This window comes from Pectobacterium carotovorum (assembly GCA_016415585.1).
In the GTDB taxonomy this organism is placed as follows: domain Bacteria; phylum Pseudomonadota; class Gammaproteobacteria; order Enterobacterales; family Enterobacteriaceae; genus Pectobacterium; species Pectobacterium carotovorum_K.
This window is the reverse complement of the sequence record CP066552.1, coordinates 1,441,784-1,499,454: the sequence shown is the minus strand read 5'-3', so window position 1 is coordinate 1,499,454 and position 57,671 is coordinate 1,441,784. Positions and strand designations below refer to the sequence as shown.

44 protein-coding genes (2 of these 44 running past the window's edge) are annotated in these 57,671 nt (G+C 51.4%); 18 read left to right on the top strand and 26 right to left on the bottom strand.

The features are described from left to right. From menB to menF, 4 genes are all read right to left on the bottom strand, one after another. Window positions 1-691 carry the 5' portion of a 1,4-dihydroxy-2-naphthoyl-CoA synthase gene (menB, locus tag JFY74_06615; GenBank protein ID QQG29707.1) on the bottom strand. The gene continues 167 nt to the left of window position 1, outside the view, so the window shows 691 of its 858 coding nt (coding positions 1-691); its start codon is at window positions 689-691; the stop codon falls past the left edge of the window. A 5-nt stretch (window positions 692-696) separates the two neighbouring features. Further along, a complete protein-coding gene (gene menH, locus JFY74_06610; protein ID QQG30468.1) occupies window positions 697-1,458 on the bottom strand; it encodes a 2-succinyl-6-hydroxy-2,4-cyclohexadiene-1-carboxylate synthase in 762 nt (253 codons plus the stop codon). A 41-nt stretch (window positions 1,459-1,499) separates the two neighbouring features. After that, window positions 1,500-3,182, bottom strand: coding sequence for a 2-succinyl-5-enolpyruvyl-6-hydroxy-3-cyclohexene-1-carboxylic-acid synthase (menD, locus tag JFY74_06605; GenBank protein ID QQG29706.1), 1,683 nt, complete (start codon window positions 3,180-3,182; stop codon window positions 1,500-1,502). Window positions 3,183-3,427: 245 nt separating this feature from the next. After that, window positions 3,428-4,750: an isochorismate synthase MenF gene (menF, locus tag JFY74_06600; GenBank protein QQG29705.1), complete on the bottom strand. Its 1,323-nt coding sequence runs from the start codon at window positions 4,748-4,750 to the stop codon at window positions 3,428-3,430. 378 nt (window positions 4,751-5,128) lie between these two features. On the opposite strand from menF, the gene JFY74_06595 reads away from it, so the two are divergent. From JFY74_06595 to rcsB, 3 genes are read left to right on the top strand one after another with little or no spacing between them, the layout of a single operon-like run. Further along, window positions 5,129-6,265 carry an MFS transporter gene (locus tag JFY74_06595; GenBank protein ID QQG30467.1) on the top strand — a complete coding sequence of 379 codons (1,137 nt, stop codon included), beginning with the start codon at window positions 5,129-5,131 and terminating at the stop codon, window positions 6,263-6,265. A gap of 16 nt (window positions 6,266-6,281) precedes the next feature. Further along, complete coding sequence (rcsD, locus tag JFY74_06590) at window positions 6,282-8,969, top strand: phosphotransferase RcsD (protein QQG29704.1); 2,688 nt, start codon at window positions 6,282-6,284, stop codon at window positions 8,967-8,969. Between the two features lie 8 nt (window positions 8,970-8,977). After that, window positions 8,978-9,628, top strand: a complete 651-nt coding sequence (rcsB, locus tag JFY74_06585) for a transcriptional regulator RcsB (GenBank protein QQG29703.1) — start codon at window positions 8,978-8,980, stop codon at window positions 9,626-9,628. Window positions 9,629-9,665: 37 nt separating this feature from the next. On the opposite strand, the gene rcsC is transcribed toward rcsB, so the two are convergent. Both rcsC and gyrA read right to left on the bottom strand, forming a co-directional pair. After that, window positions 9,666-12,521, bottom strand: a complete 2,856-nt coding sequence (gene rcsC / locus JFY74_06580; protein QQG29702.1) for a two-component system sensor histidine kinase RcsC — start codon at window positions 12,519-12,521, stop codon at window positions 9,666-9,668. 115 nt (window positions 12,522-12,636) lie between these two features. Beyond that, window positions 12,637-15,276: a DNA topoisomerase (ATP-hydrolyzing) subunit A gene (gene gyrA, locus JFY74_06575; GenBank protein ID QQG29701.1), complete on the bottom strand. Its 2,640-nt coding sequence runs from the start codon at window positions 15,274-15,276 to the stop codon at window positions 12,637-12,639. Between the two features lie 261 nt (window positions 15,277-15,537). On the opposite strand from gyrA, the gene ubiG reads away from it, so the two are divergent. From ubiG to JFY74_06545, 6 genes are all read left to right on the top strand, one after another. Beyond that, the gene (gene ubiG, locus JFY74_06570; GenBank protein QQG29700.1) at window positions 15,538-16,257 is read left to right on the top strand and encodes a bifunctional 2-polyprenyl-6-hydroxyphenol methylase/3-demethylubiquinol 3-O-methyltransferase UbiG; all 720 of its coding nucleotides are present in this window, start codon (window positions 15,538-15,540) and stop codon (window positions 16,255-16,257) included. Window positions 16,258-16,606: 349 nt separating this feature from the next. Next, window positions 16,607-18,892 (top strand): ribonucleoside-diphosphate reductase subunit alpha, encoded by a 2,286-nt coding sequence (gene nrdA, locus JFY74_06565; GenBank protein ID QQG29699.1) that lies wholly within the window; start codon window positions 16,607-16,609, stop codon window positions 18,890-18,892. Window positions 18,893-19,012: 120 nt separating this feature from the next. Continuing rightward, a complete protein-coding gene (nrdB, locus tag JFY74_06560; protein QQG29698.1) occupies window positions 19,013-20,143 on the top strand; it encodes a ribonucleotide-diphosphate reductase subunit beta in 1,131 nt (376 codons plus the stop codon). Window positions 20,144-20,146: 3 nt separating this feature from the next. Beyond that, window positions 20,147-20,407, top strand: a complete 261-nt coding sequence (locus JFY74_06555) for a 2Fe-2S ferredoxin-like protein (GenBank protein ID QQG29697.1) — start codon at window positions 20,147-20,149, stop codon at window positions 20,405-20,407. Window positions 20,408-20,681: 274 nt separating this feature from the next. Then, window positions 20,682-21,596: an SPFH/Band 7/PHB domain protein gene (locus JFY74_06550; GenBank protein QQG29696.1), complete on the top strand. Its 915-nt coding sequence runs from the start codon at window positions 20,682-20,684 to the stop codon at window positions 21,594-21,596. Continuing rightward, on the top strand, window positions 21,596-22,051 hold the full coding sequence (locus JFY74_06545) for an NfeD family protein (protein ID QQG29695.1): 456 nt from the start codon (window positions 21,596-21,598) through the stop codon (window positions 22,049-22,051). The genes JFY74_06550 and JFY74_06545 overlap by 1 nt, the downstream gene beginning before the upstream one ends. 42 nt (window positions 22,052-22,093) lie before the next feature. On the opposite strand, the gene cueR is transcribed toward JFY74_06545, so the two are convergent. After that, window positions 22,094-22,495 carry a Cu(I)-responsive transcriptional regulator gene (gene cueR, locus JFY74_06540; GenBank protein ID QQG29694.1) on the bottom strand — a complete coding sequence of 134 codons (402 nt, stop codon included), beginning with the start codon at window positions 22,493-22,495 and terminating at the stop codon, window positions 22,094-22,096. Between the two features lie 116 nt (window positions 22,496-22,611). On the opposite strand from cueR, the gene copA reads away from it, so the two are divergent. Then, entirely contained in the window at window positions 22,612-25,335 is a 2,724-nt protein-coding gene (gene copA / locus JFY74_06535; protein QQG29693.1) for a copper-exporting P-type ATPase CopA, read from the top strand. A 94-nt stretch (window positions 25,336-25,429) separates the two neighbouring features. Here the strand turns inward: copA and JFY74_06530 are convergent, their stop codons facing one another. Both JFY74_06530 and JFY74_06525 read right to left on the bottom strand, forming a co-directional pair. Next, window positions 25,430-25,861, bottom strand: coding sequence for a type II toxin-antitoxin system HicB family antitoxin (locus JFY74_06530; GenBank protein ID QQG30466.1), 432 nt, complete (start codon window positions 25,859-25,861; stop codon window positions 25,430-25,432). Window positions 25,862-25,883: 22 nt separating this feature from the next. Then, a complete protein-coding gene (locus JFY74_06525) occupies window positions 25,884-26,066 on the bottom strand; it encodes a type II toxin-antitoxin system HicA family toxin (protein ID QQG29692.1) in 183 nt (60 codons plus the stop codon). A gap of 175 nt (window positions 26,067-26,241) precedes the next feature. Between JFY74_06525 and JFY74_06520 the strand changes: the two genes are divergently transcribed. Beyond that, complete coding sequence (locus JFY74_06520) at window positions 26,242-27,060, top strand: TraB/GumN family protein (protein QQG29691.1); 819 nt, start codon at window positions 26,242-26,244, stop codon at window positions 27,058-27,060. A 70-nt stretch (window positions 27,061-27,130) separates the two neighbouring features. Continuing rightward, window positions 27,131-27,610 carry a Cys-tRNA(Pro)/Cys-tRNA(Cys) deacylase YbaK gene (ybaK, locus tag JFY74_06515; protein ID QQG29690.1) on the top strand — a complete coding sequence of 160 codons (480 nt, stop codon included), beginning with the start codon at window positions 27,131-27,133 and terminating at the stop codon, window positions 27,608-27,610. Between the two features lie 255 nt (window positions 27,611-27,865). Here ybaK and JFY74_06510 read toward each other — a convergent pair whose 3' ends face one another. The 8 genes from JFY74_06510 to JFY74_06475 form a co-directional block, all read right to left on the bottom strand. Further along, window positions 27,866-29,248: a right-handed parallel beta-helix repeat-containing protein gene (locus tag JFY74_06510; GenBank protein ID QQG29689.1), complete on the bottom strand. Its 1,383-nt coding sequence runs from the start codon at window positions 29,246-29,248 to the stop codon at window positions 27,866-27,868. Window positions 29,249-29,466: 218 nt separating this feature from the next. Beyond that, window positions 29,467-29,874, bottom strand: coding sequence for a hypothetical protein (locus tag JFY74_06505; GenBank protein QQG29688.1), 408 nt, complete (start codon window positions 29,872-29,874; stop codon window positions 29,467-29,469). Window positions 29,875-30,410: 536 nt separating this feature from the next. Continuing rightward, window positions 30,411-31,397, bottom strand: coding sequence for a GTPase (yjiA, locus tag JFY74_06500; protein QQG29687.1), 987 nt, complete (start codon window positions 31,395-31,397; stop codon window positions 30,411-30,413). Between the two features lie 16 nt (window positions 31,398-31,413). Beyond that, on the bottom strand, window positions 31,414-31,617 hold the full coding sequence (locus tag JFY74_06495; protein ID QQG30465.1) for a YbdD/YjiX family protein: 204 nt from the start codon (window positions 31,615-31,617) through the stop codon (window positions 31,414-31,416). 145 nt (window positions 31,618-31,762) lie between these two features. Then, window positions 31,763-33,916, bottom strand: coding sequence for a carbon starvation protein A (locus tag JFY74_06490; GenBank protein QQG29686.1), 2,154 nt, complete (start codon window positions 33,914-33,916; stop codon window positions 31,763-31,765). Window positions 33,917-34,207: 291 nt separating this feature from the next. Continuing rightward, a complete protein-coding gene (locus JFY74_06485) occupies window positions 34,208-36,220 on the bottom strand; it encodes a discoidin domain-containing protein (GenBank protein ID QQG29685.1) in 2,013 nt (670 codons plus the stop codon). 163 nt (window positions 36,221-36,383) lie between these two features. Then, complete coding sequence (locus tag JFY74_06480; protein ID QQG29684.1) at window positions 36,384-38,402, bottom strand: discoidin domain-containing protein; 2,019 nt, start codon at window positions 38,400-38,402, stop codon at window positions 36,384-36,386. 237 nt (window positions 38,403-38,639) lie between these two features. Continuing rightward, on the bottom strand, window positions 38,640-40,289 hold the full coding sequence (locus JFY74_06475) for a bifunctional UDP-sugar hydrolase/5'-nucleotidase (GenBank protein QQG29683.1): 1,650 nt from the start codon (window positions 40,287-40,289) through the stop codon (window positions 38,640-38,642). 668 nt (window positions 40,290-40,957) lie between these two features. Here JFY74_06475 and JFY74_06470 point away from each other — a divergent pair. Further along, on the top strand, window positions 40,958-42,643 hold the full coding sequence (locus JFY74_06470; protein ID QQG29682.1) for a Kef family K(+) transporter: 1,686 nt from the start codon (window positions 40,958-40,960) through the stop codon (window positions 42,641-42,643). A 104-nt stretch (window positions 42,644-42,747) separates the two neighbouring features. On the opposite strand, the gene hemH is transcribed toward JFY74_06470, so the two are convergent. The 8 genes from hemH to JFY74_06430 form a co-directional block, all read right to left on the bottom strand. Then, a complete protein-coding gene (hemH, locus tag JFY74_06465; GenBank protein ID QQG29681.1) occupies window positions 42,748-43,710 on the bottom strand; it encodes a ferrochelatase in 963 nt (320 codons plus the stop codon). Between the two features lie 222 nt (window positions 43,711-43,932). Then, window positions 43,933-44,577, bottom strand: a complete 645-nt coding sequence (adk, locus tag JFY74_06460) for an adenylate kinase (GenBank protein ID QQG29680.1) — start codon at window positions 44,575-44,577, stop codon at window positions 43,933-43,935. A 264-nt stretch (window positions 44,578-44,841) separates the two neighbouring features. Beyond that, entirely contained in the window at window positions 44,842-46,725 is a 1,884-nt protein-coding gene (gene htpG, locus JFY74_06455) for a molecular chaperone HtpG (protein ID QQG30464.1), read from the bottom strand. 180 nt (window positions 46,726-46,905) lie between these two features. Then, window positions 46,906-47,511, bottom strand: coding sequence for a recombination protein RecR (gene recR / locus JFY74_06450; protein ID QQG29679.1), 606 nt, complete (start codon window positions 47,509-47,511; stop codon window positions 46,906-46,908). After that, complete coding sequence (locus tag JFY74_06445; GenBank protein ID QQG29678.1) at window positions 47,511-47,840, bottom strand: YbaB/EbfC family nucleoid-associated protein; 330 nt, start codon at window positions 47,838-47,840, stop codon at window positions 47,511-47,513. The genes recR and JFY74_06445 overlap by 1 nt, the downstream gene beginning before the upstream one ends. Window positions 47,841-47,880: 40 nt before the next feature. Continuing rightward, window positions 47,881-49,944 (bottom strand): DNA polymerase III subunit gamma/tau, encoded by a 2,064-nt coding sequence (dnaX, locus tag JFY74_06440; GenBank protein QQG29677.1) that lies wholly within the window; start codon window positions 49,942-49,944, stop codon window positions 47,881-47,883. Window positions 49,945-50,018: 74 nt separating this feature from the next. After that, the gene (apt, locus tag JFY74_06435) at window positions 50,019-50,573 is read right to left on the bottom strand and encodes an adenine phosphoribosyltransferase (GenBank protein ID QQG29676.1); all 555 of its coding nucleotides are present in this window, start codon (window positions 50,571-50,573) and stop codon (window positions 50,019-50,021) included. 215 nt (window positions 50,574-50,788) lie between these two features. Next, a complete protein-coding gene (locus tag JFY74_06430) occupies window positions 50,789-51,184 on the bottom strand; it encodes a DUF454 family protein (GenBank protein ID QQG30463.1) in 396 nt (131 codons plus the stop codon). A gap of 210 nt (window positions 51,185-51,394) precedes the next feature. On the opposite strand from JFY74_06430, the gene JFY74_06425 reads away from it, so the two are divergent. Further along, window positions 51,395-51,931, top strand: a complete 537-nt coding sequence (locus tag JFY74_06425; protein QQG29675.1) for a primosomal replication protein — start codon at window positions 51,395-51,397, stop codon at window positions 51,929-51,931. 35 nt (window positions 51,932-51,966) lie between these two features. After that, window positions 51,967-52,137 carry a pleiotropic regulatory protein RsmS gene (gene rsmS, locus JFY74_06420; protein QQG29674.1) on the top strand — a complete coding sequence of 57 codons (171 nt, stop codon included), beginning with the start codon at window positions 51,967-51,969 and terminating at the stop codon, window positions 52,135-52,137. Window positions 52,138-52,193: 56 nt separating this feature from the next. Here rsmS and acrR read toward each other — a convergent pair whose 3' ends face one another. Further along, a complete protein-coding gene (gene acrR / locus JFY74_06415) occupies window positions 52,194-52,835 on the bottom strand; it encodes a multidrug efflux transporter transcriptional repressor AcrR (GenBank protein QQG29673.1) in 642 nt (213 codons plus the stop codon). Window positions 52,836-53,000: 165 nt separating this feature from the next. Between acrR and JFY74_06410 the strand changes: the two genes are divergently transcribed. The 3 genes from JFY74_06410 to JFY74_06400 form a co-directional block, all read left to right on the top strand. Continuing rightward, window positions 53,001-54,194, top strand: a complete 1,194-nt coding sequence (locus JFY74_06410) for an efflux RND transporter periplasmic adaptor subunit (protein QQG29672.1) — start codon at window positions 53,001-53,003, stop codon at window positions 54,192-54,194. A gap of 28 nt (window positions 54,195-54,222) precedes the next feature. Further along, entirely contained in the window at window positions 54,223-57,351 is a 3,129-nt protein-coding gene (locus tag JFY74_06405; protein ID QQG29671.1) for an efflux RND transporter permease subunit, read from the top strand. A 242-nt stretch (window positions 57,352-57,593) separates the two neighbouring features. Further along, a protein-coding gene (locus JFY74_06400) for a type B 50S ribosomal protein L31 (GenBank protein ID QQG29670.1) crosses the window boundary here: on the top strand, window positions 57,594-57,671 show its 5' portion. It continues 171 nt past the right edge of the window; 78 of the gene's 249 nt are visible here — the first part of the coding sequence; the start codon lies at window positions 57,594-57,596; its stop codon lies off the right edge, out of view.

The window sequence follows — 57,671 nt, the reverse complement described above, 5'->3', positions numbered from 1 at the left end:
AGCGCAGCGCCATTGGGCTGTTTTGCAGCATTTCACGGCACCAGCGCACGGTTTCTTTTTCCAGATCCGCCAACGGCACTACCGTGTTCACCAGCCCCATATCCAACGCTTGCGCAGCGTCGTACTGGCGGCACAGGAACCAGATTTCACGCGCTTTCTTCTGACCCACGATGCGTGCCATGTAAGAAGCGCCCCAGCCGCCGTCAAAGGAGCCGACGCGCGGACCCGTTTGACCGAAGATGGCGTTTTCTGCCGCAATGGTCAGGTCACACATCATGTGTAGAACATGTCCACCACCGATGGAATAGCCTGCGACCATCGCGACAACCGGCTTCGGACAGGTACGGATCTGACGCTGGAAATCCAGCACGTTCAGATGATGCACGCCGCTGTCATCCTGATAACCGCCGTAGTCGCCACGAACTTTCTGATCGCCGCCGGAGCAGAATGCCTTATCGCCAGCACCGGTCAGGATAATCGTCCCGATACCGTCGTCATGACGCGCATTATCAAGCGCCTGAATCATCTCTTTTACCGTTTGCGGACGGAACGCATTGCGTACCTGAGGACGGTTAATGGTGATTTTGGCAATGCCATCGATGGATTTATGGTAGAGGATATCGGCGAAGTCGCCGCTGCAATCGTGCCATTCAATCGGTGCGTAAAGCAGGTCTTCACTCGGATAAAGCATAGTTATCAATCCTTAACGTGATGCAAAAGAAAAGAGCGAACCCGCTCGGCATAGGCCGTTGGATTCGCCTGATGAGCATTGTGACCCGCCTGATCCACGCTCAGTAACGGCAGGCCGTATTGCGCCGCCAGCGTTTGAAACTTCACGTCGCTGGCACCGCATAAGTAAACAAAAGGTATCGACAGGTGCCGGAGGCGTTCCGCCCAAAAAGGCTGCCGCCCCAGCGAGGTCGCTTCCAGCATCGCCGCAACGGACGCACCGTGATTGGCGCTGCGGCGAGCAACCAGCTGTTCACGCTGAGTAGAGTCAACATCGGCAAAGACCGCCTGCTGATACCAGTCCTGCAAGACCGCTGGCAGCGGTTCCTGACGAAAGCGCTGCGCCCAACGTGCATCATGGTGGATGCGTTCCGTACGCAGATCCGGCGTTGCCAAGCCGGGATGTCCGCCTTCGACCAGCAACCCGAGCATGCCGTCATGCTGCCCGTTGCAGGCGTGATACATCGCGATACGCCCACCGAGCGAATAGCCTAGCAGCCAGTAATTCTCAATGCCTTGATCCAACAGCGTCTTGCTTAACTGGCTACTAACATCGGCAAAATCTGTTGTGGATATCGTTCGCGACGCGCCGTGTCCGGGTAAATCCACCAGCAGCACGGGCCAGTCACGACAGAACGGCAGAATGGGCTGCCAGTCCTCACCGCTGCCTAATAAACCATGCAGGCACACCAGCCACGGCTGCCTCGGAGCCACCGCGCCATGCGTCACTTTCCGGCAGCCTAGCCCTTGAAAATCTATCCCTTGAAACTTTAGTGCGCCCACGTCGCCACCTGAGCGACCAGTTCATTGAGCGTTTCCGCGCCGTCCTTCGGCTCAACCACCACTTCCAGCAGCGTGACGCCGCCCTGAGCCCAGCAATCCGCTACCGTACCCGCCAGCTGTTCCCAGCTCTCGGCACGTACGTAATTCAGGCCAAACATCGCGGCAGCGTGCCCGAATTCCACATTTTGCGGCATGCAGTAAAACGCTTCACGCTGTGCAACCGGCGTCGGCAGCAGGGAAAATATCTGGCCGCCGTTATTGTTCACCACGATCAACACCAGCGGCGCGGGAGACTGACGCAGCAGCGCCAGCGCATTCAAATCGTATAACGCGGAAAGATCGCCGACGATGCCCAGCGTGGCTTTTGACGTGGCACGCTGTACACCAGCCAGCGTGGAGATCAGGCCATCAATGCCGCTGGCACCGCGATTACCGTACACCGGATATCCCTGCGGGAGCTGCGCCAACGCGTCGATTAGACGCACCACGAGACTATTGCCGACAAACAGTTGCCCATCCGGTGGCAACAGCGCTGGTATGCGCTGCGCCAGCTGTGCCTCACCAAAGCGGGAAGCCAGATGTGCGTCGACCTGCCGCCGCGTTTTGTCGGCAATATCCACCAGCAAATCCGCCCACGATGCTTGTTTATGTGCGGGATGCGCAGACAGCCATTCACCCACGTCCGCCACCAGACGGCGTCCGCGATGGTGAGCCGGATCCAACCGTCCCGGCAAGTCATCGATTAACCAGAACTCTTGCGGCTGGCACTGTTCCTGCCATTGCAGCAGGCGCTTACCCGTCAGGCTACCGCCGAACTGCAAGACAATTTCCGCCTGCTGTAAGCGAGCCGCTGCATCAGGATGCGCGAGCCAAATATCCGCACAAGGTAACGGCTGCCCACTTTGCGACAGGACATCACCAATCAGCGGCCAGCCCAGTTCGTTCGCCCACGCGGCGAGTTGCGCCCCTTGTTCAGGGCTCACGCGACCGGCGAGGACAACGCCCCGCTTCTGTCGCCACTGCAACCAGTCCGGTTGTACCGCCAACGTACTCTGGCGCATTTCACGCAGCCAGGGTTCACGGCTATTCCACCAGTCGCCCAGCGTCATCAACCAGTCCTGATACACCGTGCCGTCATCGGCACCGTAAAGCGGTTCGGCAAAGGGACAGTTAATATGCAACGCACCGTGCATCAGCCGCGCCATTGCACTATCCACAGAGGAAACCAGCCAGCTAGCCGGAATATCGGGCGTAGGGCGTGGCAAATCCAGCGTCAGCGTGGGGTGTGAAGCATACAGTGCATGTTGACGAATCGCCTGATTTGCACCGCAGTCAATCAGCTCCGGCGGGCGGTCGGCCGTCAGAACCACCAGACGTTCACCGGTCAACCCCGCTTCAATGATGGCGGGATAAAGATTCGCGGCAGCGGTGCCTGACGTCACGATAATCGCAACCGGCTCACGCGAGGCTTTTGCCAGCCCCAGCGCCAGATGCCCGAGCCCCCGCTCGTCAAAATGCGTGTGGCAAATGAGTGCGCGATTATCCGCCGCAGACAGCGTCAACGGGGTAGAGCGAGAGCCAGGCGCTATGCAGACATGCCGGACACCGTGGCGGGTCAGCGATTCCAGCAGTAATGTAGCCCAGCGGCGATTAAATACACTTGTTGACATGTTGTACTCAACAACTCAGGTTGCAGGTTATATCCGTTATACTTCAAGCCGCATAGCGCTGTTCAAAACGCTAACGTTTTGCCACGCAACTCGAATGATTTAGGGTATTAAGCAAATACTAATGATCAAACTGTTGGCGGTCTGGTTGCCCTTCAGCAAACATCGAGATCAGCCTTATTATATTTTTTTTTATCACGCTGACTTTGATATAAACCAGTACCTCGCACAACAACCATAAAACAAAACTATGACATATCACCGTCTAACAGGGATCTTAGCCCTGCTGCTTTGTTTTCTAACTCCTGCCATTCTTGTTCTGGATCAGAACCCGCCACAATTCCGGCACCGGCATAAAGCGTTAAAACATGATCCCGCACTTCGGCCGAACGTAGCGCCACGCTGAATTCAGACTGCTGACGCGAAAGGTAACCTGCGGAACCCGCGTACCAGCAGCGTTCAAACGGTTCATGTTCGGCAATAAAACGGCGAGCCTCTTGCCTCGGCAGACCCGCGACGGCCGCCGTGGGCTGTAACGCATTCAGGCACGCGCTATCGGATGCAGTGCGCAGCATAGCGTGAATGGTACGGCGCAGATGCTGTACTTTACGCAGGCGCACAATTTCCGGCGGCATGACATCCAGCGACAGCGCGGATTGCTGTAGCCGCTGGCAAATATCATCCACCACCAGCATGTTCTCGCACTGATTTTTGGTGTCATTCATCAGCCAGTCGGCCAGCTCAGCAGCTTTGTGCGCATCGCGATCGCTTGCCACCGTCCCCGCCAGCGCTTCCGTTTCCAATTCGGTTCCCCGCCGGCGATAAAGCCGCTCTGGGCTGGAACCAAGAAACGCATGACGCGCATCGTGCGCCAACATGAAATGGAAACAGTGGTGATTCGCCGCCCGGCTGGCAGCCATAAAGGTGGTGGCCTGTAGCGGCTGCGTCAGCGTTAACGTGGTCGCCCGCGCCAGAACGACCTTTTCCATCAGCTCGGTATTGATGTCATGCAGCGCCCGCTGGAGCAAATCAATCCACCCCTGGCGCTCCGGCTGATGCCCGACGGACTGCACTTCCGCATGCAAAAGAGGCTGCGACGCGGGTGGTAAAAGAAGATTAATAAACGCCGAGGCTTCAACGGCATCCTGTTGCAATGATGTGTCGCTGAACAGATTAATACTCAGGCTGAGCGTGTCATCCTGACGTCGTAGTTCTGCCCGGGGCAAAAACAGGTAGCCGGATGACGCAACGCCGTCCTCTTTCATTTGATTAAACGCGTTCAGCCCCCAGATGCGCACATCGGAACCGCACTGCTGCTGAGCAAGAAACGCCTCGGCGTCCTGAATGTGGCGAAACCCGCACACGTTGCCACAAACAGCGGCTTCTTCACGTTCCTGACGATGCTGCCAATAGAACTGGGGGTACACTGGCTGGGTCGCCAGCCACGGCAATAGCTCAGACGCGTCGCTGAGGGCCAACGAACGCGTTATTTGTCTGAAACCTGCGCGCTCAGGCTGTGGCTCGCGCAAATCCTGCTGCAGATGCCGCAGCAAGTCGGAAAGTTGTTTCACCGTTACCCCGGAGACCTAACACAAAGTAGGGGATTATACGGGAAAAAAACACGTCGTGGGTGAGAGGTTACGCAAGACCATAACGGTGAGCACGGACTGAAATCGCACCAAACGGCAAAACGGGTCGCGCGCATCGCACTAAAATCCCACTCCATCATCATTATTGCTTCAATTGATCTATTCCTTTGCCGATTATCTAATCGGCATTTTTTTGCGCGTTCCACCGTCTCAAAAAGACGCCCTCTTCTCTCGTGCCAAAACCACACACCAGGATTCTTTCCATTCATACCGTTAATTATGGTAAAAATAGGCTCTTATTACGTTGACCGGATAGCCTCGTTCAGGATGAGTACAACGCTGAATTCCAACCCGTTATGCATGAACCAGAATCTGCCAGGCAAGAAAGCACAGGTAGCGACACGCATCGTTTTCTTTGTTGCGGGCTTTGCTATGGCCTCTTGGGCACCGTTGGTGCCCTTTGTCAAAACTCGACTGGCAATCAGTGATGCCTCTCTGGGGATGTTACTGCTTTCTCTCGGTATTGGCTCACTGTTGGCCATGCCGCTTACCGGTTTTCTCACCAGTAAACTGGGATGCCGCAGCGTTATTTTACTGGCAAGCGCGCTGCTTTGTCTGGTGTTGCCCGCGCTGACGCAGGCAGAAACGCTGCCTCTAATGGCGATAACGCTGCTCTTTTTCGGCGCGTCTATGGGGATGATTGATGTCGCGATGAATATTCAGGCCGTCATCGTAGAACGGGCGAGCGGCCGGGCGATGATGTCCGGTTTTCATGGCTTCTTTAGCATCGGGGGGATTGTCGGCGCAGGCGGCGTCAGCGCCCTGCTGTGGCTTGGCCTGTCCCCGCTGATGGCGATTCTGGCGATTGTCGCACTCATGCTGATATTTATGGCAACAGCGCATAAACACCTTCTGCGCACCACAAATCAAGATGACGACAGCCCGCTGTTTGTCATCCCGCGCGGCTGGGTGATGTTCATTGGCTCACTGTGCTTCATCATGTTCTTAGCCGAAGGTTCCATACTGGACTGGAGCGCCCTCTTCTTAACGGTTGAACGCAACCTGAGCGGCGCGCAGGCGGGCATGGGCTATGCGGCGTTTTCCGTCGCGATGACGCTGGGCAGGCTGAACGGCGATCGCATCGTTAACGCGCTCGGCCGCTACGCGATTCTGACCGGCGGCAGCCTCTGTGCCGCACTCGGTCTGCTGTTAACGATCAGCATTGATAATGCGATCACCGCCATTCTTGGCTTTGTGATGGTGGGTATCGGCGCATCGAATGTGGTACCGATCCTTTTCAGCGCAGCAGGGAATCAAAAGATCATGCCGCCGAATCTGGCTATCGCCTCCATTACTACCGTAGGCTATGCAGGTATTCTGATCGGCCCGACCATTCTTGGCTTTATTGCACAGTTCAGCAATTTGGCTACCGCATTCGGGTTTGTCGCCCTGCTGTTGCTGGCCGTCAGCGCCAGTGCGCGTGCCGTTATCCGTTAATCAGGAGCGTTAATTGATGCCAGCTATGATCCTGCGTTATTTTTCTCTCCTTACAGTATTATCGATCCTTATTACCGGAGCGTTCGGCTATAGCTACATCAACGATTTGCTGGCAGACAAAAAACATTCGCTGATAACCATTGCTCAGGGCATACAAAAACGCGTCGATACCTACCGCTTTTTCACTTACCAAATATATGGCAACCTGAACAGCGAGCCGTCGGCTAGCGACGCCAACATTACCGCCATTAATTTAATGCCCAATGTTTTCTACGTAGAAAAAAACGGTCAGAAAACGGATGCGCTGATTTTCGGGCAACACGATAAAAGAACGCTCACCTCGGTGCGTCGGATATCCCGTTATCTCGATATCCTCTGGGGAGCCGAGAATAACATCTATTCTATGTACTACCTGAATGGTATCGATAACAGCCTGACGATGATTTCCACACAGACGCTGAAAGACATCTCCTCACAGTTCCGCGGTAATTATATTACAGTCATCGCCGAAGCTCGTCGGACAGAAATGCTGCAACAGGCGAATGTGTTAGACGAGCGCGAAAGTTTTTCCCCACTGCGTAAATTACGCTTCTATAACGACTACTATTTTACGCTGCGCACCACATTCAATCAGCCGGGCCACCTGGCGACAATTCTTGCCTTCGATCTGCCGATTAACGATTTAATCCCAGACACCATCCCGCGTGAGTATCTTATGCTGAAGCCGGATACGCCTGCAGTCAGCAATATGGATAACAGTGGTAATAGCGAAGGCACTGCCGATATGCAGCTTCACGGATCTAATATTGAAATCTCCGCTACGCTCGTGAACGCCCCAATAAAAATCGTTTTTCAGGTGCCTGTAAAAACCCTGATGATTGGTTCATTGCGTAATAACGTCTGGCTTCTGCTGCTGAATCTGGTTCTGCTGAGTGTATCCATCGCGGGCTTTTATCTTTTCCGTCGGAAGTATGCGCCTCCTGGAGAAGATTTATCTCACCAGTTGGAAAAAAAACTAAATATTTACCGTGAAATGGCGAGCAAAATCCCGATGGGCGTGCTGGTTTATGATTTCGGCAGCAACAAAGTGGTCATACAAAATGAGCGCACAGAGCATCTGCTTCCGCACCTGAGCCTACAAAAAATCACCCATATGGCGCACGAGCATCAGGGTATCATTCAGGTCACTATTAACAACGAGATGTATGAAATCCGCCAAATCCGTAGCCAATATTCTCCAGACTATTGCCTCTTCCTGCTGCGTGAACAGGATAAAGAGATTCTGGTACAGAGAAAATTGCTGCTCGCCCAGCGTGAATACGAAAAGAATATTCATGCCAGAAAACGCTTATTTCAAAATTTGCTCAGCGAATTCAAACAACCGCTGATTTCACTACAACAGCATATTCATGCGCTATACCATAACGATACGGCAATCATACAATCACCAACGTTGGATCAGCTAACGACAGATACTCGCTGTGCACTTGAACTGCTGGAAAATATCGCTTTGCATGAAAAGCTGGAAGCGCAGGAATGGACCGTGGTCAACGACAGTTTTTCACCGCTGACGCTTATCGATAATGTTCTCCTTGAACTGCTACCGCGGTTGAATCAAAAAGGGCTAGCCCTGTTCCATCATTACAATCTGGATATTAATCAGACTTACGTGGGTGATGCCGAGCTGTTGAAAAAGACGCTGGCGCTGCTGCTGAATTATTCGGTGACCAATACGGATTACGGCAAGATTACGGTATCGATTGATAGAAAAAATAATGAGTCGGACACGCTGGTTATTCAGGTCAGCGATACGGGAACGAATGTCTCAGGCAAAGAACAGGAAAACATTCGACATCCTTTCCTTCATTCTGCTGCTTCCGATCGTTTCGGACAAAATTCAGGATTGACCTTATTTTTGTGTAATCAACTCTGTAATAAACTAGGCGGCGCATTAACTATCAACAGTAAGCTCGGGTTAGGCACACACTATATTCTGACGCTCAAAATGGAACCGGAAACGCTTCCTGTTGAGGAAGAAAAGCTGCTGGATGGTATTACCATTCTGCTGGATGTGACGTCTGATGAAGTACAGCATATTGTCGGCAATATGCTGACGGGCTGGGGAGCGAATTATCTGGTCAGCGATGAGCGCCAGATTAATCAGGAAACGGATATTTGTATTACTGACGACCCGGATAAAAAAGTGGGCTATACGCTGCTGTTAAATCATAGCGATGACACGGTAATATCTTTAGGCTCGCGCCGTTTGCAGGCTAATTATAATATCAACCACCTCCTGCTGGAGGCATTGCTTAAATTGATTGAACTGCAACTGGAAACACCACCCGATGCACTACAGGAAGGGGAACAAAATGATGTCGAACTTTACGCCATACAATTGGCGTCAAGCGACTATTATTCTCTGTTCGTGGAGACAGTACCGGATGATTTAAAGAGGCTGTATACTGAAGCGGAAGCAGGCGATTTTCCGTCACTTTCGCAGACGGCACATCGGCTGAAAGGCGTGTTTGCCATGCTTAATCTGCATCCTGGCAAACAGTTGTGTGAACAGCTTGAACAGCATATTACCGCGCATGATAGTGAACAGATCGAGGCTAACCTTCATGAAATTGAGAGGTTTGTCAGTGCATTACTATCCCCAGTAGAACCTAAAGGGCAGCAAGGTAGCCAACAAGATGAGTAACCAAAACGATGAGTAACTTAAACGTAATTATTGCCGACGACCACCCTATTGTTCTTTTTGGAATTAAAAAATCGCTTGAGCAGATTGAATGGGTCAATGTGGTTGGCGAATTTGAAGACTCAACAGCGCTGATCAATAACCTACCTAAGCTGGACGCTAATGTTTTAATCACCGATTTATCCATGCCAGGCGATAAATACGGCGACGGTATTACCCTCATTAAATACATTAAGCGCCATTTTCCTCACCTTTCTATTATTGTTCTTACCATGAACAATAATCCGGCGATTCTGAGCGCGGTGCTAGATTTGGATATCGAAGGCATCGTGCTGAAACAAGGTGCACCGACCGATTTACCCAAAGCGCTGGCTGCCCTGCAAAAAGGGAAGAAATTCACACCGGATAGCGTATCCAAAGTGCTGGAGAAAATCAGCGCCAGCGGCTACGGCGACAAACGCCTGTCCCCGAAAGAAAGTGAAGTGCTACGTTTGTTTGCAGAAGGCTTTTTGGTTACCGAAATCGCCAAAAAACTGAATCGCAGTATCAAAACGATCAGTAGCCAGAAGAAATCAGCTATGACTAAGCTGGGCGTCGAGAACGATATCGCGCTGCTGAATTACCTGTCTTCCGTTAACGGCGGCGCAACGCAGGTCGATTAAGTTTTTCCTCTCCTGCACCGGCAGCCGCTGGTGCAAGTTATTCCATAGATGTTCTCGCCTGACGCACCACGTTGCTGTAATGCGCCAATGACTGCTGCAACGTATCCAGCGTAACCGGTTTTGACAAACAGTGATCCATGCCAGCCCCAAGGCAACGCTCTCTTTCTTCCGCCAACGCATTTGCCGTCACGCCGATAACCGGGAAACGTAACCCTTGCTCGCGCATACGTCGAGTGAACAAATAACCATCCATATTCGGCATGTTGACATCCGTCAGCACGATATCAATATGGTTTTTACTCAATACGCCCAGCGCGTCGTTCCCATCATTCGCCGTCATAGCTTGATAGCCCAGAGAGCCTAGCTGATCCGCCAGCAATCGGCGGTTGATGGGGTGATCGTCAACCACCAAAATCATAATGTCGCCATTCTCATCCCGTACATAGCTAGTCAGCGGCGGGGAAATCTCGGCACGCGTTCTGTCCTCGTTTTCTGAGCGATAGATTTGCTCCAGCAAATCGGGCAGATGTTGAGGCGTGGATGTCCCTTGCACCCAGTGCCCGTCTCTCACTTCCTGTGCTGATCCGATATGCGTGCCACTCATCACAATATGCGCCCGAACAGCAGCGTTCTCTGTCGATACGTAATCACCGATCATCACATCATCTAGCGACACGGTTTGATTCTGATAACGCGCAGCCTGTACCCCCTGATCCTGCAATAAGGTCAGCAGGTAAGCCTCCAGCCGGGCATTACGTATCCTTAACCAGCATATTTTCCCTTGCAGACTGGCGTTGATCGCTGCAGGGGCATGGCGCGCTTTATACAACGGAATTCTGACGCCAAACAGGCTGCCAAGCCCAGGTTCCGACTCGATGGTAATGTCTCCATCCATCAGATTGACCAACTTTTCACAAATCGCCAGCCCTAACCCCGTCCCCTGGAAATGACGCTGAACACCGCTTCCCGCTTGGAAGAACGGATCAAATAACTTCACCGCCTCACGGGGTTGAATACCGACTCCGGTATCACGCACGACAAATTCCAGATAGCCATCTCGGCAGCCAACTTCAAAAATGATGCAGCCCGTGTCCGTAAATTTGATGGCGTTACTCAACAGGTTCGATAACACCTGCTGCAAACGTACGGGATCGCCGAACAGGCTGACTGGCACATTGGGATCGATAAAGCAGTACAGCGTCAGGCGTTTTTTGACCACCAGCGGGAGATAGTTGCTGGTGATGTGGCTGATGACTTCATGCGGAGCAAACTCACACGCTTCGATCTTCAACTGTTCCGATTCAATCTTGGAAAAATCGAGGATATCGCTGATGATTTTTAGCAGCAATGAGGAAGAGTTGTTCATCGCCGCAACCAGACGGTTGGCATCCTGCGGTAACGATTTAGTTTGCAGTAAATCGAGGTTACCGATAATCCCATAAAGCGGCGTACGTAATTCATGGCTGACGGTAGCAAGGAACATCGACTTAGACTGGCTGGCCTGCTCGGCAGCATTCGCCATTTCCTGTAGCGACTCTTCCATTTTTACACGCGCACTGACGTCCAACAGCACACAAATCGCCACGTTTTCATTACGATAACGCGAATGGACAAAGCTGATTTGCAGGTGATGATTACGGCTGGTCATGATATCCACAAACTTGGACTGTTGCTCGCAAATGATGCGGGTAATTCGCAACCTATCTTCGTGGGTAAGCAGGTTGAGATAATTGTGCGCCAGCTCATTACTAAGGATATTGGTGCCGTCATTAATACGCAGGATACAAATCCCTATGGGTGCAGACGCCACAATCTTGCGGTTGAATTGCTCATTTTCTTCCAGTTGGAACGCGTTCACCTCCGCAGGCAACAGCATTTTCCGCTCAAACACCAGTGCCAGCACAAACAGCAAAATAGCCGATAGCATATTCAGCACGAGCATATTGATCATCAATGCGCTGATGTGGGAAAGCAGCACCTTCAACGGCAGCGAGTACACAATACTGAATGAAGTCGGCTGCAGCGATTTCTTCAGAATAAGCTCATTATAACCATTCACATAGCCAAAATAGTTATGTTCGGAGGGGTAGCTGTCTACCGAAGAAGCGTAGCGCCCCTTATCGTCGGAAAACTGTAAAACCACCTGATTGTATTGATCCAGCAGCTGGGCATTGATGGGAAATTTGCCCATGGTGACAAAGTCATCCAGACGAATCGTCTGTTCAACCCCCATGATGACTTCCAGCTTGTTATCCACATAAATCGGCGTCAGCGCATATAAATAGCCGACATCAGGGACAGAGGCGAGGGTAATCCAATAGAGCGTTTCATCGCGCCCTGTTTGGGTGCGATTCTTCTTCTGATCCTGAAACCGCTCCTGTACGCTTTTAAGCAAGTTATCACGGTCAAGCGACTGATTACGGATGCCAAAATCAACCATACAGCGCCGATCGCCGCCGACAAAAAAGACCCGGTTAAGATCGTAAACGGCAGAAAAATTATCCTGCCAGCCGTTGAAAAAATGACTCAATGAGAGCAGCGCCGCGTTACCACCATATTGTGTGGAACAGGCTGCACTGGGAGCAAGCGCATAAACGGAGACACCGGGCCCCCCTTCCACTGGCGGCTCTGCTTTTTCTCTCGCCAGAACCAGGCGACTTGTCGCCAGATATTGGAGCTCGCGCACAATATCCGATGCATGTCGAATGTACCCCTGCGATTGATCAAAGCTGAGATTATATTCCTGTCGCAGCTCTGATTCTTTTTCATTCAATACGTTAGTGACATAGAAAACGGATATCAGCGCCCCCAATACCCACAACATGATCGCCAGAACCCGAAATAAATAACGAGAAACTTTTAAGGTAGTATGAAATGAGGCGAGATATTTCAAGTGGATACCGTTGAATAATGGGAGAACCCGTTGGCTGATACACTACCGAGTGTCGATAAAAAAAGCCAGCGCATCGCGCTGGCTTACTCGACTCATTCCGGTTTAAGGAAAAGGCTTATTCGTCATCTCCAGCGATATCATCATCGCCATCAATGTCATCGATGGCATCATCGTCTTCGGCGATTTCACCTTCAACTTTTACCACGCCATCCAGCTCTTCATCTTCTACCGGCTCGGCCACGCGTTGCAGGCCGACAACATGTTCGTCTTCCGCCGTACGAATCAGCGTAACACCTTGGGTGTTACGACCAACAATACTGACTTCAGACACGCGAGTACGAACCAGCGTTCCCGCATCGGTGATCATCATGATCTGGTCTGCGGCATCAACCTGAACCGCGCCAACCACTTTACCGTTACGTTCGCTGACCTTGATAGAGATAACCCCTTTCGTCGCACGCGACTTGGTCGGGTACTCGCTCACGGCAGTACGCTTACCAAAGCCATTCTGCGTGACGGTCAGGATATCGCCTTCGCCGCGCGGAATGATCAGAGAAACGACGCGATCTTCGCCTTGCAGGTTGATACCACGAACGCCCGTTGCCGTACGACCCATGGAACGCACCGCCTGCTCGGAGAAGCGAACCACTTTGCCTTCCGCAGAGAACAGCATCGCTTCATCGCTACCATCGGTCAGGTCAACGCCAATCAGCTCGTCACCCTCGTTCAGGTTAACCGCGATGATCCCCGCGCTGCGCGGACGGCTGAATTCCGTCAGCGCCGTTTTCTTCACGGTACCGCTGGCGGTTGCCATGAAGATATGGCGACCTTCTTCGTATTCACGCACCGGCAGAATCGCGGTGATACGCTCATCCGCTTCAAGCGGCAGCAGGTTGACAATCGGGCGACCGCGCGCACCGCGGCTGGCTTCCGGCAGTTGGTACACCTTCATCCAGTACAAGCGCCCACGGCTGGAGAAGCACAGAATTGTGTCGTGGGTGTTGGCCACCAGCAGACGATCGATAAAGTCTTCTTCTTTTATACGTGCAGCAGACTTGCCACGACCACCGCGACGCTGGGCTTCATAGTCGCTCAGCGGCTGATACTTCACGTAACCCTGATGAGACAGCGTAACGACAACATCTTCCTGGTTGATCAGATCTTCGATGTTGATGTCAGCGGTGTTCGCCGTGATTTCCGTACGACGTTCGTCGCTGTATTGCGTTTTGATCGCTTCCAGTTCTTCGCGGATGACTTCCATCAGGCGCTCAGGGCTATTGAGGATATAAAGCAGCTCGGCGATCTCCGCCAGCAGCGCTTTATATTCATCAAGCAGCTTTTCGTGCTCCATGCCGGTCAGTTTCTGCAAACGCAGATCCAGAATCGCCTGCGCCTGCGGTTCCGTCAGGTAGTAGTGACCGTCACGGATACCGAACTCTGGCTCCAGCCACTCTGGACGCGCAGCATCATCGCCCGCACGTTCCAACATGGTAGCAACGCTACCCAGCTCCCACGCTTGTGCGATCAGCGACGCTTTCGCTTCAGCAGGTGACGCAGCACGGCGAATCAATTCGATAATCGGATCGATGTTCGCCAGCGCAATAGCCAGACCTTCCAAGATATGAGCACGGTCACGAGCTTTACGCAGTTCAAAAATGGTACGACGCGTCACCACTTCACGGCGGTGGCGCACAAACGCAACCAGAATATCCTTCAGCGGCATGATCTTCGGCTGGCCCTGATGCAGAGCGACCATGTTGATGCCGAATGACGTCTGAAGCTGGGTCTGGGAGTACAGATTATTCAGTACCACTTCGCCCACCGCGTCACGTTTAATCTCGATGACGATACGCATACCGTCTTTATCGGATTCGTCACGCAGCGCGCTAATGCCTTCGATACGTTTATCTTTGACCAGCTCGGCAATTTTCTCGATCAGGCGAGCTTTGTTCACCTGATACGGAATTTCATGCACGATGATGGTCTCACGTCCGGTTTTCGCGTCCGCTTCCACTTCAGCACGCGCACGGATGTAAATTTTACCGCGCCCGGTACGATAGGCTTCTTCAATGCCGCGTCGGCCATTAATGATCGCCGCCGTCGGGAAATCCGGGCCTTTGATGTGTTCCATCAACCCTTCAAGGCTGATGTTTTCATCATCGATATACGCCAAACAGCCGTTCACGACTTCCGTCAGGTTATGCGGTGGAATGTTCGTTGCCATCCCGACTGCGATACCGGAAGAACCGTTAACCAGCAGGTTAGGAATACGCGTAGGCATGACGTCAGGAATCTGCTCGGTGCCGTCATAGTTCGGCACAAAATCGACCGTCTCTTTTTCAAGATCGGCCAGCAGTTCATGAGCAATTTTCGACATGCGAATTTCGGTATAACGCATCGCCGCAGCGGAGTCGCCATCAATCGAACCGAAGTTGCCCTGACCATCAACCAGCATGTAACGCAGTGAGAAAGGCTGCGCCATACGTACGATGGTTTCATAAACGGCAGAGTCGCCGTGCGGGTGGTATTTACCGATGACATCCCCGACGACACGGGCGGATTTTTTATACGGTTTGTTCCAGTCGTTACCCAGTACGTTCATCGCGTACAGTACGCGACGGTGTACCGGTTTCAGTCCATCTCGAACATCTGGTAATGCACGCCCGACAATAACGGACATCGCATAATCCAGATACGAGCTTTTCAGCTCTTCTTCAATGTTGACCGGTGTGATTTCTCTGGCAAGGTCGCTCATGGAGCCGCTATCCCTCTATTTAGGCATCTACCCGTGTTCAGAAAAGTGAACCGTTCAGATTAGGTGAACTGTTCAAAAGGTGAAAAATTATATCACAAACCGCCGTTTCGGGGGAAACTCCCTTCCGCTCTGAACAGACTGTTTTCCCAATGGACTTTATTCCTCAGATATCCCTTAGAGAAAACGGACACCGCTGCACGTTGCAGCGCGAAGGGAGTATACTCGCAGCAGGATAAAGATGACGAAAGGCAGTGATGACACATGAAGGTAGAAAATCAAACTCCGAACGTTGACCATCAGGAGATTGCCAAATTTGAGGCTATCGCTTCACGCTGGTGGGATTTAGAAGGTGAATTCAAGCCCTTGCACCGTATTAACCCGCTACGTCTGGGCTATATCTCGCAGCATGCGGAAGGCCTGTTCGGCAAGAAAGTGTTGGATGTCGGCTGCGGCGGCGGCATTTTAGCCGAAAGCATGGCGCGTGAAGGCGCGGAGGTCACCGGGCTGGATATGGGGGCAGAGCCGTTGCAGGTCGCGCGCTTGCATGCGCTGGAAAGCGGTGTCATCGTTGATTACGTGCAGGAAACGGTAGAAGCGCATGCGCAGGCTCATCCGGCGCTCTATGATGTCGTCACCTGCATGGAAATGCTGGAGCATGTTCCCGACCCACAGTCCGTGGTGCAGGCTTGTGCCAAGTTGGTCAAACCCAGCGGACACGTCTTTTTCTCGACCATCAACCGCAATGCGAAAGCGTGGATGATGGCCGTTATCGGTGCCGAGTACGTGCTCAAAATGGTACCGCGCGGCACGCACGACATTAAGAAGTTCATTCGACCAGCAGAACTGATGCACTGGGTCGACAGTACACCGCTGCGTGAAAAGCATATCACCGGGCTGCACTACAACCCGTTGACGGACCATTTTAAACTGGGTCCAAACGTGGACGTGAACTACATGCTGCACACTCGGCACGATAAATAGAACCGATTAAGAACACTCTTAAAAATTGCGTGGTTTTTCACCGCGCAATTTTCTAGGTTTTACCTGAAAAACCAACAAAACGACCACGACTTATTTTTTTTACAGAATATTGACATCCTCTTAGCCCTTACAAAATCAGGATTTCGAGAAACCAACGGTTCGGCAACCTGAAATTAACACCAAAATCAAGCCTTGTACTCAAACGAATCCAGACTAAAATACTCACCATGTAGTAGCCATTTATTAAAAAATATCTATATCTAGTATTTATCCACAGAGTTAGTCACAGAGGCACGTCTGTGAATAAACAGGGGATATTTTTTATTTTCACCAATAGGTAAATCCCAACATGAACCAGAGCTTGCTCGTTACCAAGCGCGATGGCAGTAAAGAAAAAATCAATTTGGATAAAATCCACCGCGTCATTACCTGGGCCGCAGAAGGTTTACACAATGTCTCCGTTTCTCAGGTCGAACTGCGTTCACACATTCAGTTTTATGACAGCATCAAAACCTCTGATATCCATGAAACCATCATTAAGGCCGCAGCCGATCTGATCTCCCGCGAAAGCCCAGATTATCAATATCTGGCTGCGCGTCTGGCTATCTTCCATCTGCGTAAGAAAGCCTACGGCCAGTTTGAGCCGCCTGCTCTGCTGACCCACGTCACCAAAATGGTCGATCTGGGCAAATACGACAAGCACCTGCTGGAAGATTATAGCCAAGAAGAATTCGCCCAGATGGACGCTTTCATCGATCACTGGCGTGACATGAATTTCTCCTATGCGGCGGTAAAACAGCTGGAAGGGAAATACCTGGTACAAAACCGCGTCACCGGTGATATCTACGAAAGCGCCCAGTTCCTGTACATTCTGGTCGCCGCCTGCCTGTTCTCCGGCTACCCACGCGAGACGCGTCTGGATTACGTTAAACGTTTTTATGACGCGATCTCTACGTTCAAAATTTCTCTGCCGACGCCAATCATGGCGGGCGTGCGTACGCCAACACGTCAGTTCAGCTCTTGCGTGCTGATCGAATGCGGCGACAGTCTGGACTCCATCAACGCGACCTCCAGCGCTATCGTGAAATACGTTTCTCAACGTGCCGGTATCGGCATTAACGCGGGTCGCATCCGTGCGCTCGGTAGCCCAATTCGCGGCGGTGAAGCATTCCACACCGGCTGTATTCCTTTCTATAAACACTTCCAGACGGCAGTGAAATCCTGCTCTCAGGGTGGCGTACGCGGCGGGGCTGCCACGCTGTTCTACCCGCTGTGGCATCTGGAAGTGGAAAGCCTACTGGTGCTGAAAAACAACCGTGGCGTAGAAGGCAACCGCGTTCGTCACCTCGACTACGGCGTGCAGTTGAACAAACTGATGTATCAGCGTCTGGTAAAAGGTGAAGAAATCACCCTGTTCAGCCCGTCTGACGTACCCGGACTGTACGACGCCTTCTTCGCCGATCAGGATGAATTCGAGCGCCTGTATGTGCAATATGAGCAGGATGACAGCATCCGCAAGCAGCGTATCAAAGCAGGCGAGCTGTTCTCCCTGATGATGCAGGAACGTGCTTCCACGGGCCGTATTTATATTCAGAACGTTGACCACTGCAACACGCACAGCCCGTTCGATCCGCAGATCGCACCTGTTCGCCAGTCCAACCTGTGTCTGGAAATCGCACTGCCGACCAAGCCGCTGAACGACGTGAACGATGAAAACGGTGAAATCGCGCTGTGTACACTGTCCGCTTTCAACCTCGGTGCCATCAATAGCCTAGACGATCTGGAAGATCTGGCGACACTGGCCGTGCGCGCGCTGGATGCTCTGCTGAATTATCAGGATTACCCGATTACAGCGGCAGAACGTGGTGCGATGGGTCGCCGCACGCTGGGTATTGGCGTCATTAACTTCGCTTACTATCTGGCGAAAAATGGCGTGCGTTACTCCGACGGCAGCGCCAACGGCCTGACGCACAAAACATTTGAAGCTATTCAGTACTATCTGTTGAAGGCGTCGAATGTGCTGGCACGCGAACAAGGTGCTTGCCCGTGGTTCAATGAAACCACCTATTCTCAGGGTATTTTGCCTATCGATACCTATAAGCGCGATCTGGATGCGATTTGCAACGAACCGCTGCATCTCGACTGGGAAGCGCTGCGTAACGACATCAAAGAGTACGGTCTGCGTAACTCCACGCTGTCTGCGCTGATGCCGTCTGAGACCTCATCTCAGATCTCCAACGCCACCAACGGTATTGAACCACCACGCGGCCACATCAGCGTCAAAGCGTCCAAAGACGGCATTCTGCGCCAAGTGGTGCCGGAGTACGAAACGCTGAAAGACGCTTACGAACTTCTGTGGGATATGCCAAATAACGACGGCTATCTGCAACTGGTTGGCCTGATGCAGAAGTTTGTCGATCAGGCGATCTCTTCCAACACTAACTACGATCCGTCACGTTTCCCATCAGGTCGAGTACCGATGAAACAGCTGCTGAAAGATCTGGTCACGGCCTACAAATTCGGCGTGAAAACGCTGTATTACCAAAACACCCGTGACGGCGCGGAAGACGTACAAAACGACCTGCTGCCAGAACCACAGGACGACGGCTGCGAAGGCGGTGCGTGTAAGATTTAAGCCAATAATGAAAGGCTGCCGATGCAGCCTTTCTCTTTTATCGCAGACATCGCTGCCCGCCCCTTATGGGCCTTCACAAGCGGCGTTAAAAAGTGCCCGCAGCATTTTTTGGAGAGATTCATGGCCTATACCACTTTTTCACAGAATAAAAATGACCAGTTGCTAGAACCGATGTTCTTCGGTCAGTCGGTTAACGTTGCGCGTTTCGATCAGCAAAAATATGAAATTTTCGAGAAACTGATCGAAAAACAGTTGTCCTTCTTCTGGCGTCCGGAAGAAGTTGACGTGTCCCGCGATCGCATCGACTATCAGGCGCTGCCCGATCATGAAAAGCATATCTTCATCAGCAACCTGAAATACCAAACGCTGCTGGATTCGATTCAGGGACGCAGCCCGAACGTAGCACTGCTACCGCTGATTTCTATCCCTGAGTTGGAAACCTGGGTGGAAACCTGGGCTTTCTCGGAAACCATTCACTCACGCTCCTACACGCACATCATTCGTAATATCGTGAACGATCCATCGCTGGTGTTTGACGATATCGTAACGAACGAAGAGATTTTGAAGCGCGCCAAGGATATCTCTGGTTACTACGACTCGCTGATTGAGATGACCAGCTACTATCATTTGCTGGGTGAAGGGACACATCAGGTTAACGGCAAGACCGTGACCGTGAACCTACATGAACTGAAAAAGCAGTTGTATATCTGCCTGATGAGCGTAAACGCGCTGGAAGCCATTCGTTTCTACGTCAGCTTCGCCTGTTCATTTGCTTTTGCGGAACGCGAACTGATGGAAGGCAATGCCAAAATCATCAAGCTGATCGCCCGTGATGAAGCGCTGCACCTGACCGGCACGCAGCACATGCTGAACCTGATGCGTTCGGGCCATGACGACCCAGAAATGGCGCAGATTGCCGAGGAATGTCAGCAAGAGTGCTATGACCTGTTCGTGCTCGCTGCTCAGCAAGAAAAAGAGTGGGCTGAATACCTGTTCCGTGATGGTTCGATGATTGGTCTGAACAAAGATATTCTGTGCCAGTACGTGGAATACATCACCAACATCCGCATGCAGGCGGTTGGGCTGCCGCTGCCGTTCCAGACGCGCACGAACCCAATCCCGTGGATCAACGCCTGGCTGGTGTCCGATAACGTACAGGTCGCGCCACAGGAAGTTGAAGTCAGCTCTTATCTGGTCGGTCAGATCGATTCAGAAATTAGCGACGACGATCTGAGCGATTTCCAGCTGTAATCGATGAGCAATCCAACGATCACACTGCGCACATCCGGTGCGCAGTTTTCCTGTTCAGACGACGGCCCTTCGCTGCTGGATGTACTGGAGTCTAACCGAGTCAGCATTGAATATCAGTGCCGCTCCGGCTATTGCGGCTCCTGTCGACTGCGTCTGGTGAAAGGCAGAGTGGCGTATCGTCAAACTCCGCTGGCCTGCATCCAACAGGATGAAATCCTCCCCTGCTGCTGTATGCCTCAGGGCGATATCGAACTCGATATCTAGCCCCCATTCCCTCACAGGACATTCTCCTTACCGCGTTTACTGGCGGGCGTATTTACTGCCCGCTTTCATACTCAAGTGAGTTACACTACCCACTGAAATCGTTTTTCGACTGCTATATACCCTAAATAATTCAAGTTGCGGGACAAAACACAGGTGTTTTGAACAACACAAAGCGTTGGCCCGTCAGGGCGAGGCTCAGAGATGAGCTGAGTATTACCAACGAACATGCGGCTTGAAGTATGGCGGGGATAAAACAACCTGGAGGTTTTAGAATATGCTCACCGTCATTCCTATTTTAATCTTTGTTGCACTCATCATCGTCTGGTCAGGCATCAAAATCGTACCTCAGGGATATCAATGGACTGTGGAACGGTTTGGTCGCTATACCAAAACGCTGATGCCGGGGCTGAATCTGGTCGTGCCGTTTATGGATCGTGTTGGTCGTAAAATCAACATGATGGAACAGGTATTAGATATCCCCTCTCAGGAAATAATCTCACGCGATAACGCCAATGTAGCCATTGATGCCGTGTGTTTTATTCAGGTGATCGATCCCGCGCGGGCCGCCTATGAAGTTAGCAATCTGGAACAGGCTATCGTGAACCTCACCATGACCAACTTCCGTACGGTGCTGGGTTCCATGGAGCTGGATGAAATGCTGTCTCAGCGTGATAGCATTAACACCCGCCTGCTGCACATTGTTGATGAAGCCACTAACCCGTGGGGCGTGAAAATCACCCGCATCGAGATTCGCGACGTACGTCCACCCGCTGAACTGATTGCCGCCATGAACGCGCAGATGAAAGCGGAGCGTAACAAACGTGCCGATATTCTGGAGGCCGAAGGGGTACGTCAGGCCGCCATCCTGAAAGCCGAAGGGGAAAAACAGTCGCAGATTCTCAAAGCTGAAGGCCAACGCCAATCTGCCTTCCTTGAAGCAGAAGCGCGTGAGCGTGCAGCAGAAGCGGAAGCACAGGCGACTAAAATGGTATCCGAAGCCATCGCGGCAGGTAACATTCAGGCGATCAACTACTTCGTCGCCCAGAAATATACTGATGCGCTACAGCAGATCGGTTCTTCTAATAACAGCAAAGTGATCATGATGCCGCTGGAAGCCAGCAACCTGATGGGGGCTATCGGTGGGATCACTGAACTGATTAAAGATAGCAAAAACAGCCGAGGTCAATAATGGGCATTGAACTGGTGATGGAAAATGCGCACTGGTTCTGGCTGTCGCTCGGCGGTCTGCTTCTGGCCGCCGAAATGCTGGGTGCCAGTGGCTATTTGCTGTGGAGCGGTTTATCGGCAGTATTGGTTGGGCTATTAACGTGGGTGATGCCGCTGGGGTGGCCATTACAGGGAACGATTTTCGCCATCCTGACGATCGTTACGGCACTACTCTGGTGGTATTGGCTGCGTAAACGAACGCAGTCACGCCCACCGTCGATGCTCAACCAGCGCGGGCAACAACTGGTTGGACTACGCGCTACGCTGACCGATCCGGTGATCAACGGTTTCGGGCGGGTAAACATCGGTGACAGCAGTTGGCGCGTGAAATCAGAACAAGATCTGCCCGCCGGTACGCAGGTTGAAGTGATTGCCATCGATGGTATCACGCTGCATGTGCGCCCAACTGAGCGCTAACATAACGCATTATTTGGGGGAGCCCGTCTCCCCTTTGTGACACTATTCTTTTTGGCAACAGCCCGCCAGATTATTGATTATCGGACACTCCGCCCCCCCATCTCCCGGACACTGTTCGGCCAGCGCCAGCAAATGTTCACGCATCGCTTTCAGCTCTTCGATATGCATCTCGATTTCCTGCACTTTCTGCAAGGTTCGTGCTTTTACATCCGAACTTCGCCGCAGCGGATCGTTAAATAACGTCACCAGCTCTCGGCATTCATCCAGATTAAAACCAACCTGGCGCGCCTGACGCAGCAGCGTCAGCTCTTCGACGTGATGGTCGTCGTAGCTGCGGTAACCATTTTCAGAACGCAGCGGCGTAGTCAGAAGTTCTTTCTCTTCATAGAAGCGAATGGTTTTACTACTAAGACCGGTTTTTTTCGCAACATCACTGATATTCATGATTTCCCCCTTGACCCTCCCCTTGCTAGAAGGTTTACCTTACTCAATAACTAGTAGAAATCAGATGGCCGGTCAACGTCTTTCACCTCCGGCTGTGATCACAGGAGAAAATTATTATGTCTCAAACTATCGTGTTGTCGTTGCAGGGACTGACCTGCGGACACTGTGTCCAACGCGTGAAAAAAGCACTGGACGCGCTGCCTGCGATCGAACAAACCAACGTCACCCAACAGTACGCCAGAGTCAGCGGCGACGTTGATTCCCAGACGTTGATCGACACTATTGAGCAGGCTGGCTACGAAGCACAGCTCGCTACCACGCCGGATGTCTCTCTTCAGCTTTCCGGCCTGAGCTGCAATCACTGCGTCGCCGCTACGCGTAAAGTGCTGGAAGCCATTCCCGGTGTCGTAGCGACGGATGTCACCAAAGAGCAGGCAACCGTGTATGGCAACGTTGAGGCCACAACACTGATTAGCGCCATTGAAGAAGCCGGCTATCACGCCAGCGTGCAGGAGAACGTTCACCCAAAAACTGAGCCGCTGGCACAGGTAGCGACGACGCCGGAAGCGCTGCCAGCGGCCGAGAGTACTCTTCCGGCAACGACAACACATGCCACCCACGATGACGACAGCGTACAGCTCCTGCTTCAGGGGATGAGCTGCGCCAGCTGCGTGAACCGCGTGCAGACGGCGTTGCAAAACGTCAGCGGCGTCACGCAGGCACGCGTTAATCTGGCCGAACGCAGCGCATTGGTCAGCGGTCACGCAGAGCCAGAAGCGCTGATCGCCGCGGTTGAGCAAGCGGGCTATGGCGCGGAAATTATTCAGGACGAAGAAGCTCGCCGCGCACGCCAGCAGCAAACCTCTCAGCAGGCTATTCGCCGTTTCCAATGGCAGGCCGCGCTGGGATTACTGCTTGGCGTGCCATTGATGCTGTGGGGCGTACTGGGCGGCAGCATGAGCTTGACGCCGGAAAGCCAGACGCCGTGGCTGGTCATCGGTATTTTGACGCTAGCAGTGATGGTGTTCGCTGGCAGTCATTTTTACCGTAACGCCTGGCGCAGTCTGAGAAATGGCACCGCGACCATGGATACGCTGGTCGCGCTGGGAACGGGGGCAGCCTGGCTTTACTCTATTACCGTCAACCTGTGGCCGGATCTTTTCCCGATGGCGGCGCGTCACCTTTACTACGAAGCCAGCGCGATGATCATCGGTTTAATCAACCTCGGTCATGCGCTGGAACAGCGTGCTCGTCAACGCTCTTCGCGGGCGCTGGAACGGTTACTGGATTTGACGCCCCCCACCGCTCGCGTCGTGACGCCGGAAGGTGAAAAATCCATTCCGCTATCCGACGTGCAGGCCGGCATGACGCTGCGTCTGACAACCGGCGATCGTATTCCTGTCGATGGCGAGATTTTGCAAGGCGAAGTGTGGGTGGATGAAGCCATGCTGACCGGGGAACCGATCCCGCAAGCCAAAACGTCCGGCGATACGGTTCACGCAGGTACGCTGGTTTCCGACGGCAGCGTCCTCTTTCGCGCGGACGCGATCGGCAACCAAACCACCCTATCGCGCATCATCCGACTGGTCAGGCAGGCGCAAAGTAGCAAACCCGCTATCGGCCAGTTGGCGGATCGTATTTCTGCCGTGTTTGTTCCCGTCGTCGTGGCCATCGCCCTTCTCAGCGGCGCAATCTGGTTCTTCGTGGGGCCACAGCCGCAGATGGTCTACACGCTCATTATCGTCACGACCGTCCTGATCATTGCCTGCCCCTGTGCACTTGGTCTGGCAACGCCGATGTCGATTATTTCCGGCGTCGGGCGTGCCGCAGAGTTTGGCGTGCTGGTGCGTGATGCCGATGCCTTACAGCAGGCCAGCAAGCTGGATGTACTGGTGTTTGACAAAACCGGTACGCTAACCGAAGGACAGCCGCGCGTCGTGGCGATTCATACCTTCGCCGACGTGACGGAAGCTCAGGCGTTAGCCTGGGCGGCTTCGCTGGAGCAAGGCTCGAATCACCCACTGGCAAAAGCGATTCTTGAACGCGCAGAGAATCTGACGCTCACGCCAGCCGAACAGTTCCGTACGCTACGTGGCCTCGGCGTCAGCGGCAAGATCGGTGATGCATACCTGCTGCTGGGGAATCCAGCGCTGCTCAAACAGCATCAGGTCGATATCACCGCAGGCGAAACGCTGATCAATGAGCAAGCTCAGCGCGGTATCACGCCGGTATTGCTGGCGGCAAATGGCCACATCATTGCGGTGTTTTCCATCCACGATCCGCTGCGAGCGGATAGCGTCAGCGCCTTGCAGCGTCTCCACCAGCAGGGCTATCAGCTCGTCATGCTAACGGGAGACAACCCGATCACGGCGAAAAGCATCGCGAAAGAAGCGGGTATCGACCAAGTGATTGCTGGCGTGCTGCCAGACGGCAAAGCGGAAGCCATCAAAAAGCTACAGGCTCAGGGCAAGCGCGTGGCCATGATTGGTGATGGCATCAACGATGCGCCGGCACTGGCACAGGCCGATGTCGGCATTGCGATGGGCGGCGGCAGCGATATCGCGATTGAAACCGCCGCTATCACGCTGATGCGCCACAGCCTGCACGGTGTCGCCGATGCGCTGGCGCTCTCCAATGCCACACTGCGCAACATGAAACAGAACCTGCTGGGCGCGTTTATCTATAACTCGCTGGGGATCCCCATTGCCGCAGGCGTACTCTACCCGCTGACTGGGACACTACTTAGCCCGGTGGTGGCCGGTGCAGCGATGGCGCTCTCCTCCATCACCGTGGTCAGCAACGCCAACCGCCTGCTGCGTTTTAAACCTAAAAACCAGTAATGCAAACGCGGCACGTTGTTGAGACGCGCCGCGTTTTCCTTTGCCGAAAACCATCGTGATTTTATCGCTGGCAACCAGACCTATTCACCCACGCTTACTCCAGTTCATGGCGTGCGGCTTCTGCCAAAAAATGGCTGCGATCGCGATAAGTACCCGGCTGCTCTCGCACGCGATTATCAATACGCTGTATCAACGTATCGGGAAGTGAAATGTTCAATCGCTGCGGTTTTCCCTCAAAAACCGATAAATCCACATCCAGCACGAACCAACTATCGTAGTCCGCAAAATCTGGCATCGCCGCATAGATGAGATGTCCAGCGTCATTAAGTCGTTTAATATCCAGATTTCCGCGGCTCACCGCTTCATCAATAAGGGTTAAAATCGCTTCCCGCGCCATGCGTGCAATATCTTGTTGGCTGTCAGCTGCAGAGAAGCAGCCATAATCATCAGTACATAACGCCGGAACGATCAGCCCATATGCCGTAGCATCATCTTTTGGCGTTTCAACACCGACTGAAAAAAACATATTGCCTCCGAAAAGGCGGGGATCAAATCCCCGCCATTTTTTTGATGGATTTGACAGTTCCAAGTGGTAAATCCTTTTTTGGATGCGGCACTGGAAATGTTTTTCCAGTAATGGGTGACCACCATATTTGGTGACTCCCGCCGTTATGCCGTTTGCACTCACAACCTGCCGCTGCCAGCTCCTTTATCAGGTCAGTTGATTTCATGTATCCTCCTAACCTGATTTTCATTATACACACCAATACACACCCATCAATCTTTACGCATAGGGAGAATTGAGTAACCAAACACGTGGGCTTCCGTGTCCTTAGGATTGGTATACCTTGTATTGTTCCGCATCTAGCGTTTAGCATAGTTATTCCACATCAGGAGACGGAACCAATGGGGCAACTGCTGCGTAGAATCGCGACTTTTCTTGGCTTTATCTCACCGCTGGCTTACGCCTACCCAGCGATAGACGTTCAGCTTGCCAATGAACGACAACTGCATCTGGTCGGCAGTATTCATATGGGTAGCAAAGATATGGCACCGCTGCCCGATACGCTGCTGAAACAGCTCCGGCAGGCGACGGCACTCATCGTCGAAGCCGATATATCCGATTCACATTCCCCCTTCGGACACAGTGACGCCGAGCCACCGCTCGTACAGCGCCTCAGCCCGGAAAACTACCGCCAGTTGCAAAAGATCTGCGAATCGCTCTCTTTCGATGAGAGCAATATCAGTACGCTTCCAGCCTGGCAGGCCGCACTGATGCTACAAGCGAGACAGGCACAGTTGCTGGGCTTACGCCCCGACTACGGCATCGACTATCAGTTGATTAACGCCGCGAAATCTCACGGTATTCAGGTTATCGAGCTGGAAGGGCAGCAGACGCAGGTTGATTTGTTACAACAACTACCGCAGGGCGGCCTGCTGTTGCTGGAGGATACGATTAAACACTGGCGCACTAACGCCCATTTGCTACAAACGATGGTGGGCTGGTGGCTAGACAGCAGACCCAGCAAATACACTCCGGATATCCCCACGACGTTCAGCAATGAAATGACCGACCTGCTGATGGGCCAGCGTAACCGCCGCTGGCAGCAGCAGCTTCAGGAATTGCCACCCGGAAATTACGTTGTGGCCGTAGGCGCACTGCATCTGTATGGCGATGAGAATTTACCCACGCTGCTCAAAAACGGTCATACCGCAACTCCATGAAAGAACACGTTATGACGTGTAGCCGCGTCCGCAAGATAAGTCCCGCAACAGGGTTAAGGATAGTGAAATCATGACACCCGCAGTCAATCTGCTCGAAAAAAACAAGGTCGCCTTTACGCTACACAGCTACCACCACGACAGCGATGAAACCAACTTTGGCGAAGAAGCGGCCAGAAAGCTGGGACTGAATAAAGCACAGGTTTATAAAACGCTGCTCGTTTCTCTGAATGGTGACGCGAAAAATCTCGCCGTGGCCGTTACGCCAGTCGCCGGCATGCTGGATCTCAAGAAAGTCGCCCGTGCGCTGTCGGCTAAAAAAGCGGATATGGCCGATCCAGTCATCGCTCAGCGTGTCACAGGTTATCTGGTAGGAGGAATCAGCCCACTGGGGCAGAAGAAACTGTTGCCAACCGTGATTGATGAACCAGCACGCCAGTTCGGTACCATTTTCATTTCCGGCGGTAAACGTGGGTTAGATATTGAACTATCGGCAGACGATCTGGCGCGACTGCTGCGCGCCACCTTTGCCGATATCGCCAGGCATGATTAATACTCGTGATTAAATGAGCATAACCTGCCTGACGATGTAGTATCAAAACGAAGCAGATAGCAGAGGACTCCACGGCCAGTGTGTCCCCTGCTACCGCTTCATATACTCGTCATACTTCAAGTTTCATGTGCGTTGGCAGCACTCAATCACCCGAATCACTTACCTGAGTAAGCTCATCGGGATTCCTTCCCTTGTCGCGTTATTCAAAACGAACTCGTTTTGTCCCGAAACTCGAATTATTTAAGGTATAATCGATTACTGATCGACTTTCGCCCCTTTATCCAACTGCATCACTGGGCCCTCTTTCACATTCAGCGTCAGGCCTTTGGTTTGCAACTCCGCATTCCTTACGCGAATGCCTTTATCCGCATCAATGCGCACATTATCAAAGTGGAAACCACTGAGCGGGGCTTCCGGTACGCCGATAATGTAAGCCGCGGCCTTGGTCTTACCGGTTGACTCCAGGTTCTCGATCGTCACATTGCTGAAATGCGGCGTCTTGTATTGATCAAACGGCTGCTCTGGATCGGTATCCGGCGGATAAATCTGCTCACCCATCGTGAAGCCGCCTTCGGCCAGCATCTTGTCTACTTCAGCTTGCACAATCGGCGCAGCTTTGTAGTAAGCGGCAAAGACCAGCGGGATTTCAACATCCACCATTTTGGTATTACGGTAAGTGATGTTTTTCACTTCGCCGCCTTTACCACGCAGGGTTTTAATGCGGATACCGTACATGGAACCTTCGAACTGATTGTTTTCAACCAGCACGTTATTCACACCGCCGGAGGTTTCGCTGCCGATAGAGATGCCGCGCCCCTGCTTCAGGATATTGTTGGCGATATAGATGTTATCCACGACGCCATTCGGAAAACGGCTATCCGGTTTCTCGGCTTTTATCGCGATGTGGTCGTCATTACAGTCGATATAGTTGTTGGTAATACGGATATTCTGGCTGTCGATCGGGTCGATAGCATCGGTATTTGGCGCATGCCACGGCGACAGAATCCGAGTACCGTTCACATCCACATCATGCGAGTAACGCATCACAACGTGGAAGCTCGGGGAATGCGTAAGCGTGACGCCATCCACCAGCACATTATTAGAGCTTTTGATATAAATCAGACGTGGACGATCGGTACCGCCTTTCTTGCCGGTTGCACGAATATTCTCACGCCAGCGCTCCCACCAGACAGCGCCCTGCCCATCAATGGTACCCTGGCCAGTAATAGCCACATTCTGTGCATCAGCAATACTGATAAAGGGAAGCCAGCCATTTTCCGCTTCAGCGTACTTGGTTTTTTCCGTCGCGCGATACGCGGCTTCTTCGGTCGACGCGACGATGGTCGCATCTTTTGCCAGATCCAGCCTGATGTTACTTTTCAGGAACAGCGGATCAACCAGATAATTACCGCGAGGAACGTGTACCGTTCCGCCGCCAGCCGCAGCACAATCATCAATCGCTTTCTGGAAAGCCTGGGTATTCAGTGCGATTTGTAGGCGGTGGCCTTCGGCCCCGTATTGCGTGACGTCACAGATTTTATCTGGGAATTTTACGGAGCTGGCAGCTTGTGCCGAACCAGCCTGAATACCCAATGTGATGCAGGAAGCCATTAATGACAGAGCAAGACCACTACGCATACTTAACCTCACTAAAAAATGAAATATCGTTTTAATAAAATACCACTCCTATTCCATTAAAAAACGAGAGGCGATCACGTTTTAGATGCATTCGTAATAATTACAATAAGGTAGGAGTTTTTTCGTGCAATTGCCCTATTGCCATCCTGCTAATTCACACATCACGGGTACCGTACTCTACAAGACAACCTGCCGCCCAACGACTATTCTTAAGAAATTCAGATGAGATTTTCTTTTCCGAAAAGGATAATCGCACGATCTGAAGTTGAGAAATATGTAGGCTCGTTTAAATTCCTTTCATCTTTTTTTGATTTCATTGAATTATCAACAACATTTTTAATACCAGACTTTAATGCTACGTTAGTTACTTTTTTCTGCTTAGCATCCAGCATCGTAGTTTTTTCATTTGACATTTCATTTAAAAAATCATTGTATTTAGATATTTTATCTATTATAAAAAAATCTCTTTTTGAATCTTTTTTTACAACTTCACGATATAATCTTTCATTCTTTACAGTAATCAGCCGCTCTGCAAATGAGCGATATTTATTATTATCCTTTGCTAGTTCAAAGGCTGCACTACCACTACGAAAAACAGTTGCCCGTAGATAAGTCACTATTTTCATAAAATATTCATCGCTCCTTTTACATCGCACCCATAGTTCTATACATACGTTACTATCCAGTTTATCTACAAACGACATATAGATGATGATACCAAGTGGGAATTTACTACAATTGGAGAAAAATTACCAAATTATTGCGCCAACGCCTCAAGCTAAATACACAAACAGACTGCTAAATTTCATCAATATTTTGGCTGAATACAATTCATGCTCGCGCCACATCACTATCAATTAATTTTCACATTAAACACAAATCAACCAAAGCGTACCTACAATAAAAAATAACCATAAAAAAACGATTATACGAAAAATTAATTAATAATGCCGAGAAAAGAAATAATCATTACGGGAAAATTTCTATTTCATGTATATGACATGTAGATTTCGCCTTTGTAACCAACGCTTGACTGAACTGCCAATATAGACTCCCTCAGTGGTTAATTAGCTCCAGATAACGTTCAGAATAAAAAAGAAGTGGAATTGAAAGAACCCATTCAAGCTGGCCTAAGTGGCCAGCACAGATAAGATGAATAGCGCTATGCCATCAGGCGAGCGAAAGCGTCACGGATTTCCTGTTCAGGTAAATCCACACCGATAAACACCAGCACGCTCTTTCTTTCTTCATCAGCGTGCCATTCTCTGTCCCAGTCGGCGCTATACAAGCGCTGAACACCCTGAAACAGCAGGCGGCGGTCATCACCGTTAATGGCCAGAATGCCTTTATAACGCAGCAGATTATCGGAGAATTGCAGCAACAGGTTTTCCATCACATAGGACACAGACTGAAGCTCAACCGCCTTATCGAGGTACACAACGATTGATTGCACGTTATTCTGCGCGGGGGCAACAAAGCGAAATACTGGCGTTTTCACGTCCAGCTTGTCGCTGAGGACAAAACCGTCAATGTTAAACAACACGCTCAGATCGATATCGCCATGGACGACAGGGTAGATCGGTGCACGCGCATTGATACGCTGAAGACGCGGTAGCAGCGTTTCGTCTTCGCTTGCCACGTCGGTTTTGGTTAGCAGTATGCGATCGGCATAGCCAATCTGCGACTGCGCGATGGTGAACTGATCGAGCCGCTGCTGTGCATGTACTGCATCCACCAGCGTGATAATTCCATCCAAAACAAAGCGTTCACAGATAATTTCATGCGAGAAGAAGGTCTGCGCCACCGGCCCCGGATCGGCCATACCGGTGCATTCAATAATGACGTGATCAAAATCGAGCGTGCCATTATCTACGCCATCAATCAGATCGAGCAGCGCATCGGCCAGTTCATTGGACTGCGTACAGCAGATGCAGCCATTGCTTAGGGTCGTAATTTGACTGGCGCGTTCTCCAATTAACGTATTATCAATCGGGACTTCGCCAAATTCGTTTTCAATCACGGCGATTTTATAGCCGTGCTCGGCATTCAGAATATGCCGTAATAAGGTCGTTTTTCCTGCACCAAGAAACCCAGTCAGAATGGTGACATACACGGGTTTAGTCACATCAGATGATAAAGGTTGAGTCATAACAGATCCCAAGTCGTTAACAGCAACGCATCCCGCCTTTGCCGTCTCCGCCGTAACGCGCCTGCTGGCGTTCGCGGAAGAATTCTTCGTACGTCATCGCAGGTTTATCCGGGTGATTAGTCTGCATATGCTGCACATAGGTATCATAATCTGGCATACCGACCAGCATACGCGCCGCCTGGCCCAAATATTTTCCTGCTTTTCCCAGATTGCCAAACATCATTACCTCCAGACTATCGCCTGCAATAGCGGCTAGATAAAAAATACCCTGTATAACGTTATACATTATACAGGGTATCTGTACCCGTCATCTTTCACGTTCAGCCTTGCTAGCTGTCTCGCAAAATCCGACGGGCGCGAGTCACTTAGTGGCCGGAAGAAACTTTAACGCCACCTTCAGGAACCGGAACATACGGGGTTTCCTGATCGGTACGTTCAGCCACTTTACGTGCAGCCAGTGCCGCTTTAATACCGTACGCAATAATACTGTACACCACGATCAGGAACAGAATGCTCAGACCGGCGTTGGTATAGTTGTTAGTCACGATATGGTTCATGTTCGAAATCTGCTGCGCGCTCAGATCGGCACCGCCTTCCGCAATTTTGCCCTTGAACATGTTCGCCATGTAGAAGAAGCCTTCCAACTGAGGATTATCGCTGAACAGTTTCAGACCCAGCGCCCAAGTAGTACAGATCAGCAGCCAAATCGCCGGAACCAGCGTTACCCAGATGTACTGCGTACGTTTCATCTTAATCAGGATAACCGTACCCAGAATCAGCGCCACGGCAGCCAGCATCTGGTTAGATATACCGAACAACGGCCACAGGCTCTTCACGCCGCCCAGTGGATCAACCACGCCTTGATACAGCAGGTAGCCCCACAGGCCGACGCAGCCCGCCGTACCGATCATACCAGCAATCAGAGAGTCGGTTTTTTTCAGGAACGGAACGAAGTTACCCAACAGGTCTTGCAGCATGAAACGGCCAGCACGCGTACCCGCATCCAGTGCCGTCAGAATGAACAGCGCTTCAAACAGAATACCGAAGTGATACCAGAAGCCCATGTTGGCACCAGGAATGATCTGGTGGAACACGTGTGCGATACCAACAGCCAGCGTAGGTGCACCGCCTGCACGGTTCAGAACGGAAGGTTCACCAATGTCTTTCGCCGTTTGCAGAATCTGCTCAGGAGAAATCACAAAGCCCCAAGAGCTAACCGTCGCCGCCGCGTGGGCAGATACGTCCTGCAATTGTGCCAGAATCATCGGCGCATCAGCAGTGCCCAGACGATGCAAATCCGGCATCGTAATACCCAGCGCCGCTGGCGGAGTATTCATCGCGAAGTACAGACCCGGTTCAATGATAGACGCCGCAACCAGCGCCATGATCGCCACAAAAGATTCCATCAGCATGGCACCGTAACCGATGAAACGCGCATCGTTTTCGCTAGCCATCAATTTCGGCGTAGTACCGGAAGCAATCAGCGCGTGGAAGCCAGACACCGCGCCACAGGCAATCGTAATAAACAGGAACGGGAACAGCGTACCTTTCCAAACCGGACCGGTGCCATCCACAAACTGCGTTACCGCCGGCATTTTCAGATCAGGATTCAGAATCACGATACCAATCGCCAGACCGACGATGACACCAATTTTCAGGAAGGTCGCCAGATAGTCACGCGGCGCCAGAATCAACCATACTGGCAGCAGTGCGGACACGAAGGCATAACCAATCAGCGTGTAGGTGATGGTGGTATCTTTGAAGGTCAGCGCCGGGCCCCAGTACGGGTCATGTGCCACGACGCCACCAAACCAGATTGCCAGCACCAGCAGCACGATCCCGATCACCGAGATTTCACCGACTTTACCCGGACGGATAAAGCGCATGTAGACGCCCATAAACAGCGCGATCGGCACCGTAGAACACACGGTAAAGACGCCCCACGGACTTTCTGCCAGCGCTTTCACCACGATCAGTGCCAGTACGGCAAGAATGATGATCATGATAAGGAAGCAGCCGAACAGCGCAATCGTACCCGGTACCGGGCCTAATTCCTTCTTAACGATTTCGCCTAATGACGCGCCATTACGACGGGTCGAAATAAACAGTACCATGAAGTCCTGCACGGCCCCCGCCAACACCACGCCGCCCAGCAGCCATAAGGTGCCCGGCAAGTAGCCGACCTGCGCGGCCAGTACCGGCCCAACCAGCGGGCCCGCACCTGCGATAGCAGCAAAGTGGTGCCCGAACAGGACGTTACGGTTCGTCGGCACATAGTTAAGACCGTCGTTATTCACAACGGCGGGGGTTGCTCTGGTCGGATCTAACTGCATGACTTTTTGTGCGATATACAGGCTGTAGTATCGATAAGCCACGAGGTAAACGGCGACAGAAGCAACAATAATCCATAATGCACTAATATGCTCACCGCGACGTAGTGCAACTACGCCGAGGCAGGCAGCCCCGATGATTCCAAGAATCACCCAAGGGATGTGTTTAAGAATGGCGTTGCTCTTCATAAGACATCCTTCAATTAAAAATCACAATCGTTTGATTTTGTTAGCTGTAGAAAAATAAACCCTGGTAATGCGTCGTGCGATAACGCGGGTTATCGCGTATTTCAGATAAAGGAAAATAGTGGCGGCACATTACGCCATCGCGTACGCGCGTGGGGCGGGTATTTGGGTAGGCGGCAGAATAGCGAGCTAAGCGGTTAGAATGACGCAGTGAGTGGCTGGGGATAAATTGGGCGGTATAAAACGAAAAGGCCGCGACGTTCGCGGCCAGTAGTGTGTTAATGTGATGAGCGATTACGGAACCTGATACGCCAGTTTGTAATTACCTGCCGTTGCAGTGCGGAATGTCACGCTGTCCGTGCGCCAGCGGATTTCCACTTCCGCGGGTGACTGCACTTTCCAACTGGAAGCATCGTTGACGTTCAGCACCAGACGATCAATCGTCGCAACGTCTGTCACCGGATCGGTAATATCAAGCGCAAACGCAAACGCGAGTGAATCCGGTACGCCGTTATTGGATGAAAACAGCTCCGTCCACTGTGCCGCCGTAATACCGCCAAGCTCGGCTGGCGTCATACCGTCCGCAATCAGTGCTTCTGCGCCTGCGGTATCGGCTGACAGCGCCCCCACATCAACCCACGCCCCGCTCCGCAAGACATGCCAGTTAACTAGATCCCGCGTCACAGCGACACGCACCTTACCTTTGCCCGTCTGCGTGGCGGTTAGCGTTGCGGCATTGATTTTTGACCACGCGCCGGACGTCAGTGATTTTTGAATGGCTATTTGTGTATACGGAATATACGACGACCGTAGATCAATTTGAGCACTACCAACAACCTTGATTGGTAGCATGTCAGAAATTGATGTATTTGATACCCAGCCCGAATTAATGAAACCACTATCAAAATCAACAGAGGAAACCTCAGTCAATACGCCATTATTCGCGGAATACCATTTATCGCCACTGCTAATTAAAATCTTTTCAGACTGAAATAAATTAAATTTCTTTAATGTTAAATAATTATTATTGTTGCAACCAGAAGTAACGAACAACCGGAAGCTTTTATATTTACCAGAGGAGGTGATGTTATAACTTCGGACGGCACCAAGCGTATTATTGACGTCACCATTTACAACGTGTAAATCATCCCAAGTATTACCACCATCATTAGAACCCTGAAAAACCCAGTCCTTTGGTCCATTATTATAAATGACCGTCCTGTTAGCAAAGCTATAACTTGAAATTGTCGTCGGGGTTGGTAGATCGACCCTAATCCAGTGAGGATTAGCTACAGTCGCAGCATTTAACCCACCCCAACAATCATATTCATTACTAGATAAATTATTGTCATTATCAAATGCAAAATAGGGTAAAAACTGAGGCCTGGACATATCACTAGCACTAATGACATATCCAACTGGACTTGTATTTGATGTCATCTTCGGAACAACAGATTTTTTAACAACGGAAATATTAACATACTTCCCATCTGCTCTAACTGGTGCTGAGAAAACATCACCGTCGTTATTAAGCGTGAACATCTCACCAGTGTATTCATGCACTGTGCCATCAAAAACAACTGCATTCGTTGATTGGTAATTCGACTCACTCGACGCATTAAAGTCATCAGCAACGTAAGCCTGATTTACCGCCCCCGCTTCTTCTTTCAGCGCATACGCGGCGAGATTAAATGTATTTTGTGGACTAATGCTGAACGCATGGTTTTGCCCAGCAGCGGCGTCCTGACGATCGGCGACGATATAACCCGAACCGCCGCTACCAGAACCACCAGCAGCGCTGATAATGGTTTTCTCATTCACCGGGTTATAACTCAGCGTCACACCCGCCCCCGCTTCTAGTGAGGAATGGATGAGCTGCTTCGTTTTTTGCGTGTAGTCGGTGATGTCCGCTGTGGTGTGCGTGTGATCCGCGGCCGCAACGCCCATTTGCGCTGGTGTCACTGAGATATCACCGCTGCCCAGCAACGACTGGCCAAAGAGCGTGCGGATAGTGGTGCCAGAAATTAATGCATCCTGTTTTGCATTCCAGATTGCTTTTTCATCCGGCGAGGCAAATTTTCTGGTGTCGGTTTCGGTAATCTGATCGGCGGTATAATCGCCGACTTGTGCAGTGACAACGCCAGTCCGTCCGAATACGGAAGCAACACCGGAAACTCCGGGTTCTTGACCACCTCCGTTATCAGAATGACAGCACGTATGGGGATCAACCTGGATAGGAGGATAAACGGTACATGTTGATTTTCCCGTACTATCACAGACATTAATTTCAATATTTACGCTTTTCATTATGTTGATAACTCCGTTAATAAAGGGCATGGGGAGTATCACTTAGTTTCCAGAGAGATTATTTTAAAGCACGTTACTAATCTGTTGCCGCCTTTTATATAAAATACAGAAGCAAAAATGGCCGCAAATACGCGGCCATTGGAATATGTTATCGGGTGAATAATTACGGAACCTGATACGCCAGTTTGTAATTGCCTGCCGTCACGGTGCGGAATGTCACACTGTCCGTGCGCCAGCGGATTTCCACTTCCGCAGGTGACTGCACTTTCCAGCTGGAAGCATCGTTGACGTTCAGCACCAGTCGATCAATCGTCGCGACGTCTGTCTCTGGATTGGTGATATCAAGTGCAAACGCAAACGCGAGTGAATCCGGTACGCCGTTATTGGATGAAAACAACTGCGTCCACTGTGCCGCCGTAATGCCGCCAAACTCTGCGGGTGTCATGCCGTCAGCAATCAGTTTCGTTGCACCTGCGGTATCAGCTGACAGCGCCCCTACATCAATCCACGCCCCGTTCCGCAAGACGTGCCAGTTCACTAAATCCCGCGTCACGGCGACACGCACTTTGCCATTACCCGTCTGCGTGGCGGTTAGCGTGGCGGAATTGATTTGTGACCATAACGCCGCGCTCGATAGGGCTTTCTGTATTGCAATTTGAGGATGCGGTGTATATAGCACTTTTGCATCAATATTTTTTGATGAAAAAATCGTTACTGGCTGTATTCCTGACAATGATAATTCAGGTATTACGCCAGATGACAAAAAACCAGTCTCATAAAAATCTGCCGCCACAGATGGTGCTGGAACCGATGTTAATATCCCATTGTTCGCTGAATACCACTTACCATCACTGCCGTTAATCAACAGTCGCTCACTGCGGAATATTTCAAGCTCCCCAATTTGGACATGCGGGCCAGCATTTTGCTCGGTTATTAAAATACGGAATGATGAATACGGCGTGTTATTGGTGAACGTATATTCTCGAACCGCCCCCCTCGCATCACGAGTATCATTAGATACCGTATGTAACGTATTCCACGTTGTACCATCATTACTCCCCTGAAACATCCATGATTTCGGGCTGAGTGGCCCAGGATTCAGGTTTTCGTTTGTTATTCTGTATGTATCAATCAATACAGGAGTTGCCATAGTAATACGCAACCAATGTGGGTTAGCCACTGTTGGTACAGTTTTGGATGCCCAGTATCGATTTAACGTTCCGTTGAATGCTGTCCACGCTGCGTATTGCGATGAATATTCGGACGATGCGTCAACCGTGTAGCCAACTGAACTATTATTTGCTGTCATCGCAGGAATCAGCGTTTTATTAACAGCATCAATTTCAATGCTTTCACCGTCTGATTTGATTGGTGACGAATAAAAATTACCGGATTGCGCCAAGTTATATAACTTTCCGACATAGGGACGTAATGTGTTATCAAATACAGTAGCATGAGTTACGTTGTAGTTATCTTCGCTAGACACGCCGAAATCGTCAACAACATAGGTCTGATTCACTACGCCAGCGACTTCTTTCAGCGCATACGCCGCGAGATTAAACGCATTTTGTGGGCGGATGCTGAACGCGTGGTTTTGCCCTGCCGTTGCGCCCTGACGATCGGCGACGATATAACCCGAACCGCCGCCGGAACCACCGCCAGTTGCACTGATAATGGTTTTCTCATTCACTGGGTTATAACTCAGCGTCACACCCATCCCAGCTTCCAGCGAAGAATGAATGAGCTGCTTCGTTTTCTGTGTATAGTCCGTAATCTCTGATGTGGTATGCGTGTGCCCCACAGCCGCAGCGCCCATTTGTGCCGGCGTAGGTGAAATATCACCACTACCCAGCAGAGATTCCCCAAAGAGCGTGCGAATAGTGGCTCCTGAGAGTAATGCATCCTGCTTTGCATTCCAGATCGCTTTTTCATCCGGCGTGGCAAAGGTTCTGGTAGCCGTTTCGGTAATCTGATCGGCCGTATAGTCACCGGCTTGAGCGGTCACGACACCCGTACGCCCGAATACAGAGGAAACTCCGGACACACCAGATTGCGGTTCGCACTGATTATCCGTATCCACATGACAGCAGGTGTGAGGATTGATCTGAATTGGGGGATTAACAGCACATGTTGATTTTCCCGTGCTGCCGCAGACGTTGATTTCAATATTTACGTTTTTCATAGACCGACTACTCCGTTAGTGAGGGTGCATCAGGAGTATCGTGTATTTAGCAGATCGGTTATTTTAAAGCGCTTTACTAAACATAAAATTATTTAATCAATTAAATCAGAAAATTACATTCATTCTATTGGAGCTATTGAGGGTTTAAATGTGTCCCCCCCCCCCTTAACAGTCTACGTCCTAAGAAACAGCGGTTTTCGCCACCAGAAAAGAGACAAAAACCGCCATAATTATTAGCTACTTATAAACAATTTCACCCTTCGGCGCGTAGGATTCTGCATCCAACGGAGAGTGCTTCTCGATGTATTGTTTCAACACTTCAGCATCAACAAAACCCGTGTTCACATAGCCCGGTAGGTTATCAAGGCGCGGGTAACCATCCCCGCCCATCGCATTAAAGTTCAGCGTTGCCATGCGATAAACTTTATCGGCCTGCAACGGCTCGCCTTTGATCTTCACATTCTGCACGCCCTGCCCGTCTGCCGTCAGGCTGACGTTGAGGAATTGCGCATAGGCACCGGAATCCACCTTTTTATTGGCGGCTACGGCCAGATATTTCTCGACGTCGCTGCCTTTCATATTCACATAAACCAGCGTGTTGGCAAACGGCTGAACCTTCAGCACATCTTTATAGGTGATATCACCTGATTCAATCGAGTCGCGTACACCGCCGCCACTCATGATGGCAAAATCAGCCTCTGCACGCTCAAGCTGTGCAGACAGCAGTACGTGCGCCAGATTGGTCTGACGGAAACGCACCTGATTGCGATCGCCTTCTAGCTTGCCTTTCACGCTACCGATCTTGATGCCCAGCTGCGCCTGCCCTTTTTCCTGGAACGGCGTCAGCATTTTCATAACGTCAGAATCCTGCGTAATTTCATGCGTATAGAAAACACGTTCGGTTTTGCCGTCTTTCTCTACCTTTTTCTTCAGGTTGATCGGAATCAGCTGGTAATGCTCAAGTTTCAATTCACCATTGCGGAATGTGAAATCAGCACGACCAACATATTTACCCCACTCATGTGCCTGAACAATCCAGGTACCGTTCTGACGATCGGGTGCACAAGGTGTGCCCGGCACATAATCCACCTGCTTTTTATTTTCCTGCGCCATACAGACCGGATCCTGCGAGTGGCCGCCGACAATCATGTCCAGATATCCAGCAGGCAGGCTACGTGCCATTTCCACATCACCCGGCGCATTAGAACCGTGATTACCGTCGTCATAGTGCCCCATGTGCGTCGCGGCAATAATCACATCCGGTTTTTCGCTCTTCCGCAATTGCTCAACAACCTGCTTCGCTTCTGTCGAAGGATTACGGAATTCGATATCAGTAAAATACTCAGGATTGCCTAATTTGGCCGTATCGTCTGTTGTCAGGCCGATAACCGCGATTTTCACACCTTGCTTGTCGAACAAGGCATAAGGCTTAAATAAGCGCTGATTGGTGCTTTTTTGGTAGATATTGGCTGATAACAGCGGGAATTTCGCCCATTTCTCCTGCTGACGCAGGACAGACAGCGGATTATCAAATTCATGGTTGCCGAGCGCCATCGCATCATAGCCGACCATGTTCATACCGCGGAAATCTGGCTCTGCATCCTGCAAATCGGACTCAGGCACGCCAGTATTAATATCACCACCGGAAAGCAGCAGTACGCTGCCACCTTTACTCGCCACTTCCTGACGGATCTGATCGACCAGCGTTTTTTGTGCGGCCAATCCATATTCACCGTGATCGTTATACCAAAAGTGGCCGTGATGGTCATTGGTATGCAAAATAGTGATGGCGTATGTTTTGTCTTTTTCCCAAGCCATTGACATTACAGGTGTTAGTGCGAGCGATACCGCCATCGCACATCCCAGAGCTTTTACTGAAAAGCGCATGATAAATCTCCGTTTATTTTAAAGACCCAGTGGAACCACTGAGAAATTCACCACACAAACTAGCACAGCAAGATGAACAATGCGCGAGGCGCATTCACGCTGTCCGTCAGCAATGTGCGGTAGCCGACAAAATCAGATGAGGTATAGCAGCGAGAGTGATATCACTCGGGCTTGGCACTGTCGTCACGCCGTCACGAACTCTTGCTAATATGGATACTTCATCGGAATAACCCAACGACACACCGTTTATCCCCTATTTTCTGGGGTTTTATGTTAGTGGATAAAACCATTCCGCTGAATACACGGGAAAGCCGTAGGGCATTACAGCCCATAACATCATGCTATCAGAATAATTACGCATGTTTATCAATGCTTATCGCGAGAAACCATCCCTAAATCTGTGTTAGACTACCTTTAACTGGAGAAACTGATATTTTTCATAAAATACCACTTTTATCCAAGCAACATTTCGCTATATGCAATAGAATTTATCTATACCCAGAGTAATTGGCGTTGCAGCCAAACAGCAAACGAACGAATCCCAATACGCTTTTCGGTGCATAATAAAAGTCATAAGGATACGTAAGCGCTGCTAACCACGCTGTAACTTCAAAGCAAGAAGGGTAAATCCGCTCAATTACGTTTCACCTATGGCACAAGGAGTTGGGATGCATGCTGCAACACCGCTAATTTCTACTATCGCTGGGGGGCTGGTTCTTGCCTTCCTCCTTGGTATTCTGGCACACCGCCTGCGTATCTCTCCCCTTGTTGGTTACCTTGCCGCAGGCGTTCTTGTCGGTCCTTTTACACCTGGCTTCGTTGCCGATACTTCACTGGCATCAGAACTCGCGGAACTTGGCGTAATCCTGCTGATGTTTGGCGTTGGCCTGCACTTCTCACTAAAAGATCTCATGGCGGTAAAGTCCATCGCCATTCCCGGTGCGATAGCCCAGATTGCCGTGGCAACGCTACTTGGAATGGGGTTATCCACCATGCTGGGCTGGAGCCTGGCGAGCGGCCTGGTTTTCGGCCTTTGCCTCTCAACCGCCAGTACTGTGGTTCTGCTACGCGCGTTGGAAGAACGACAGCTTATTGATAGTCAACGTGGTCAAATCGCCATCGGCTGGCTGATTGTGGAAGATCTGGCGATGGTCCTTACGCTCGTTCTGCTACCGGCCTTCGGCGACATGATCGGCGCTGAGCATGCCGACACCAGCAAACTGCTAACCGATTTGGCCTGGACCATCGGTAAAGTGATTGCGTTTATTACCCTGATGATTGTCGTAGGTCGTCGTCTGGTGCCGTGGGTATTGGCAAAAAGCGCCAGCACCGGTTCACGTGAGCTTTTCACGCTGGCAGTGTTAGCAATGGCACTGGGTATCGCCTTTGGCGCGGTGAAACTGTTTGATGTCTCCTTTGCACTGGGCGCATTCTTCGCTGGTGTGGTATTGAACGAATCTGAACTCAGCCAGCGTGCGGCGCACGACACGCTGCCGCTGCGCGATGCCTTCGCCGTACTGTTCTTCGTTTCCGTCGGTATGCTGTTTGATCCGATGATCCTGCTGAACGACCCGATTTCAGTGCTGATCACGCTGGCGATTATCGTGTTCGGTAAGTCAGCCGCCGCTTTCGTGCTGGTTCGCCTCTTTGGTCACTCCAAGCGGACAGCATTAACGATTTCCGCCAGTCTGGCGCAAATCGGTGAATTTGCTTTTATTTTGGCCGGACTCGGTATTGTGCTGGGGCTGCTGTCCGAAGAAGGACGGAATCTGGTACTGGCCGGTGCCATACTCTCCATCATGATAAACCCGTTGCTGTTTACGCTACTTGAACGCTATCTGGCGAAGAACGAAACAATAGAAGAACAGATTGTGGAAGAAGCGATTGAGGAAGAGAAACAGATTCCTGTCGATATGTGCAACCATGCGCTGCTAGTCGGCTATGGTCGTGTTGGTAGCCTGATTGGTGCCAAACTGCATCAGGCCGGAATTCCCATCGTTGTCATTGAGAATTCACGTACACGTGTTGATGCACTGCGTGAACAGGGAATTAAAGCTGTATTAGGTAACGCCACCAAGCCTGAAATCATGGATATTGCGCGTCTGGACTGCGCCCGTTGGCTATTGCTGACCATTCCGAACGGCTATGAGGCGGGGGAAATCGTCGCTGCGGCTCGTGAAAAGCGTGCCGATCTAGAGATTATCGCCCGCGCGCACTATGACGATGAAGTCAGCTACATTATGGAGCACGGTGCCAACGAAGTGGTAATGGGGGAGCGGGAAATCGCCAACAGCATGATCACTATGTTGAAGCTGGATGACATTCCACCCGCGCCTCAGGCATGTCCTATTTAAATGCCTACACGTTAGAGACAAAAATGGCGGGTCTATTTGGCCCGCCATTTTTTTACGTTGTGCAATATACCGTCAAACATCACCAGACAAAAACGGTCTTGTCCCTACTCTGCTTTGCTCACTAACTGTTCCAGCAGATCGATGTGTAGCGGATCGTCATTGAGCGCAGGAATATAGTGGAATGCCTCTCCGCCTGCGTGCAGGAAAATCTCACGGTTCTGTTCCTGAATCTCTTCCAACGTTTCCAGACAATCAGCGGAAAAACCGGGGCACATAATCTGAATGTGCTTGATTCCCTGCGCGGGTAGCCCCTGCATGGTTTCATCCGTATATGGCGTCAGCCAGGGTTCACGGCCAAAACGCGACTGGAAGGTCATCATTATTTTGCCTTCCGGCAGCCCCAGCGCAGCAATCAGCGCCTCTGTGGTCGCCCGACAGCGTTGTGGATAGTCATCCCCTTCATTGGCATACCGCTCGGGAATGCCGTGATAGGAGATCACTAATCTGTCTGGTTCACCGTGTTCAGCAAAAGACTGCTCGACACGGTGCTTCAACGCCGCAATATACACAGGATGTTCGGCGTAATCACGGATAAAGCGAATCGCAGGCAACTGACGATTATCCCGCAGTTGCGCCGCTAACCCATCCCACACAGCGGCTGTTGTTGAGCAGGAATACTGCGGATACATCGGCAAGACCACCAGTTGCGTTACGCCTTGCGCCAGTAGCTTATCCAGCGCCGAACGCAGACTGGGCGAACCATAGCTCATCCCCAGTTCAACAGGCGTTTCCGGCATGCGAGCAGCCAGTGCCTGCTGCTGTCGACGGCTAATCACCAACAGCGGCGATCCCTCTTCCATCCAGACCGATTGATAGAGCTTCGCCACTCGCGGTGAACGGGTTGGCAGGATGATACCGCGCAGCAGCGGCCACCATAGCAGGCGCGGCGTATCCACCACGCGCCGGTCGCTGAGAAACTCCGCCAGATAACGCCTCACCGCCTGCGGCGTCGGGGCATCGGGTGTCCCTAAGTTCACCATCAGCACGCCGTATTTCTCTTGTTTCATCGCCGTCTTCCTTTTATGGAGAAGCAGGCTTTCTCTCAGCCCGCCAGTGCGTAACATCAAATGTCTATTGTAGCGAAAAAAAGCTAAACAAATACGGGTAGATAGCAGGGATAACGCCGATGCTATCAATAGAGGAAACAAAGCAAACGAGGATTTCAGAACGAAAAAATGCCAGACGGTCGTCTGGCATTCAGGTGTTCGGGTATGATTCGTGTAGAAAAATTAGCCCAGAATGGTTTCCAGTTCTGCGCGAACTTCTTCCACTTTACGCATGCCTTCTACTTTGAAATAGCGCGTGTTACCCGCGTCAGCTTCTTTCTGATAGTAAGAAACCAGCGGTGCAGTTTGCTGATGGTACTCAACCAGACGCTTACGCACGGTATCTTCCTGATCGTCTTTACGAATAGTCAGATCTTCGCCCGTCACGTCGTCTTTGCCTTCAACTTTAGGCGGATTGAATTTTACATGATAGACACGACCGGACGCCGCATGAACGCGACGGCCAATGATACGATCGATGATCAGTTCATCAGGAACGGCAAATTCGATAACGTAATCCACATTGATGCCTGCATCTTTCATCGCATCAGCTTGTGGAATGGTGCGTGGGAAACCATCCAGCAGGAAACCGTTACGGCAATCCTCCTGGGCGATGCGCTCTTTAACCAGAGCAATGACCAACTCATCAGTGACCAGCTTACCTGCGTCCATGATTTCTTTAGCCTGCTTGCCCAATTCAGTACCCGCTTTTACCGCTGCACGCAGCATGTCACCCGTGGAAATCTGCGGAATACCGTATTTCTCCATGATGAATTGAGCCTGAGTACCTTTGCCTGCGCCCGGAGCGCCCAGCAGAATAATACGCATCGCGTAAATCCCCTTGCTATGTAATATTTATAAAATAAATTTGAAAAACGCTAAACCATACCATTCCAGACGCTTATGCTCAAGGAACGGGCTCGCTTCAGCAACGCGCAGGCAGATGAAAAAAAGCCAGATACCTAAAAATACGGTTTGCCGTCTTCCCAATGTTGCCATTCAGTGTAGACGAAGAAACACCCAATAGCGGAAGGAAGCGTAAAAGTCAGGGGAAAGACCCCGGTTGGCACCGGGGTCTGGAGGATATCACTATCAGGCACTTAACAGCTGATTCATACGGCGGATGAACAGGTTCGGATCGTCCAGCGTACCGCGTTCGGCCAGCAGAGCCTGATCCAGCAGCAGTTCAACCCACTCGCCAAACTCGGCTTCATCAGAAACGTCAGCCGCACGTTTAATTAGCGTGTGCTCCGGGTTCAGTTCAAAAATGTACTTCACTTCCGGAGCCTGTTGGCCCGCTGCGGCGAACAGTTTCGCCATCTGCGTGCTCATCTCGTCAGCATCCGTTACGACAATAGCAGGCGTATCGGTCAAACGGTAGGTGAAACGCACATCCTTAACGCGCTCGCCCAACAGGGTTTTCACACGATCAACAAATGGCTCCAGCGCTTTCTGTGCTTCTTTCTGCGCATCGTTTTCTTCATCAGCCAATTTGTCTAACGTGTCATCTGCTTTACTGACCGACTGGAAGGATTTACCGTCGAACTCGGTCAGGTAGCTCATCATCCATTCGTCAATGCGCTCGGACAACAGCAATACTTCGATGCCTTTCTTACGGAACAGTTCCAGATGTGGGCTGCTCTTGGCCGCCGCATAGCTGTCTGCGGTGATGTAGTAAATCTTGTCCTGACCTTCCACCATCCGGCTAACATAATCTTCCAGCGATACCGTCTGTGCAGAGCTGTCGGATTGTGTCGTGGCAAAGCGCAGCAGTTTCGCGATCGCTTCGCGGTTGCTGCCATCTTCCGCCGGGCCTTCTTTCAGCACCAGACCGAACTGTTGCCAGAACGTCTGGTATTTTTCCGCGTCATCTTTCGCCAGTTTATCCAGCATTTGCAGCACGCGTTTAGTCAGCGCATTACGCAGGTTCTGCGTCACACGGCTGTCCTGCAAAATCTCACGGGAAACGTTCAGCGGCAGATCGTTGGAATCAATCAGGCCGCGCACAAAACGCAGGTAGTTCGGCATGAACTGCTCGGCGTCATCCATAATAAAGACACGCTGAACGTACAGTTTCAGGCCGTGTTTATGATCGCGGTTCCACATATCCCACGGTGCACGGGCAGGAATATAAAGCAGGCTGGTGTATTCCTGCTTACCTTCCACGCGGTTGTGGCTCCAGCTCAGCGGATCGGTAAAGTCATGGGAGATGTGCTTATAGAACTCGTTGTATTCCTCATCGCTGACTTCAGATTTACTGCGCGTCCACAGAGCCTGCGCCTTGTTAATTTTTTCCCAGCTAACGGTGGACTCGCCGCCTTCTTCTTCGCTTTCTGTCTGGGATTGGATTTCTACCGGCAGCGCGATGTGGTCGGAATATTTGCTGATGACGGAACGCACACGCCAGTCATCCAGGAATTCGTCTTCACCTTCACGCAGATGCAGGGTGATTTCCGTACCGCGATCGTCTTTGGTGATGTCGGCGATGGTATAATCCCCTTCCCCGGCAGATTCCCAGTACACGCCCTGATCGGCATTCGCACCCGCGGCACGGGTACGCACGGTCACTTTATCCGCCACGATGAAGGCGGAGTAGAAACCCACACCGAACTGGCCAATCAGTTGGCTATCTTTAACCTGATCGGAACCCATCGATTCCAGAAAGGCCTTGGTGCCGGATTTCGCAATCGTCCCCAGATTATCAATGACTTCGTCACGGCTCATGCCGATACCGTTGTCAGAAATCGTCAGGGTGCGTTTTTCTTTATCCGTAGACACACGCACACGCAGATCGCCATCACCCGCATACAGCTCTGGTGTGGACAGCGCACGGAAACGTAGCTTGTCTGCCGCATCGGAGGCGTTGGAGATCAATTCACGCAGAAAAATTTCTTTGTTGGAATAGAGCGAATGGATCATCAAATGCAAGAGTTGCTTAACTTCGGACTGGAACCCGCGAGTTTCTTGGCCTTTCATACTCATTATTGCTTACCTCAATCCTAATATTATTCAGGCTGATTAAACTGACGATAAGTAGCAAGTGGGGATAAACCGAGGGGATTTCAAGGGGTAAATTTCAGCGAAAAAAGAAAACGATGAGATGAAAGAGGAAAACAAGACTGCGACTGCCAGATAATGATGCTGGCAGCCGACAGATTAAAACCGGAAAGGCTGACGACCCGCGAGCGAATGGGAAAGCGTGGTGCCATCGACCATTTCCAGCTCACCACCAACGGGAACGCCGTGTGCAATGCGGCTGGCCATCACGCCGTGTTGCGCGCACAGCTCCGCGATATAGTTTGCCGTAGCATCGCCTTCTACCGTCGGATTAGTAGCCAGAATCACTTCGCTTATCGATTCCACCTGTAGTCGCTCTTCCAACCGCCCCAAACCGATATCGTCCGGGCCAATGCCATCCAGCGGCGACAAATGCCCCATCAGTACAAAGTACCGACCGGCAAACTGCCCCGTCTGTTCAATGGCATGAATATCAGCCGGGCTTTCTACCACGCAAATCTGCCCGTTTTGTTGGCGGCGCGGGTTCGAGCAAATCGCACAAACGTCCTGCTCGGTAAATGTCCGACAATCGCTACAGTGACCGATTTCGGACATCGCCCGCGTCAACGCCTGCGCGAGACGCATACCGCCACTGCGGTTACGTTGCAGGAGTTGAAACGCCATGCGCTGCGCCGACTTGGGCCCAACGCCCGGCAGGCAACGCAGCGCTTCCATCAGTGATTCAAGAAGCGGACTGGTCTGCATCAGAACGGCATCTTGAAGCCCGGCGGCAGTTGCATACCGCTGGAAACAGACGCCATTTTCTCTTTTTGCGTTTCAGCAATACGACGAGCTGCATCGTTGAACGCCGCAGCGATCAGGTCTTCCAGCATCTCTTTGTCGTCTTCCATCAGGCTTGGGTCGATCTCAACACGGCGGCAGTTATGCGCACCGTTGATCGTGATTTTCACCAGACCTGCACCTGATTCGCCCGTGACTTCCAGATTCGCCACTTCTTCCTGCATCTGCTGCATTTTTTCCTGCATCTGCTGGGCTTGCTTCATCAGGTTGCCAATTCCACCTTTACCAAACATAGTTTTCTCTCTATCACGTCGGGCTGCGCACTCGCAGCGGTTAAACAGGGCGGATACTTTCTTCGTCCAGTTCCGCATCAAAGAAACGCCGCAGCGTTTGAATCGTTGTGTCGGCCAGAATCGACTGACGCGCCTGCGCCAGCTTCTCTTCATAGATAGCCTGACGCCACTCCAGCGGCGTCCGCACCGCCGGGTTATCGTCTTCAGTAATCAGTAATTCTACAGGATGCCCGTAGTGAGCCGTCAATGCGTCCGCCAGCGTCTTTTGCGCCGCAGGCGAATTCAGATGCCGCTGGGATGAACGTAGATGCAGATGGATCTTACCTGCTTCTTCGCTCTCTTTAAACGCATTGAGTGCCAGCTGTTGTACCAGCTTTGGCAACGTCAGGCGATGGATTTCCGCCGCCCATGCATCCCGCTCCAGTGACTCTTCCGCTAGCCGTGCCGCCAGTTCAGGCGTTTTTTCGTGCTCTAATGCTGAACGCAACGCTTTTGGCGTCGCTACGTCGACCTTCTCTTCTTCGACTTTATTTTGCGCCCGCCAGCGATAGGCTTCTGGTTTTTTGGGTTCGGAGGAAGAAGTTTTCGCGTTTTGCCGTTGAATGCTGCGCTCAGTCACCGAAGCCAATCGCTCCAGCGCTGAGGTTGCCGGCCGCGTGTTGTCAGACGCTGCCAGATCAACCTTTTTTGGTGGCGTACTCCCCTGTTTTCGCAAGAGCTGACTACGCGCCTGTAATAGCTGAGACGTCGCATCAGGCAATTCACTCTCATCATGCTGCTCTGCTGAAGCAGGCGCTTCCCCTAACGGCAGCGCATAGGCAGAGGCATCCATCGGCGGCTCGGGAGAATAAGATGGCGGCGGCATGTCTTCGGGAGCTGCTGTATTTTGTGGCACTGGCGCACGGACCGTCGCCGATACCGTCGCAACGGGCTGCTGTACAGGAGGCTGAATAGAAGGCGCGCGCGCTGCCTGAGCTGGCGCAGCGCTCACCGGCGCTACAGGCTCGGCGATAATCTGGCTAGGATGAAACGCCAACGCTCTCAGTAGCGTCATTTCAACGCCCATCCGCCGATCGGGCGCAAAAGGCAGTTCTTTGCGGCCAATGAGCATCGTCTGGTAGTAAAGCTGCACCTCTGCGGGCGGCAGCGCACGTGCCAAATCTCGCATACGCGCTTCAACTGCGGCGTAATCATCCCCCAGCGCCGCAGGCAGCAGTTGGACCATCGCAATACGATGTAACAGCGTCTGGGTTTCCACTAGCAGCGATTCCCAGTCCACTCCCCGTGCCGCGACCTGGTCTAACAGCGACATGACCTGTGCTCCATCGCCTTTCGCCAGTGCTTCAATGAGTGCCAGCGGTTGCTCATCGTCCAGCGTGCCCAACATTTGGCTGACTGAAGCGGTCGTGACCTGCCCTTGCCCCATGGCAATGGCCTGATCGGTCAAACTCAGCGCATCACGCAAGCTCCCATCGGCAGCACGCGCCAGAAGTTGCAGCGCCCGAGGTTCACTGACGAGGTTTTCTGCCTGTAATACCTGTTCCAGATGCGCACGAATCTGTTCGGCATCCAGCGCTTTGAGGTGAAATTGCAGGCAGCGTGACAGAATGGTCACAGGCAGTTTTTGCGGATCGGTGGTCGCCAGCAGGAATTTGACGTGCGGAGGCGGTTCTTCCAGCGTTTTCAGCAGCGCATTAAAGCTGTGGCGCGATAGCATGTGTACTTCGTCAATCAGGTACACCTTGAATCGCCCACGCGCAGGCGCGTACTGCACGTTATCCAGAAGATCGCGCGTGTCTTCGACTTTAGTGCGAGACGCCGCATCGATTTCGATTAAATCGACAAAACGGCCCTGTTCGATTTCGCGGCAGTTGTCACACTGGCCACACGGCGTTGCCGTCACGCCCTGTTCGCAATTCAGCCCTTTTGCCAGCAAACGGGCAATCGACGTCTTCCCGACACCGCGGGTGCCAGAAAACAAATAAGCGTGATGGATTCTGCCTAGGGAAAGGCCGTTAGCCAACGCGGTCAGGACATGTTCCTGACCGACAACATGGGCAAAGGTTTGGGGACGCCACTTACGGGCAAGAACCTGATAGCTCATCAATACCGCAACAGTCGAGTTATTGAGGCGATCATGCTAACACAGCCACGCCGCTATCGGCGAGACTGTTATGATTAATGTCCGGGGAAGTCAACCAGACTATAGCAGGTGACACCCATCTCGGTCAGGCGTTGCTCGCCACCCAGATCGAACAAATTGATGATAAAAGCGGCATCGTTGACAGTACCGCCCAGACGACGAATCAATTTCACCGTCGCTTCGAGCGTACCGCCCGTTGCCAACAGATCGTCGATCACCAGCACATTATCGCCCGCGGAGATTGCATCTGCATGAATTTCCAGCGTATCTGAACCGTATTCCAGTTCATAGCTTTCACTGATCGTCGGACGTGGCAGCTTGCCCGGTTTACGCACGGGAACAAAACCTACGCCCAGCGCCAACGCAACTGGGGCGCCAAACAGGAAACCACGCGCTTCCGTCCCGACAACCTTCGTCACACCGGTGTTGCGGTAGCGGTTTGCCAGCATCTCAATACTGGCTGCATAGGCCACAGGATCTTCCAGCAGGCTGGTGACATCACGGAACAGTATGCCTGGCTTCGGATAATCGGGGATGCTTTTGATACTGTTTTTAATTAATTCTGCCTGCTGCGCTGTTACGGTCGTCATAGTTGTGCCTGATAAAACGTTCTGAACATACCAATGCCGGTCGCCACAAAGCTTTCATCATCGCATGATGCGATGAATAGGCATTATGACAAAGAGGAAAAATGGCGACCCGTGCACGAAAACGGTCAAATCTAGTCAAAGTGACGGATAAATGCAACCACCCGCACTCTGGGTGTGTATTTTTTGTCTGTCCGTCACAGAGGCCGCCGCTTACACTATCTTTTCGGATTCGCGCTCTGCGTTTGTTGTTCTGGATCAATCACGGGTAAACGAAGCATGAAGGTCAGCAAAATAGCCAAAATGACCAACAGCAAAATCCTGACCCAGACGAGCTTAACCAGCCAGAGCGAAAGCGCGAACGTTAACAGAATCATGGTGACAGCCTTCCATTTTGCACCCGGCGGCAACGCCCGATGTTGCTGCCAATGACGCAGATAGCTGCCAAACCAGGAACGGTACAGTAGCCAGTTATGGAAACGCGGGGACGAGCGGGCAAAACACCAGGCGGCCAGTAGCAAGAAAGGCGTAGTCGGTAATAAAGGCAACACGACACCCAACGTTGCCAGCACAACGGAAACCCACCCCAATATCATCAGCAACACGCGATACATATTCACCTTTCTGCTTTGTTCACTACAACTATGTTTTGTCTGCGACAATGTCCACCACACTTTATCACCACCTTGCCCGATGGATTAGTTAAGATATCCTCATGCAGTGCAGTAAAGCGACGTAGACTAACGATGCCAATGTATACCATGCGCCGACACACCGCGCGAAGCTAGCTCGCTGAATAATCAGCCTGACCGTAAGGGAAAAAAGTGAACACGCATCGATTGCTACAAGCGCTTGAACAACAAATTAATACGCTAGCGAAAGAGCTTGAGCCGCTGGCGGATAAAGCCGTGCCGCAATCGCGCTTTGATCGTCAGCTTTTTAGCAGCTACGGCACTCGGCTACGTGATTATCGCGCCGAAGTTGAACAAAATTTGCAGGCGATAAAGCAGTTAGTTGCAGAGCAGCGCACCGATCGCGTGGCGTTTCTGGCTGAAAAGCTGGTCAGCCAGATAGCCGCATTGCAGCGTGAGCTGGCAACGCAGTCATTACGCAGGCAGGAGCAAAGTAACGCACCACAGCCGGAAGATGTGTATCACAAGCTGGCGGAGCATCAGGATTATGAACGCCGTCTGCTTTCCATGATTCAGGATAGAGAAAGCCTGCTCATCACGCAGACGCAATTCAGCGAGCAACAGCGGCTACAAAAAGAGCTGGCGGCGCTGGAAGGACGGCTGTCACGCTGCCGTCAGGCGCTGGCACGTCTGGAACGTCAAATCGAACGCCGTGAGCAAGGATTGTAGTGCGGCGGGTTCGCCAAGAAATGAGGAACTGATTTATGTCACTTGAAAACGCCCCACCCGAGGTCAAGCTGGCGGTCGACTTGATTATGTTGCTGGAAGAAAACCAGATCGCACCGCGTATCGCGCTGGCCGCCTTGGAGATTGTACGTACCGATTTTGAGAAAAAGCTCTCGCAAGAAGACGGTAACGCTAAATCCTCCGCCTAGGAAAAAATAGCTCAAGAGCTTAAAGGCAACAGGTATTAGCGCCGTCGTTCAACGGCTTATTCAGCGGGTTTACGTAGCGCCGGGCTAAAATGCAGCATATCAATAAAAGCATCCACCAGCGCGGGGGCTTCCTGATCGAGATCGAAACTTTCCGGCATAAATAGCCAGTTTTCCATCACGCCGGAAAAATAGGCACGCATCGCGATTGCTGCACGACGTGGATGAATGTCCGTCGGCAACATCCCCACCCGGATGCACTTAATCAGGTTTTCTTCAATATCGACATAGCAGGAGAGATAAAGCTCTTTGCGCGCATTGTACGATTGCAACATTTCACCGACAAACTCACATTTGTGAAAAGCGATCTCCATAATGGATCGCCAATGTGTATCACTAACGGTTAAACGCAGCATATAAATCAATAATTCACGCATCACGCGGAGTGGATTATCAGGGAATTTTGTCTGATACTCTATTTCAAACTCATCTATTTTTGACTCAGCCAAGGCCCAGATTTCGTCAAAAATTTCGGCTTTATTTTTAAAATGCCAATAAATAGCACCGCGGGTCACACCGGCAGCGGTGGCGATGTCAGACAATGAGGTCGCGGACACACCATGCTCAGAGAAGACTCTTAACGCAGTATCCAGTATATGTTGTCGGGTTTCCTGAGCCTGTTTTTTGGTTTTTCGTGCCATGATAATTTGGTTTTTCGTGCCATATCGCTGTATTTGAAGGAAAGCGTGATTTACATACATTCGAGAATGTATGTAACATAGCATGAACATAAGACTATAGCAGCAATGGGTTTTTAAGCTTGTGATCCATTGGTCAATTTCAAATCGGACACTTGAGGTTTATCTATGAACAAAAACAGAGGGCTAACGCCTCTGGCGGCAGTTCTGATGCTTTCTGGCGGCTTAATGCTCGCAGGATGTGATAGCGGCAATAATCAGCAAGGCGGCGCACAGCAGCAGATGCCTGAAGTGGGTATTGTGACGTTAAAAACGGAAGCACTGAATGTCATGACCGAGCTGCCGGGCCGTACAAGTGCTTACCGCATTGCCGAGGTTCGCCCACAGGTTGGCGGCATTATCCTCAAACGCAACTTCGTTGAAGGGTCTGACATTAAGGCTGGCGCATCGCTGTATCAAATCGATCCTGCGACATACCAGGCAAGCTACAATAGCGCCAAAGGCTCACTCGCTCAGGCACAGGCTCAGGCAGAAATTGCCCGCCTGACAGTTAATCGCTATAAGCCGCTTTTGGGCACCAACTACGTCAGCAAGCAGGATTACGATCAGGCTGTTGCCACCTCTCGTCAGGCTGATGCTTCGGTTCAGGCTGCTAAAGCAGCGGTTGACACCGCACAAATCAATCTGGCTTACACTAAAGTTAACTCGCCAATCGAAGGCCGCGTGGGTAAATCCACCGTGACGGAAGGCGCATTGGTAGCAACCGGACAAGCAACGGCATTAACTACCGTGCAGCAGCTTGATCCGATCTATGTTGACGTCACGCAGTCCAGTAATGATTTCCTGCAACTGAAGAAAGAGCTGGAAAACGGTACGCTGAAACAAAGTGAAGGCAAAGCCAATGTCCGCCTGCTTTTGGGAAACGGTACTGAATATACTGAGGCAGGTACATTAGAATTCTCTGATGTCACGGTAGACGAAACCACCGGTTCCATCACACTGCGCGCTATTTTCCCGAACCCACAGCACAACCTCCTTCCCGGAATGTTTGTACGAGCTCGTCTCGATTCCGGCGTGAACCCAACAGCCTTGTTAGTTCCTCAGCAAGGTGTTACCCGCGATCCACGTGGTCAGGCCACGGCGATGGTGGTTGGGGAAGGCGATAAAGTAGAACCTCGCACGCTTAAAACTAGTAAGGCAGTTGGTGACAAATGGTTAGTTACCGAAGGCTTGAAAGCGGGCGATCGCGTTATCGTTACGGGTTTGCAAAAAATCAGACCCGGTGCGCAGGTGAAAGCTAAAGAAATCGCTTCAGAAAATCAGCAGACGCCGCAAGCGTCAGCAGAACCCGCGAAGTCTTAAGACGTTCTAACAGGAGCCGGTATAATTCATGGCTAAGTTTTTTATAGATCGACCCATTTTTGCATGGGTGCTCGCCATCATGGTGATGCTGACGGGGTTACTGGCAATTGTTAAATTACCTATTGCCCAGTATCCGACGATCGCACCACCTGCGATTGAAGTAACAGCAAATTATCCAGGAGCCGATGCATCAACGCTGCAAGATTCCGTGACGCAGGTTATCGAACAGAATATGAACGGTATCGATAACCTGATGTACATGTCATCAAGCAGTGATTCGTCTGGTACGGTTCAGATTACGCTGACGTTTGACGCGGGTACCGATCCGGACATCGCACAGGTTCAGGTGCAGAACAAACTGCAACTGGCCATGCCGCTGCTGCCGCAGGAAGTACAGCAGCAAGGGGTTAACGTTCAGAAATCAAGCAGTAGCTTCCTCATGGTTGCCGCCTTCATCAGTGAAGACGGTAAAATGTCACAGGAAGATATCGCTGACTACGTGGCTGCTAATGTTAAAGACCCTATCAGCCGTACATCTGGCGTAGGTGACGCGCAGCTGTTTGGTTCCCAATACGCAATGCGTATCTGGCTGGATCCAAACAAACTGAACAACTACCAATTAACTGCGGGTGATGTCTCCGCCGCAATCCGAGTTCAAAACAACCAAATCGCAGCAGGACAATTAGGGGGCGCTCCGCCGGTTCCCGGTCAGCAGTTGAATGCTTCGATCATTGCGCAAACCCGACTGAATTCAGCAGAAGAGTTTTCTAAAATACTGCTGAAAGTTAATACAGATGGATCTCAAGTTCGTCTTAAAGACGTCGCACGCGTTGAGCTGGGAGCTGAAGGCTACGACGTTATAGCCCGTTTCAATGGTAAGCCCGCAGCAGGTATCGGTATCAAGCTGGCAACTGGGGCGAACGCGCTGGATACGGCAACCGCAGTAAAAAATGCGCTGACCAAGGCAGAAGAGTTCTTTCCTTCTGGCTTGAAAGTGGTTTACCCGTACGATACCACCCCCTTCGTTAAGATCTCGATCAACGAAGTCGTGAAAACGCTGGTGGAAGCCATCGTACTGGTATTCCTGGTGATGTATCTGTTCTTGCAGAACTTCCGTGCCACGCTGATCCCAACCATTGCGGTGCCAGTCGTCTTGCTGGGGACGTTTGCGGTCCTCTCCGCGTTTGGTTATTCCATTAACACCCTGACGATGTTCGCGATGGTTCTCGCCATCGGGCTTCTGGTGGATGACGCCATCGTCGTCGTGGAAAACGTGGAACGTGTCATGGCGGAAGAAGGTCTACCGCCTAAAGAAGCAACCAAACGATCCATGGAACAGATTCAAGGTGCGTTGGTCGGTATTGCGCTGGTTCTGTCCGCGGTATTCGTCCCAATGGCGTTTACCGGTGGTTCGACAGGGGCAATCTACCGCCAGTTCTCCATCACAATCGTGTCTGCGATGGTGCTGTCGGTTCTGGTCGCATTGATTTTGACACCCGCGCTTTGCGCAACGCTGCTAAAACCAATCGCCAAAGGCGATCACGGTGAGAAGAAAGGCTTCTTCGGCTGGTTCAACAGACTGTTCGAGAAAAGCACGCATCACTACACCGATAGTGTGGCAAATATTCTGCGCAGCACAGGCCGTTATCTGGTCATCTATCTGCTGATTGTTGTCGGTCTGGCATTTCTGTTCTTACGCTTACCGACGTCCTTCCTGCCAGATGAAGATCAGGGTGTTCTCCTGAACATCGTTCAGTTGCCTTCAGGGGCAACGCAGGAAAACACGCAGAAAATCATGGACAGAATGACGAACTACTATCTCGAGAATGAGAAAAGTAACGTTAAATCTGTATTTACGGTGTCGGGCTTCGGATTCTCTGGCCGTGGGCAGAATGTCGGTCTGGCCTTCGCCAGCCTGAGTGACTGGAGTGAACGAAGCGGCGCAGAAAATAAAGTTATGGCGATTGCAGGCCGAGCAAACGCGGCCTTTAGCCAGTATAAAGAAGCTATGGTTTTCGCAGTCAACCTTCCTGCGATTATCGAACTGGGTACCGCAACAGGTTTCGACTTCCAGTTGATTGACCAGGCTAACCTTGGCCATGCAAAACTGACGGAAGCACGTAACCAACTGCTAGGTATGGCAGCACAACGTCCTGATACGCTGGTGCAAGTTCGTCCTAACGGGATGGAAGATACACCGCAGTTCCGTCTCGATATCGATCAGGAAAAAGCACAGGCGCTTGGTGTGTCACTGTCGGATATCAGTTCAACATTGGCAACCACGCTGGGTGGTTCTTATGTGAATGACTTCATCGATCGCGGTCGCGTGAAGAAAGTTTACGTTCAAGCCGATGCGCCTTTCCGTATGCTGCCGGATGACATCAAAAACTGGTACATCCGCGGTAGCAACGGACAAATGGTGCCATTCTCTGCCTTCACGCAGAGCCACTGGGAATACGGTTCACCGCGTCTGGAACGTTATAACGGCCAACCATCCATGCAGCTCCAAGGTGAAGCCGCGCCAGGTAAGAGTACCGGTGAGGCCATGGCATTGATGGAAAATTTCGTGACCCAATTACCGCAAGGTATCGGCTACGAATGGACGGGTATGTCCTATCAAGAGCGATTATCAGGCAACCAAGCACCCGCAATCTATGCCATTTCACTGATTGTCGTGTTCCTGTGTCTGGCGGCGCTTTATGAGAGCTGGTCAATTCCGTTCTCTGTCATGCTGGTGGTTCCATTGGGGATCATCGGTGCGTTGATTGCGGCGAATATGACAAGTCTTGAAAACGACGTTTACTTTAAGGTGGGCCTGCTGACAACCATAGGGTTATCGGCGAAGAACGCCATATTGATTGTCGAATTTGCTAAAGATCTGATGGAAAAAGAAGGGAAAGGACTGATAGAAGCAACGCTCGATGCCGTTCGTATGCGTTTGCGTCCAATCCTGATGACATCACTTGCCTTTATCCTCGGTGTAATGCCGTTGGTCATCAGTAGTGGTGCAGGTTCCGGTGCACAGAACGCCGTTGGTACTGGCGTAATGGGCGGGATGATTACAGCAACCGTGCTGGCTATCTTCTTCGTTCCTGTGTTCTTTGTTGTTGTTCGCCGTCGCTTCGGCAAGAAAGTAGACGACACAACAGCGCACTAAGACCGAATCCCTTCCGATATACTCTAAAAGGCCGCCTAGCGGCCTTTTTTACGCCCCTGTCCAGTCTCCCCATGACTAACCTGAGCTAAAAGCTAAACAGCACTATGCGCTGTTTGGCTCAGATTAGTCGTCTCTATAGTGGTTTAGAGAATGCTGACGTCTACCGCAACATAATAGTTGATCCTGATGCTAAAAAAGCGCAACATATTATTTATGTTATAACATAACAATCAGGAGCAACTATGAAAGCGGGTATTCATCCTGACTATCGCACGGTGGTATTCCATGACACTAGCGCGGATGTCTATTACAAAACAGGG

Bases quoted from the DNA above. Each gene is read 5' to 3' on its own strand.
- ybaK (QQG29690.1), top strand. From the start codon at position 27,131: ATGACACCCGCAGTCAATCTGCTCGAAAAAAACAAGGTCGCCTTTACG.
- rsmS (QQG29674.1), top strand. From the start codon at position 51,967: ATGTCACTTGAAAACGCCCCACCCGAGGTCAAGCTGGCGGTCGACTTG.
- ubiG (QQG29700.1), top strand. From the start codon at position 15,538: ATGAAGGTAGAAAATCAAACTCCGAACGTTGACCATCAGGAGATTGCC.
- yjiA (QQG29687.1), bottom strand. From the start codon at position 31,397: ATGACTCAACCTTTATCATCTGATGTGACTAAACCCGTGTATGTCACC.
- JFY74_06520 (QQG29691.1), top strand. From the start codon at position 26,242: ATGGGGCAACTGCTGCGTAGAATCGCGACTTTTCTTGGCTTTATCTCA.
- recR (QQG29679.1), bottom strand. From the start codon at position 47,511: ATGCAGACCAGTCCGCTTCTTGAATCACTGATGGAAGCGCTGCGTTGC.
- adk (QQG29680.1), bottom strand. From the start codon at position 44,577: ATGCGTATTATTCTGCTGGGCGCTCCGGGCGCAGGCAAAGGTACTCAG.
- JFY74_06445 (QQG29678.1), bottom strand. From the start codon at position 47,840: ATGTTTGGTAAAGGTGGAATTGGCAACCTGATGAAGCAAGCCCAGCAG.
- JFY74_06410 (QQG29672.1), top strand. From the start codon at position 53,001: ATGAACAAAAACAGAGGGCTAACGCCTCTGGCGGCAGTTCTGATGCTT.
- acrR (QQG29673.1), bottom strand. From the start codon at position 52,835: ATGGCACGAAAAACCAAAAAACAGGCTCAGGAAACCCGACAACATATA.
- JFY74_06505 (QQG29688.1), bottom strand. From the start codon at position 29,874: ATGAAAATAGTGACTTATCTACGGGCAACTGTTTTTCGTAGTGGTAGT.
- rcsD (QQG29704.1), top strand. From the start codon at position 6,282: ATGCCAGCTATGATCCTGCGTTATTTTTCTCTCCTTACAGTATTATCG.
- hemH (QQG29681.1), bottom strand. From the start codon at position 43,710: ATGAAACAAGAGAAATACGGCGTGCTGATGGTGAACTTAGGGACACCC.
- dnaX (QQG29677.1), bottom strand. From the start codon at position 49,944: ATGAGCTATCAGGTTCTTGCCCGTAAGTGGCGTCCCCAAACCTTTGCC.
- JFY74_06480 (QQG29684.1), bottom strand. From the start codon at position 38,402: ATGAAAAACGTAAATATTGAAATCAACGTCTGCGGCAGCACGGGAAAA.
- JFY74_06485 (QQG29685.1), bottom strand. From the start codon at position 36,220: ATGAAAAGCGTAAATATTGAAATTAATGTCTGTGATAGTACGGGAAAA.
- JFY74_06495 (QQG30465.1), bottom strand. From the start codon at position 31,617: ATGTTTGGCAATCTGGGAAAAGCAGGAAAATATTTGGGCCAGGCGGCG.
- JFY74_06595 (QQG30467.1), top strand. From the start codon at position 5,129: ATGAACCAGAATCTGCCAGGCAAGAAAGCACAGGTAGCGACACGCATC.
- menD (QQG29706.1), bottom strand. From the start codon at position 3,182: ATGTCAACAAGTGTATTTAATCGCCGCTGGGCTACATTACTGCTGGAA.
- nrdB (QQG29698.1), top strand. From the start codon at position 19,013: ATGGCCTATACCACTTTTTCACAGAATAAAAATGACCAGTTGCTAGAA.
- apt (QQG29676.1), bottom strand. From the start codon at position 50,573: ATGACGACCGTAACAGCGCAGCAGGCAGAATTAATTAAAAACAGTATC.
- nrdA (QQG29699.1), top strand. From the start codon at position 16,607: ATGAACCAGAGCTTGCTCGTTACCAAGCGCGATGGCAGTAAAGAAAAA.
- JFY74_06510 (QQG29689.1), bottom strand. From the start codon at position 29,248: ATGCGTAGTGGTCTTGCTCTGTCATTAATGGCTTCCTGCATCACATTG.
- JFY74_06405 (QQG29671.1), top strand. From the start codon at position 54,223: ATGGCTAAGTTTTTTATAGATCGACCCATTTTTGCATGGGTGCTCGCC.
- JFY74_06555 (QQG29697.1), top strand. From the start codon at position 20,147: ATGAGCAATCCAACGATCACACTGCGCACATCCGGTGCGCAGTTTTCC.
- copA (QQG29693.1), top strand. From the start codon at position 22,612: ATGTCTCAAACTATCGTGTTGTCGTTGCAGGGACTGACCTGCGGACAC.
- JFY74_06525 (QQG29692.1), bottom strand. From the start codon at position 26,066: ATGAAATCAACTGACCTGATAAAGGAGCTGGCAGCGGCAGGTTGTGAG.
- JFY74_06530 (QQG30466.1), bottom strand. From the start codon at position 25,861: ATGTTTTTTTCAGTCGGTGTTGAAACGCCAAAAGATGATGCTACGGCA.
- JFY74_06470 (QQG29682.1), top strand. From the start codon at position 40,958: ATGCATGCTGCAACACCGCTAATTTCTACTATCGCTGGGGGGCTGGTT.
- JFY74_06430 (QQG30463.1), bottom strand. From the start codon at position 51,184: ATGTATCGCGTGTTGCTGATGATATTGGGGTGGGTTTCCGTTGTGCTG.
- htpG (QQG30464.1), bottom strand. From the start codon at position 46,725: ATGAAAGGCCAAGAAACTCGCGGGTTCCAGTCCGAAGTTAAGCAACTC.
- gyrA (QQG29701.1), bottom strand. From the start codon at position 15,276: ATGAGCGACCTTGCCAGAGAAATCACACCGGTCAACATTGAAGAAGAG.
- cueR (QQG29694.1), bottom strand. From the start codon at position 22,495: ATGAATATCAGTGATGTTGCGAAAAAAACCGGTCTTAGTAGTAAAACC.
- rcsB (QQG29703.1), top strand. From the start codon at position 8,978: ATGAGTAACTTAAACGTAATTATTGCCGACGACCACCCTATTGTTCTT.
- JFY74_06490 (QQG29686.1), bottom strand. From the start codon at position 33,916: ATGAAGAGCAACGCCATTCTTAAACACATCCCTTGGGTGATTCTTGGA.
- JFY74_06545 (QQG29695.1), top strand. From the start codon at position 21,596: ATGGGCATTGAACTGGTGATGGAAAATGCGCACTGGTTCTGGCTGTCG.
- JFY74_06550 (QQG29696.1), top strand. From the start codon at position 20,682: ATGCTCACCGTCATTCCTATTTTAATCTTTGTTGCACTCATCATCGTC.
- JFY74_06475 (QQG29683.1), bottom strand. From the start codon at position 40,289: ATGCGCTTTTCAGTAAAAGCTCTGGGATGTGCGATGGCGGTATCGCTC.